The organism is Pseudomonas sp. 2995-1 (assembly GCF_002742505.1).
GTDB classification, from domain to species: Bacteria; Pseudomonadota; Gammaproteobacteria; order Pseudomonadales; family Pseudomonadaceae; genus Aquipseudomonas; species Aquipseudomonas sivasensis.
In genome coordinates this window covers 113,861-171,531 of the sequence record NZ_LJSA01000356.1, presented here as the reverse complement: position 1 = coordinate 171,531, position 57,671 = coordinate 113,861, and the positions used below count along the sequence as shown (strand labels likewise).

At 57.9% G+C, this 57,671-nt stretch carries 48 protein-coding genes, 1 tRNA gene and 1 pseudogene (2 of these 50 running past the window's edge); 34 read left to right on the top strand and 16 right to left on the bottom strand.

All coding sequences use genetic code 11. The features are described 5' to 3' along the window. On the bottom strand, positions 1–1,148 hold part of the coding region annotated (locus AOA61_RS16375; RefSeq protein ID WP_143521213.1) for a retention module-containing protein (this coding region is incomplete at its 3' end). The annotated region extends 1,575 nt beyond the left edge of the window; 1,148 of 2,723 annotated nt are visible. A gap of 346 nt (positions 1,149–1,494) precedes the next feature. Between AOA61_RS16375 and AOA61_RS16370 the strand changes: the two genes are divergently transcribed. The 10 genes from AOA61_RS16370 to AOA61_RS16315 all read left to right on the top strand — a co-directional run bounded on the left by AOA61_RS16370 (position 1,495) and on the right by AOA61_RS16315 (position 15,997). Then, positions 1,495–2,847 (top strand): TolC family outer membrane protein, encoded by a 1,353-nt coding sequence (locus AOA61_RS16370; protein WP_032884990.1) that lies wholly within the window; start codon positions 1,495–1,497, stop codon positions 2,845–2,847. Positions 2,848–2,892: 45 nt separating this feature from the next. Beyond that, positions 2,893–5,046, top strand: a complete 2,154-nt coding sequence (locus AOA61_RS16365; protein WP_099602151.1) for a type I secretion system permease/ATPase — start codon at positions 2,893–2,895, stop codon at positions 5,044–5,046. After that, positions 5,036–6,412 (top strand): HlyD family type I secretion periplasmic adaptor subunit, encoded by a 1,377-nt coding sequence (locus AOA61_RS16360; RefSeq protein WP_032884988.1) that lies wholly within the window; start codon positions 5,036–5,038, stop codon positions 6,410–6,412. Before AOA61_RS16365 ends, AOA61_RS16360 begins: the two co-directional genes overlap by 11 nt. Before the next feature lie 121 nt (positions 6,413–6,533). Continuing rightward, positions 6,534–6,609, top strand: a tRNA-Thr gene (locus tag AOA61_RS16355). Positions 6,610–6,781: 172 nt separating this feature from the next. Next, positions 6,782–8,116: an integrase arm-type DNA-binding domain-containing protein gene (locus AOA61_RS16350; RefSeq protein ID WP_099602150.1), complete on the top strand. Its 1,335-nt coding sequence runs from the start codon at positions 6,782–6,784 to the stop codon at positions 8,114–8,116. A 1-nt stretch (position 8,117) separates the two neighbouring features. After that, complete coding sequence (locus AOA61_RS16345; protein ID WP_099602149.1) at positions 8,118–8,447, top strand: hypothetical protein; 330 nt, start codon at positions 8,118–8,120, stop codon at positions 8,445–8,447. 1,137 nt (positions 8,448–9,584) lie between these two features. Next, entirely contained in the window at positions 9,585–10,775 is a 1,191-nt protein-coding gene (locus AOA61_RS16330; RefSeq protein WP_206199229.1) for an ABC-three component system protein, read from the top strand. 2 nt (positions 10,776–10,777) lie between these two features. After that, positions 10,778–11,350: an ABC-three component system middle component 4 gene (locus tag AOA61_RS16325; RefSeq protein ID WP_206199226.1), complete on the top strand. Its 573-nt coding sequence runs from the start codon at positions 10,778–10,780 to the stop codon at positions 11,348–11,350. Between the two features lie 2 nt (positions 11,351–11,352). Beyond that, positions 11,353–13,332: an AAA family ATPase gene (locus AOA61_RS16320; protein WP_099602148.1), complete on the top strand. Its 1,980-nt coding sequence runs from the start codon at positions 11,353–11,355 to the stop codon at positions 13,330–13,332. Between the two features lie 535 nt (positions 13,333–13,867). Beyond that, positions 13,868–15,997: a M48 family metallopeptidase gene (locus AOA61_RS16315; protein WP_099602147.1), complete on the top strand. Its 2,130-nt coding sequence runs from the start codon at positions 13,868–13,870 to the stop codon at positions 15,995–15,997. Between the two features lie 73 nt (positions 15,998–16,070). Here AOA61_RS16315 and AOA61_RS16310 read toward each other — a convergent pair whose 3' ends face one another. Beyond that, entirely contained in the window at positions 16,071–17,363 is a 1,293-nt protein-coding gene (locus AOA61_RS16310) for an OprD family porin (protein WP_032884986.1), read from the bottom strand. Between the two features lie 410 nt (positions 17,364–17,773). On the opposite strand from AOA61_RS16310, the gene AOA61_RS16305 reads away from it, so the two are divergent. Then, positions 17,774–19,843 carry a TonB-dependent siderophore receptor gene (locus tag AOA61_RS16305; protein WP_099602146.1) on the top strand — a complete coding sequence of 690 codons (2,070 nt, stop codon included), beginning with the start codon at positions 17,774–17,776 and terminating at the stop codon, positions 19,841–19,843. Between the two features lie 90 nt (positions 19,844–19,933). Here AOA61_RS16305 and AOA61_RS16300 read toward each other — a convergent pair whose 3' ends face one another. The 3 genes and pseudogenes from AOA61_RS16300 to AOA61_RS16290 form a co-directional block, all read right to left on the bottom strand. Next, on the bottom strand, positions 19,934–20,149 hold the full coding sequence (locus tag AOA61_RS16300) for a hypothetical protein (protein WP_032884982.1): 216 nt from the start codon (positions 20,147–20,149) through the stop codon (positions 19,934–19,936). A 234-nt stretch (positions 20,150–20,383) separates the two neighbouring features. Continuing rightward, on the bottom strand, positions 20,384–21,490 hold the full coding sequence (gene aguA, locus AOA61_RS16295; RefSeq protein ID WP_032884980.1) for an agmatine deiminase: 1,107 nt from the start codon (positions 21,488–21,490) through the stop codon (positions 20,384–20,386). 122 nt (positions 21,491–21,612) lie between these two features. Then, positions 21,613–22,229, bottom strand: a pseudogene (locus AOA61_RS16290) (aminotransferase class III-fold pyridoxal phosphate-dependent enzyme); the annotation flags it as partial. A 318-nt stretch (positions 22,230–22,547) separates the two neighbouring features. Here AOA61_RS16290 and rfbB point away from each other — a divergent pair. From rfbB to AOA61_RS16255, 7 genes are read left to right on the top strand one after another with little or no spacing between them, the layout of a single operon-like run. Continuing rightward, positions 22,548–23,630, top strand: a complete 1,083-nt coding sequence (gene rfbB, locus AOA61_RS16285; protein WP_099602145.1) for a dTDP-glucose 4,6-dehydratase — start codon at positions 22,548–22,550, stop codon at positions 23,628–23,630. After that, positions 23,627–24,499, top strand: coding sequence for a glucose-1-phosphate thymidylyltransferase RfbA (gene rfbA / locus AOA61_RS16280; protein WP_032884973.1), 873 nt, complete (start codon positions 23,627–23,629; stop codon positions 24,497–24,499). Before rfbB ends, rfbA begins: the two co-directional genes overlap by 4 nt. Further along, a complete protein-coding gene (rfbC, locus tag AOA61_RS16275; RefSeq protein ID WP_032884972.1) occupies positions 24,496–25,041 on the top strand; it encodes a dTDP-4-dehydrorhamnose 3,5-epimerase in 546 nt (181 codons plus the stop codon). The genes rfbA and rfbC overlap by 4 nt, the downstream gene beginning before the upstream one ends. After that, positions 25,038–25,907: a dTDP-4-dehydrorhamnose reductase gene (gene rfbD / locus AOA61_RS16270; protein ID WP_099602144.1), complete on the top strand. Its 870-nt coding sequence runs from the start codon at positions 25,038–25,040 to the stop codon at positions 25,905–25,907. Before rfbC ends, rfbD begins: the two co-directional genes overlap by 4 nt. Before the next feature lie 36 nt (positions 25,908–25,943). Beyond that, complete coding sequence (locus AOA61_RS16265; RefSeq protein ID WP_032884970.1) at positions 25,944–27,752, top strand: ATP-binding protein; 1,809 nt, start codon at positions 25,944–25,946, stop codon at positions 27,750–27,752. Continuing rightward, positions 27,749–29,125 carry a sigma-54 dependent transcriptional regulator gene (locus AOA61_RS16260; RefSeq protein WP_032884969.1) on the top strand — a complete coding sequence of 459 codons (1,377 nt, stop codon included), beginning with the start codon at positions 27,749–27,751 and terminating at the stop codon, positions 29,123–29,125. The genes AOA61_RS16265 and AOA61_RS16260 overlap by 4 nt, the downstream gene beginning before the upstream one ends. Positions 29,126–29,151: 26 nt before the next feature. Next, a complete protein-coding gene (locus tag AOA61_RS16255; protein WP_032884968.1) occupies positions 29,152–29,607 on the top strand; it encodes a YiiD C-terminal domain-containing protein in 456 nt (151 codons plus the stop codon). Positions 29,608–29,733: 126 nt separating this feature from the next. On the opposite strand, the gene cysQ is transcribed toward AOA61_RS16255, so the two are convergent. Beyond that, positions 29,734–30,570, bottom strand: coding sequence for a 3'(2'),5'-bisphosphate nucleotidase CysQ (cysQ, locus tag AOA61_RS16250; protein ID WP_032884967.1), 837 nt, complete (start codon positions 30,568–30,570; stop codon positions 29,734–29,736). Beyond that, a complete protein-coding gene (nudE, locus tag AOA61_RS16245) occupies positions 30,567–31,133 on the bottom strand; it encodes an ADP compounds hydrolase NudE (protein WP_032884966.1) in 567 nt (188 codons plus the stop codon). Before nudE ends, cysQ begins: the two co-directional genes overlap by 4 nt. Positions 31,134–31,220: 87 nt before the next feature. Between nudE and yrfG the strand changes: the two genes are divergently transcribed. Continuing rightward, positions 31,221–31,883 (top strand): GMP/IMP nucleotidase, encoded by a 663-nt coding sequence (gene yrfG / locus AOA61_RS16240; RefSeq protein ID WP_099602143.1) that lies wholly within the window; start codon positions 31,221–31,223, stop codon positions 31,881–31,883. A gap of 109 nt (positions 31,884–31,992) precedes the next feature. On the opposite strand, the gene lysM is transcribed toward yrfG, so the two are convergent. Beyond that, entirely contained in the window at positions 31,993–32,433 is a 441-nt protein-coding gene (gene lysM, locus AOA61_RS16235) for a peptidoglycan-binding protein LysM (RefSeq protein WP_095186282.1), read from the bottom strand. A gap of 132 nt (positions 32,434–32,565) precedes the next feature. Between lysM and AOA61_RS16230 the strand changes: the two genes are divergently transcribed. From AOA61_RS16230 to AOA61_RS16215, 4 genes are all read left to right on the top strand, one after another. Beyond that, positions 32,566–33,453, top strand: a complete 888-nt coding sequence (locus AOA61_RS16230; protein WP_032884960.1) for a LysR family transcriptional regulator — start codon at positions 32,566–32,568, stop codon at positions 33,451–33,453. Between the two features lie 97 nt (positions 33,454–33,550). Beyond that, positions 33,551–34,390, top strand: coding sequence for a formate dehydrogenase accessory sulfurtransferase FdhD (fdhD, locus tag AOA61_RS16225; protein ID WP_032884958.1), 840 nt, complete (start codon positions 33,551–33,553; stop codon positions 34,388–34,390). Further along, on the top strand, positions 34,387–36,735 hold the full coding sequence (locus AOA61_RS16220; protein ID WP_032884956.1) for an FdhF/YdeP family oxidoreductase: 2,349 nt from the start codon (positions 34,387–34,389) through the stop codon (positions 36,733–36,735). Before fdhD ends, AOA61_RS16220 begins: the two co-directional genes overlap by 4 nt. Positions 36,736–36,941: 206 nt before the next feature. Next, positions 36,942–37,421, top strand: coding sequence for a glycine zipper domain-containing protein (locus AOA61_RS16215; RefSeq protein ID WP_032884954.1), 480 nt, complete (start codon positions 36,942–36,944; stop codon positions 37,419–37,421). A 66-nt stretch (positions 37,422–37,487) separates the two neighbouring features. On the opposite strand, the gene AOA61_RS16210 is transcribed toward AOA61_RS16215, so the two are convergent. The 3 genes from AOA61_RS16210 to AOA61_RS16200 form a co-directional block, all read right to left on the bottom strand. Next, positions 37,488–37,919 (bottom strand): thioesterase family protein, encoded by a 432-nt coding sequence (locus AOA61_RS16210; protein WP_032884953.1) that lies wholly within the window; start codon positions 37,917–37,919, stop codon positions 37,488–37,490. A gap of 23 nt (positions 37,920–37,942) precedes the next feature. After that, entirely contained in the window at positions 37,943–39,880 is a 1,938-nt protein-coding gene (locus AOA61_RS16205; RefSeq protein WP_099602142.1) for an ATP-dependent DNA helicase RecQ, read from the bottom strand. A gap of 224 nt (positions 39,881–40,104) precedes the next feature. Then, positions 40,105–41,280 (bottom strand): tetratricopeptide repeat protein, encoded by a 1,176-nt coding sequence (locus AOA61_RS16200; RefSeq protein ID WP_099602141.1) that lies wholly within the window; start codon positions 41,278–41,280, stop codon positions 40,105–40,107. A gap of 257 nt (positions 41,281–41,537) precedes the next feature. On the opposite strand from AOA61_RS16200, the gene AOA61_RS16195 reads away from it, so the two are divergent. From AOA61_RS16195 to AOA61_RS16185, 3 genes are all read left to right on the top strand, one after another. Then, positions 41,538–41,951: a hypothetical protein gene (locus tag AOA61_RS16195; RefSeq protein ID WP_178075197.1), complete on the top strand. Its 414-nt coding sequence runs from the start codon at positions 41,538–41,540 to the stop codon at positions 41,949–41,951. 269 nt (positions 41,952–42,220) lie between these two features. Beyond that, positions 42,221–42,577: a DUF1493 family protein gene (locus tag AOA61_RS16190; RefSeq protein ID WP_095186348.1), complete on the top strand. Its 357-nt coding sequence runs from the start codon at positions 42,221–42,223 to the stop codon at positions 42,575–42,577. 109 nt (positions 42,578–42,686) lie between these two features. Then, on the top strand, positions 42,687–43,550 hold the full coding sequence (locus tag AOA61_RS16185) for a DMT family transporter (RefSeq protein WP_241150151.1): 864 nt from the start codon (positions 42,687–42,689) through the stop codon (positions 43,548–43,550). 57 nt (positions 43,551–43,607) lie between these two features. Here the strand turns inward: AOA61_RS16185 and AOA61_RS16180 are convergent, their stop codons facing one another. After that, a complete protein-coding gene (locus AOA61_RS16180; RefSeq protein ID WP_099602139.1) occupies positions 43,608–45,149 on the bottom strand; it encodes a phosphoenolpyruvate carboxykinase in 1,542 nt (513 codons plus the stop codon). Positions 45,150–45,328: 179 nt separating this feature from the next. Continuing rightward, positions 45,329–46,231: an Hsp33 family molecular chaperone HslO gene (gene hslO / locus AOA61_RS16175; protein ID WP_032884948.1), complete on the bottom strand. Its 903-nt coding sequence runs from the start codon at positions 46,229–46,231 to the stop codon at positions 45,329–45,331. A gap of 126 nt (positions 46,232–46,357) precedes the next feature. Here hslO and AOA61_RS16170 point away from each other — a divergent pair, with 126 nt between their 5' ends. Beyond that, the gene (locus tag AOA61_RS16170; protein WP_099602138.1) at positions 46,358–47,161 is read left to right on the top strand and encodes a phosphatase PAP2 family protein; all 804 of its coding nucleotides are present in this window, start codon (positions 46,358–46,360) and stop codon (positions 47,159–47,161) included. A 63-nt stretch (positions 47,162–47,224) separates the two neighbouring features. Here AOA61_RS16170 and AOA61_RS16165 read toward each other — a convergent pair whose 3' ends face one another. Then, the gene (locus AOA61_RS16165; protein WP_032884944.1) at positions 47,225–47,632 is read right to left on the bottom strand and encodes an RNA-binding S4 domain-containing protein; all 408 of its coding nucleotides are present in this window, start codon (positions 47,630–47,632) and stop codon (positions 47,225–47,227) included. Positions 47,633–47,748: 116 nt separating this feature from the next. On the opposite strand from AOA61_RS16165, the gene AOA61_RS16160 reads away from it, so the two are divergent. Genes AOA61_RS16160 through rimK form a run of 3 tightly spaced genes read left to right on the top strand, consistent with a single transcriptional unit; the run spans position 47,749 to position 49,926 of the window. After that, a complete protein-coding gene (locus AOA61_RS16160) occupies positions 47,749–48,528 on the top strand; it encodes an EAL domain-containing protein (RefSeq protein WP_099602137.1) in 780 nt (259 codons plus the stop codon). A gap of 46 nt (positions 48,529–48,574) precedes the next feature. Beyond that, the gene (locus AOA61_RS16155; protein WP_177326413.1) at positions 48,575–49,024 is read left to right on the top strand and encodes an ATP-dependent zinc protease; all 450 of its coding nucleotides are present in this window, start codon (positions 48,575–48,577) and stop codon (positions 49,022–49,024) included. Further along, positions 49,021–49,926, top strand: a complete 906-nt coding sequence (gene rimK, locus AOA61_RS16150) for a 30S ribosomal protein S6--L-glutamate ligase (RefSeq protein ID WP_003171022.1) — start codon at positions 49,021–49,023, stop codon at positions 49,924–49,926. Before AOA61_RS16155 ends, rimK begins: the two co-directional genes overlap by 4 nt. A gap of 140 nt (positions 49,927–50,066) precedes the next feature. Here the strand turns inward: rimK and AOA61_RS16145 are convergent, their stop codons facing one another. Continuing rightward, on the bottom strand, positions 50,067–51,380 hold the full coding sequence (locus AOA61_RS16145) for an ATP-binding protein (protein WP_032884939.1): 1,314 nt from the start codon (positions 51,378–51,380) through the stop codon (positions 50,067–50,069). Positions 51,381–51,496: 116 nt separating this feature from the next. Continuing rightward, entirely contained in the window at positions 51,497–52,237 is a 741-nt protein-coding gene (gene ompR / locus AOA61_RS16140; RefSeq protein ID WP_015373500.1) for a two-component system response regulator OmpR, read from the bottom strand. Between the two features lie 356 nt (positions 52,238–52,593). On the opposite strand from ompR, the gene AOA61_RS16135 reads away from it, so the two are divergent. The 4 genes from AOA61_RS16135 to tauA form a co-directional block, all read left to right on the top strand. Then, positions 52,594–54,930 carry a Tex family protein gene (locus AOA61_RS16135; RefSeq protein WP_099602136.1) on the top strand — a complete coding sequence of 779 codons (2,337 nt, stop codon included), beginning with the start codon at positions 52,594–52,596 and terminating at the stop codon, positions 54,928–54,930. Further along, positions 54,930–55,313: a PaaI family thioesterase gene (locus AOA61_RS16130; RefSeq protein ID WP_099602135.1), complete on the top strand. Its 384-nt coding sequence runs from the start codon at positions 54,930–54,932 to the stop codon at positions 55,311–55,313. Before AOA61_RS16135 ends, AOA61_RS16130 begins: the two co-directional genes overlap by 1 nt. A 214-nt stretch (positions 55,314–55,527) precedes the next feature. Beyond that, positions 55,528–57,111, top strand: coding sequence for a glutamate--cysteine ligase (gshA, locus tag AOA61_RS16125; protein WP_099602134.1), 1,584 nt, complete (start codon positions 55,528–55,530; stop codon positions 57,109–57,111). Positions 57,112–57,361: 250 nt separating this feature from the next. Further along, a protein-coding gene (gene tauA / locus AOA61_RS16120; RefSeq protein ID WP_099602133.1) for a taurine ABC transporter substrate-binding protein crosses the window boundary here: on the top strand, positions 57,362–57,671 show its 5' portion. It continues 668 nt past the right edge of the window; 310 of the gene's 978 nt are visible here — the first part of the coding sequence; it begins with the start codon at positions 57,362–57,364; its stop codon lies beyond the right edge, outside the window.

The following is a 57,671-nucleotide window of genomic DNA, read 5'->3' as shown; positions in this document are numbered from 1 at the left end:
TCTTCGACGATGGTGTTGGTATCGGCGACCAACACGCTTGGATCATCCACAGCAACCACAGTGGAAGTGGCCGGCTCAGGATTGATTGCAAGGTTTTCGTAGTTACCGCCAGTCGCTTCGGTGATCGTGACGCTGACGGCCAGGTTCTTGCCATCAGCCAGGTTGGCAGGCGTATCGGCAGTGACCGTGCCGGTGGTTTTACCGGCCTCAATGGTGATGGTCAGGTCGTTGGACAGTTTGATCACAACGTCGGTCTGCGCCGCGTTGGTCACCGTTGCGGTGTAGACAATCTGGCCGCCTTCATTCACCGACGGGGTCGCGGTCAGGGTGACGGTGGTGGTGTCGATGGTGTCAGCGATCTGCGTGACTGCTGGCGCCGGGTCGGTGGTGATGATCAGGTTGCCGCCGCCGGAGGTGCCGGCGATGGTGGCGGAGATCGACGAGGCGTCCAGGTAAGGCGTGTCATTACCGGCGAAAGTGACGTTCAGCACGCCCGAGGTCTGGCCCGCGGCGATCACAACGGAGAGGCCGTTGGACAAGGTGACGGTCAGGTCGCTGGTCGGTGCCTGGGTGATGAATACGGTGTAAACGACTACGCCACCGGCTTCGGTGATGCTCGGCGTGGCGGTCAGGGTAATGGTGACGTTGCGCGGATCTACGCCGTTGTTGTCGGCACCGGTTTGGGTCGTGCCTACGGCGTCACCGGCATTCAAGCCGGTCGTTGGGTAACCAATGGTGGGGTCAACCACGCCTGCTGTGGCTTCCAGCACAACAAAACTGTGACCGCCACCCGCAGCGCCGTCTGCGCCTGCGGAGGTCGGGCCGGCAGCGGTGGCTTCGAGGTCTTGGGTAGGGTCAGCGCCGGCAGCGATGGCTTGCTGCAGTTCGGCAACGGACGGTGCAGCTTGAGCAGTCGCAGCACTGAGGTCGGTGACCGAGTCAGGAGCGTTCGCGCTCCACTGAGTGTCGCGACCCAGGTCGATGACGCGGCCGTCGGCCAGTTCCAGCGACACGGCACCCGAAGCACCGGTATCGACCTGCTCCCCTGCAAACAGGCGATCCCCTTCTACAAGCAGGCGGCGAATCCCTTCCGGGGAAACTGCGAACACTTGACCGACAATGCTTTTGACGACCGCAACGCTGCTCATAAAAGACTCTCCGTGTATTACCGTCAGGGGGTATCCATCAAGGTGACCGGCCGTCTCATGGGTGCCGATTCAATAGCTGGAGTACGTAGTTTCTAAGTAAGAAATTTGGCGTCAATATTTTGTTGTTCCGTCAGGAGAATTACTTTTCCGTCAAGGTATTGACCTATTGGGCGTCATCCTAAACAATCCGCCCGGTAATGTCACATTGATATTTAAACGGCCTCGCGACTTTCTGTTTGCGCCCTCCGGCGCCCTAGAAAAACGGGCATTTCGAGTTGCCACTCCAATGCAATATTCCAAGTTTGTTGCGGTTTTTCAGGCAACCAATCCCCGGGGAAACATCAGAATGCGTTTGCACCTTCTTAAAGCTGTGCCTTTTGCTCTAGCCGCCAGTTTCGTCCAGGCTCAGACCCTGCCCGAAGCCATGCAAGATGCCGTGAAAAACCACCCGGAGATCCAGGCCGCAATCAATGCGCGCATTGCTGCTGACTATCAGGTCAGAGAGGCGCAGGGCGGTTACCTGCCTAAAGTCGACCTGCTGGGCGGCTATGGCCGTGAAAGCTCGGACAACACCTCGACCCGCGCCGCCAGCAACAGCCACGATTGGAAAACCTTGAACCGCGGCGAATCGACCATCCGCCTGCAACAAAATTTGTTCCAGGGGTTTGGCACCATCAATGAAGTCGGCCGCCAACAAGCCACCGCCAATTCCCGTGGGTATGCGCTGCTCAATACTTCCGAGCGCACCGCACTGACCGTTGCTCAGGTTTATCTGGATGTCTTGACCCGTCGCGAGATGGTGCAGTTGGCAGAAGACAACCTGAAGAGCCACGAACGCATTTTTGACCAGATCAAACTGCGCACCAGCCGTGGCGTCGGAAGAATGGCGGACATGGACCAGGCTGAAGCCCGACTGGCTCAGGCGCAAAACAACCTGATCACCGAGCAGACCAACCTCGCTGACGCCAACACCAACTACCTCAGCGTTGTCGGCAAAGAGCCCGACCAACTGGAACGCCCACTGGGCGTGGTGACCCTACTGCCAGCCAGCCTGGAAGACGCGCGCCGCCAGATGATTGCTGACAGCCCGGTGCTGCGCTCGGCCGAATCGGACATCGCCGCTGCCGAAAAGCAGTACGAAGCCGCCAAGTCGACCTTCTACCCGCGCTTTGATGCAGTGCTGCAACGTTCGGCCAACAACAACATCGGCGGCGAAGAGGGCCATGACAATGGCTACTCCGCGATGCTGAATATGCAGTTCAACCTGTATAACGGCGGCAGCGACAAGGCCAGCCTGCAGTCCAAGGCTTCCCAGGCCACCCAGGCGCTGGATATCCGCAACAACGCCTTGCGTCAGTTGAACGAAGAATTGGGCCTGGCGTGGAACGCTTACAACAACGCCAGCCAGCAAGTGCCGATCGCGCAGCAGTACGTCGACCGCAGCACCAAAGTGCGCACCTCGTACCAGCAGCAGTTCAGCCTCGGTGAGCGTACACTGCTCGACTTGCTCGACAGCGAGAACGAACTGTTCACCGCTCAGCAACGTTTGGCGCAGATCAAAAGCCTCTACGTTTACACCCAGTACCGTATTAAGGCCGACATGGGCCAATTGCTGAGAAGTCAGGGCGTAGTCGCTCCGATGGCATCAGTTGTGCAAAACGATATTAAACCGTCGGTAAACCTGCCAGGGATGAACTGATTCTTGACGGCGTTGGACCACACAACCGTTTAAGAGAGAGTCAGCTTGGATTCCGAAATAGGTTTGGCGCCACTTCACCATGACCCGCGCGCTCAGCATGACGACCCATTGCTAGATGGGTTGTTGGCTCTCTGTTCGCTGCATTACAAGCCTGCCAGCCGGGCCATGCTGACCACCGGCCTGCCCTTGGCGGGGCAGCGCCTGAGCCCGGACTTGCTGCCGCGCGCAGCAGCCCGGGCGGGTTTGCAGGGGCGTTTGCTGCAGCGCAAGCTGGAGCAGATCCCGTCGATCGCATTGCCGGCCTTGTTGCTATTAAATGAAGGACGCAGTGCGGTGCTGTTGGGATGGGAGGGTGATACCGCCCGCCTGCTGCTCAGCGAAAGCGACGGCGGCGAAGTCCAGGTCACCCGTGAGGCGCTGACTCAGGATTACAGCGGTCGGGTTTTCTTCGCCCAACCGCAGCATAAATTTGACGTCACCAGCGGCACGCTGATCCCCCGCGCACGTTCGTGGTTCAAAGACACCCTCAAACGCTCCCGCTGGCTGTACGCCGACGCTATCGCCGCAAGCCTGGTGATCAACCTGATTGCCCTGGCTGCGCCGTTGTTTGTCATGAACGTGTACGACCGCGTCGTGCCGAACCAGGCCACCGCCACCCTGTGGGTGCTGGCCATCGGTATTTGTGGCGCCTACCTGTTCGACCTGCTGCTCAAGAGCATGCGCAGTCTATGCCTGGACCTGGCGGGCAAGAAAACCGACCTGATTATTTCCGCGACGCTGTTCGAGCGCATCGTGGGTATGTCGATGAAAATGCGCCCGGCGCGCGTCGGCAGCTACGCCTCCAACATCCATGAGTTTCAGGGGATGCGCGACTTCCTCACCTCCCTGACCCTCGCCAGCCTGATCGATTTGCCCTTTACCCTGATCATCCTCGGCGTGATCGCGCTGCTGGGGGGCCACTTGGTGTGGATTCCCATCGTCGCCTTCCCACTCGCCCTGGGCATCGGCCACTTCCTGCAAAAACCGCTCACGGCAACACTTGAGCGCACCATGGCCCTGGGTGCCGAGCGTCAATCGAGCCTGATCGAGACCCTCGCCGGGCTGGACGCGGTAAAGGTCAACAACGCCGAGAGCGAACGTCAGTACCAGTGGGAACAAACCATTGGCACCCTCAGCCGCCTGGAACTGCGAGTCAAAGTGCTGTCCGGCCTGGCGATGAACATCACTTTGCTGATCCAGCAAGTGGCGGGCGTGGCGATGATTATCTTCGGCGTGTACCAAATCATCGATGGCACCCTCAGCATGGGCGGCCTGGTGGCGTGCTACATGCTCAGCGGCCGTGCGCTTGGCCCGTTGGCCCAGCTGTCGGGCCTGCTGACGCGCTACCAGCAAGCCAAGGTGACGATGGTCTCGGTGGACCAGATGATGGAACTGCCGCAGGAACGCAACTTCGACGAACGCCCGCTTAGCCGCAAAACCCTGCAAGGCGCGATGACGTTCCGCGAGGTCGACTTTACCTACCCGAACCAGCAAACCCTGGCTCTGCGCGGGATCAACCTGAATGTTCGTCCCGGCGAGAAAATCGGCATCATCGGCCGCAGCGGCTCGGGCAAAAGCTCGCTGGCCAAGCTGCTGGTCGGCCTGTATCAGCCGGACTCCGGCTCGTTGCTGGTGGACGGTGTAGACATCCGCCAGATCGACGTCAGCGAATTGCGCCACAACATCGGCTACGTCGCCCAGGACATCCAACTGCTGGCCGGCACCTTGCGTGACAACCTGGTCTCAGGTGCGCGCTACGTGGACGATGAGATGGTGCTGCAAGCCGCAGAACTCGCCGGCGTGCATGAGTTCGCCAGGCTGCACCCACAAGGTTACGAGCTGCAAGTGGGCGAGCGTGGGCAGAACCTCTCCGGCGGTCAACGCCAGAACGTTGCCCTGGCCCGTGCGCTGCTGCTGAACCCGCCGATTCTGCTGCTGGACGAACCCACCAGCGCTATGGACAACACCGGTGAAGAGCGCCTCAAACAGCGCTTGCAGTCGGTGATCGAAAACAAGACGGTGATTCTCGTCACCCACCGTGCTTCGCTGTTGAGCCTGGTAGATCGCCTGCTGGTGATCGACCGTGGCCAGATCCTCGCAGACGGTCCAAAAGCGGCCGTTATGGAAGCGCTGAAAAAGGGGCAGATCAGTGTTGCTTAAGTCCGGCCCAGGCCGTTGGAAAGATGTCATCTTCCGCTACTTCAAGGGCAGCGACTCGCTCGATGATCAGCCACTGCCCGAAGTCGAAAAGGCGCTGATCGACGACGCACCACGCATCGTGCGCCTGACCATCTGGGCCGTGATCGGCTTCTTCGTGTTCCTGCTGCTGTGGGCACACTTCGCGATCATCGACGAAGTGACCAAGGGCGAAGGCAAGGCGATCCCCTCGTCGCGCATCCAGAAGATCCAGAACCTGGAGGGCGGCATCGTTGCCCAGATTTACGTGCACGAAGGCCAGATCGTCGAAGCCGGCGCGCCGCTGATTCGCTTGGATGACACCCGATTTGCCTCCAACGTCGGCGAAACCGAAGCCGACCGCGTGGCCATGGAACTGCGCGTGGAGCGTCTCAGCGCGGAAGTCGACAACCGCCCGCTGAACATCACCGATGCCGCACGCAAAGCCGTGCCTAACCAGGCCTCGAACGAAGAATCCCTGTACCTCAGCCGCCGCCAGCAACTGGCCGATGAGATTGGCGGGCTGCAACAGCAACTGCTGCAACGCCAGCAAGAGCTGCGCGAATTCAGCTCCAAGCAGGAGCAATACCGCAACAGCCTGAACCTGCTGCGCCAGGAGATCGGCATGTCCGAGCCACTGGTACAGCAAGGCGCAATCTCCCCGGTAGAAGTGCTGCGCCTCAAACGCTCGGAAGTTGAAACCCGCGGCATGCTCGACGGCACCACCCTGGCCATCCCACGCGCCCAGGCGGCGATCAACGAAGTGCAGCGCAAGGTCGACGAAACACGCGGCAAATTCCGCAGCGAAGCCCTGGCCCAGCTGAACGAAGCCCGCACCAACCTGAGCAAGGCACAGGCAACGTCCAAAGGCCTGGAAGACCGCGTCAGCCGCACCATGGTCACCTCGCCCGTGCGCGGTATCGTCAAGCAGATGCTGGTCAACACCGTCGGCGGCGTGATCCAGCCCGGCAGCGACATGGCCGAAGTCGTCCCACTGGACGACACCCTCCTGGTCGAAGCGAAAATCCGCCCACAAGACATCGCCTTCCTCCACCCCGGCCAGGAAGCCATGATCAAATTCACCGCCTACGACTACACCATCTACGGCGGCCTCAAAGGCAAACTCGAAACCATCGGTGCCGACACCGTGATGGATGAAGAGAAGAAAAACACCTTCTACATCATCAAACTGCGCACCGACCGCAGCCACCTGGGCACTGATGAGAAGCCCTTGCTGATCATCCCCGGCATGGTGGCGTCGGTGGACATCATCACCGGCAAGAAGAGCATCCTGAGCTACCTGCTCAAACCGATCATCAAATCCCGTGCAGAGGCAATGCACGAGCGTTGATTCTTGGCGGGTGACGCGCAGAAATGTGGGGAGATTTGCGAAAACTTGGGTTTTCGCAAAAATAGTCAGATTTCAGGGGTTTACAGAACCTTTTCAGTCGCTATAATCGTCGCCCTAACACGCCGGTATAGCTCAGTTGGTAGAGCAACTGACTTGTAATCAGTAGGTCCCGGGTTCGACTCCTGGTGCCGGCACCATACAAGGTTCCAGAGAAGGCTTTCAAAATCTCTGGAACCCCCGAAAAACCCGCCTTCTGGCGGGTTTTTTCGTTTTGGGGTTCCATCGGTTTCCGTCAGAAACTGGTGGATTCCAACCGTTTTAAGGGTAGAGTTTGGGGTAAAGGTCACTTCGTTAAAAGGGAGTACCCTTATGTCGCGCACCACTGCTCCACTCTCTGATTCGGCTTGCCGCTCAGCCAAGCCCACCGACCGCGCCTACAAGCTTTTCGACGGCGACGGCCTCTACCTTCTAGTCCAACCCAATGGCCGCAAAGGCTGGCGGCTCCGTTACGTCAAACCTGACGGACGCGAAGGACTGAACTCGTTCGGCAACTACCCCGTTATTGGCCTCGCCGATGCACGCCGCAAGCGCTTGGAGATCAAGCGAATGCTGGCGGATGGCATTGACCCCATAGAGACCAAGCACCAAGCCAAGGCGGAAGCCGTGATCAAAGGCAGAACCTTTGAAAGCGTTGCGCTGGACTGGCACACGGAAATGTCGGCCAAGTGGGCACCAGGCCACTCCAAGACTGTAATGAGTCGCCTCAAAACCCACGTGTTCCCGCTGATCGGCGCCCGCGCCATTGTCGACCTCGACACCCATGACCTCATGCAGCCCTTGGAAGCGATCAAGAAGCGCGGAACGATCGACGTTGCTTTAAGGGTACAAAACTACCTGCAGAGCATCATGCGCGAGGCAAAGCGCCTCCGGCTTATCACCATAAACCCTGCTTACGATCTCGAAGGCTCGATCAAAGCCCCACGGGTGGTACATCGCCCCGCTCTACCTTTATCGCGACTGCCGGAACTGCAGGAGCGGATCGACACCTATAAAGGCCGGGCACTTACCCGCCTGACGGTGATGCTGTCGCTGCATGTGTTTGTACGATCCAGCGAGCTGCGTTTCGCCCGCTGGAGCGAGTTCGACCTCAAGCGCGGCACCTGGGAGATACCGGACACTCGACCCGCGTTGGAGGGAGTACCCTTTTCCACAAGGGGTACGAAGATGGCAGGTGATATCCATCTTGTACCCTTATCGCCGCAAGCTGTGGCCTTGCTTGAACAGATCCACGCACTCACCGGTAAATTCGACCTGGTGTTTGCAGGCGATGCCAAGCCCTGGAAACCCATGTCCGAAAATACCGTGAACAACGCGCTTCGGACGATGGGATACGACACCAAAACCGATATCTGCGGACATGGGTTTCGTTCGATGGCCTGCAGCGCACTGATCGAGTCAGGATTGTGGTCGGAGACCGCCATTGAAAGGCAGATGAGCCACAAGGAACGCAACAACGTCCGTGCCGCCTACATCCACAAGACCGAGTTCATCGAGGAGCGCAGGCTGATCATGAACTGGTGGAGCCGGTATCTGGAGGCCAACCGGCAGGAGCATGTCACTCCACACGAATTCGCCAACCAGATTGGAGATAACGTTACTCGGATAAAGGCGAAGCCTGGCATTGGCGCAGGGAGGAGGAGTTGATATGGATATCTCAACCGCACAAAGCATCAAGCTCGCCATTGTGTCGGCAACCGGACTGTCAAAAGACGCGCTGCATATCTATTTGGGCATGGCGGTCTATTTGACGTTGATCGTTGGCACCCGACGATTCAGGCCATACCTTGGCTGGCTGGTTGTTTTCATCATTGCGTGTGCAGGCGAGTGGGTAGACCGGCGAGACGATATTGGAAGCTTCGGATACTGGCGCTGGCAGGCAAGCGCTCACGACATTCTCAACACGTTGTTTTGGCCGACGGTGCTGACACTGCTTTGGCTTTTAAAGTGCCGCAGTAAAGCAAGCGTACATCCGTAAGACTCTCGCAATCTGCTCTGCCACGCGGGTCCATCCAAACAGGGCTGCAAAGCCGCCCTGTTTGGATGGACCTCACCTGAAAAATCTAAAGCCCACGCAACTGTCTGTAGAAAACCACGAATTTCCACCGGTGGATAATTTCATCCACAGCCGTAGAACTCCCGAAAATTCGAGCCTTGGCCCAAATTATCCACAGGCGTAGAAAAGATCGGGCAAAGAGCTGTCGTTGAGAGCAACCCAGGTAGCCAGAACCTTAAAGGCTACGCCACACCGTGGTGGTTCTCCCAAAGTGCGATTAGCGTCCGGCGGCTCGCACGGTCACAACGATGTGATGGATGCCTACTTTTACCAGGGTGCCCACTGCGGCAACTCATCCCCCTTTCATAGCTGCTCTGCAGCAACCTATCCGCTTGGCCATTCCCGTGCGCCAACCTGCGCCCGTCTCTTTCTCCCGGAAAGAGACGGGCGCTCCTACCGCTGCTGCAACCCACCTCGTACAAGGCTTTGCGGCATTCCCCCTCGTGACAATCGGCGTGACAAACACCGAAGTCACCAGCAACAGCGATGCAAATGATGGTGCCGCAATCCACGGAATGGACTTCACCTGACTGACAGTCAGGCATGCCCCGGTCATCGCTTCACTGCCTAACCCGACTCAGGATCTCGCGGCGCTGGTCTCGTCAGCCAGCGCAGCCTCCACCCGCCCACTTCTTCGGAAGTGCTCAGGAGGCCAGATCATGAGATGCCCAAGCTCCCGGTCGTAAGGAGCCGCCAGTCCCGCGTTAGTGGACAACCCTCACAGGTCGCAGGGGCATTGATCCCTGATAACACTGAGCATTTTTGGCGGGATGACGTGGGGTACTGTAGCGATGGTGCTGCTGTTGACCTGTAGCTGCATCGTGACAGTGATGGCATTATGTTTCTAAAATCCAACGAGTTTCTACTATTAGAATCTCAAGCAACATAGTTTGCCCTGAGTACTCATCTTTAGCGGGACAGCTAGAGACCCGGTGGCTTTGACCTTGGAGCAAATGGAATCGTGGGGGGATTCGCCAAACCGAGCGTGTGAGGGTTTACCGCTATCCCCCTTGCCTCTAACAGCGGGTAATTAAGGAATTTTAAAATGAGCATGATTGATTGGGTCAGAAGGAAAACAAACCCAATGTTATCCTCTTTGTACACGGACTGAAGGGTGGGATTGAAACATGGTCTCATGACGAAAACACATCTTTCCCTAGTTTGTTAGCCTCTGAGCCTCAGCTCGCTGAACATTACGACATTGCGTGCTTTAATTATTTCACCACATTCACAACTACATATGGCGTTTCAAAAAGTTTTTTCTCAAGGGTATTTGGCTCCTTAAATAAACTCAGAAAAAACTTACCGATCACTGAACTCGCCGAGCTACTTCGCACTGAATTTGAAGTAAACTTAAGCGATTATGGTCGAGTAATAATTATCGCTCACAGCATGGGCGGACTTATATCAAAAGCTTGCATACTTGGACACCTAAAAGAAACCCAAGCAACCTCTGTAAAAGGCTTCATATCTCTTGCCGTACCCCATTCAGGGGCCAAAATAGCAAATATCGGATCTTTGATCTCCTCTAACGTTCAACTCAAAGATCTCAGTGTGCTAAGCGATGCCGTAGACCAGTTCAGTAGAGATTGGCTGAACGCAACGAACCCACCACCAGCAAAATACATCTACGCCGCACATGATTTAGTAGTGGACAAGAAAAGTGCTCTCGCTATCGAAAGCCAGAAAAAAGATTCTATTGCGGTTGACGAAGATCACTTTAGCATCTGCAAGCCAAAAAGCGAAAATGAAACAGTATATAAAGCAGTCCTAAAATACATAACTGAATTTCATTCAATGCATAAAGAACCACTACTAATACAACAGTTTGAAGACAATAACCAGTACGACGATCACTTCTTCGTTCTAAAAATGGTAATTGCGGAAGTGCATGAGGCGATTACTGGCCATGCAAAGGGATACTTCTTCAATGCTGAGGAAGCACGCAAGATATTTACCAGCGATCACGACAAAAAACTTCTCGAGGTGCTTTACACCAAAGTCAGAGAAGTCTATCAGCAAGAATACGAGTGCCACATTGCTAATGCGACAACAGCAGACCAATTTGTGTCGAGCGTGCATTCGAAAATCATGAGCGAAGATAACGGATATCTAAAGTCGCTTCTTACCGACTTAGACAGTGTACATAAAAAAGGAATGATACATCAATTAGCGAACAGGGGAGATACCACTGTCGTTTGGTCATCAAAAACCAAGCTTGACACCTTGCTCGACAAGAAAGGAGTTTAGCATTGAATCCTTCACTTCCTTACATCTCAATAGATGATGACTTTAGCCTTAACTTTTCTTTAACTGCTCTAATCATAGAAAAACTAGGTTTGACTTCAAAAAAGAATGCAACCTTAGATTTTGAAAAAATTCAAATATTTCTTTATCTAGTAAAAAACCCATCAAAAATAAATACCATCCTAAAACTTGCAGAAAAAAAATTTACGCCAATCAATTCACAATACACCTATACGATTGAAAGCTTATCGACAAACGTCGACATTCTTTTTGATCGAGGAAAGTTAAAACACCTAATCAAAGAGCTTGCTGCCCGCGGAATGTTAATTTGTGAGAGAGCTAAAAGCCAAGACTCTATAAAGTACCTACTCAGTGAGCAAGGGAAGGAGTTCACAAAAGGCTTGCAAACACAAGAACACACAAACTCATTCAACATCTTAAATTCGACAAACACTCACACTACCACATCACACTACTTCTCAGCAGCAGCGGAAGTGATAGAGAGCCTATCGGCCCTGCAATCCCAAACAAATAGCAAGCTGAACTCTTATTTGAATGCTACATTCAAAAGGATTTGAAAGTGAAACCAAATATTAGCATCAACAGTTTAAACCTTGTTGGTCATCGTAAAACTTACACCATCCCATTCTTCCCGGGTGTGAACATCATATATGGTGATTCCGACACAGGGAAATCCAGCATCCTAGAGTTCATTAGCTATCTCCTTGGAGCAAGCAAGATAGAGCTGGCAGACGAAGTTAAATCTTCAGTCAGCTTTGCAGCATTAGAATTAGAAATAAATAACATACAATACACGATCAAAAGAAATATATATGATCCATCTGATTACATAGAAGTATATCCATGTATATTCAGTAAATGCAGCGAATTTTTCCCCAAAAAATACTGCCCAAACTTTTCAGACTCGAACGCGCCTGACGGTTTTTTCTCAGATTTCCTTCTGGATAGTTTAGGTTTCCCTAAGGTAAAAATCAAAGTCTCACCTTCCAAAGCAAATTCGGATGTTAAAAGATTAGGTTTCCGGAGTCTATTTAAGTATATCTACGTCAACCAAGATGACGTGGGCAGTAAAAGCTTCTTAGACCTGAACAACAACTGGATTAAAGCAACAAGCAATCGAGAAGTATTAAAGTATATATTCAACGTACTCGACTCAAGCATCACCGAAGTTGAAGTTCAAATATCTGAGCGCACAAAAGAAAGCAACAACCTACTTCAGAAATACAATTCCGTCTCTGAATTCCTGAGGGAAACAGATTATGAAAGCCGCGACTCGATAGACGACGCCATCACAGAGATTGAACAAACAATAACTGCGCTCGAAAAAGAACTCGAGGCAATCAATACGACCATGACCTACAATTCGCAACATCATGGCGAATTGAAATCAATATTCAATGAACTTGCGCTCAATGAGAAAAGAGCATCCCAAGACATTTTTAAAACTCGCGAACAAATCGAAAAGTATTCAAGATTAAAAAACGACTACGACAACGATATCGCGAAAATCAATAGCATTATCATTGCGCAAACTAGAATTGGTGAGACAGCGATAACAGTCAATCCATGCCCAGTATGCGATACACCTTTAACACCTTCTAAAGTAAGCGAGCATTTCAACCTTACTGAAACCGATTCTTTACTGGAGGAACTCAGCTCACTTCAGAAAAAAAAGAAAAGTATTCAGTCGCTGATTGATGAACTCGCGCAGAAATACAGAGAGCTTTCTCAGGAACAGGCAGCATATAGGGGTGACCTTGACCGTGCGCGTGAGATGATAGACACCGAAGCTAAAGAAATGATTACGCCATTTCTTACTCAACGAGATACATTAATCAAACAAATTGCGTCTAGTAAGCAAGAAAAAAATCAGCAAGTCGGAAACATCCGCATCCGAAATCAGCAGCAAAAGATCCACGACGCGTATACTCATGCGCTACTATCAATTAAACAACTTCAGGAGCGACTTGCAGAGCTTAAATTATCAGCGCCCAGCATTGCCGAAGTTCTAAACAGACTCAGCGACTACCTGAAAAAATACCTTAACACTGTCAATATCAAGAGGCGAGAAGGAATTAGTATCAGCCCTAAAAGCTTCGCTCCTATAATCAGGGATCGGGACTACATTGACATCACATCCGGGGGGTTGCGAACCATTGCATCTGTGGGTTTTATGCTTTCACTGCTTGAGTACTCTATCGACTCTGAAATCAATCACCCAAGGCTTCTGATGATTGATACAGTGGGTAAATATCTTGGGAAAACAACCAAAGAAAAATATATAGCGCAGACAAGCCATACAGCTGATGTTCAAGAAGGAATATCTGATCCGCTCAAGTACCAAAACATGTATGAATATATTCTTAAGATTGCTATGAGGGCGGAGGAAAAGGAAGTACCGTGCCAGATAATCCTAGTTGACAATGACGTACCCGAAACTTTCGTGAATCGGTATAAGGCATTTATTGTTGCGCATTACAGCTCTACAGGGGACGATGGTCTGAGCGTTGGCTTGATTGATGACATTGAAAAGAGCTAAACCAAAGGCATCTGAATCTTTATTCCGGGGTACGATTAGGGATAGATGGCGGCCCACTCAAAATTTAATCTTTTAAAAATCAGTAAATTAGGTAAATATTCGATTCATGGTGCCGCACCATACAAGGTTCCAGAGAAGGCTTTCAAAATCTCTGGAATCCCCGAAAAACCCGCCTTCTGGCGGGTTTTTTCGTTTTGGCGTTCCGTGGACTCCGCCAAAACCTTATGGATACCATCGATTTTAGGGGTGAGGCAGTTAGATAAAGAGGGAGTGTTCTTAAAGCGCACACCACTGCCCCGCTCTCCGATTCGGCTTGCCGTTCAGCCAAGTCCACCGCCGCACCTAGCTTTTAGACGACGACGGCCGCGCCATATAAGACAAAGCCCCTGTAGAAATGCAGGGGCTTTGTTGTTTCTGGAGTTCCACCCTGATCAGCCTGAACCTGCCATCGGCGGGCAACAGATCAAAATGCCCCTATCCCGTCGTTCCCGCTTTTTCGGTATAACCAATTCCCTCGCGTTGTGAACGGACCTCTATGAACGCTTTGAAGTTGATCTTCCTACTGGTGATTTTCCCGTTGCTGCTGACGGCCCTGGGTGGCTGGGAGCGCCAGCGGGCGGAGTCCGCTACTGCGGCGTCGATTGATTACCAGCGCCACCTCGTTACTTATAAACAACAGTTGCAAGAGGTGGCGGCCATGCAACCTGTGCCCACCGCCGATGCGCCAGAGGGGCTGATCAGCGTTCAGGAAGCCATCGCTCGACTGGAAAGAAACGAAGCTGAATTGCCCACTGCGCAACGCGTCAATCATGCACGGCGCGTCATCGCGCTTTGGGTGATGGGCCTGGGATTGGTCGCCGCTTTGATTGGTGTAACCGCGTTGCTTGCTACGCACTGGGCGGGACGACGTGCGCAGCAATCGCGCGAAACATTGTTGCAGGTGTTCTCCATCGGCAGCCGATGGTTGCCCTACGTGCTGGTGAGCCATGTGGTGGCAATGGCGGCGACCGTCGCCTTGGCGTTGAGCTACGAAGGCTTGGCGATGTGGCATATCGGCCGGCTGGGAAGTGGTGAGGTCAAGCTGATGGCGGTGCTGGGGGTGATTGCGGCGTTTTGCTTGTACTCGATCTGGCAGTTGCTTAAACAGTTGCGCCACATGCTGGGGATGTTCACGCCTGAACCGCTGGAGATGTTCGGGCAGGTGGTGACGCCCGAGCAGGCGCCGGGGTTGTGGCGCCATGTGAACGAAGTGGCGGGCAAACTCGGCGCGCTGCCGCCGGACCATATTGTGGTGAGCCTGGCTCAGGGCTTTTACGTGACGTCCAGCGAGGCCACTGTGCAACCGGCGAACACTTCGCTGCAGGGGCGCACCTTGCATGTGCCGCTGTTGTTCCTGGGCCTGTTGAGTCGCGAGGAAGTCGGCGCGGTGATCGGCCATGAGCTGGCGCACTTTGCTGGGAAAGACACGGAATACAGCCTGCGTTTTTTGCCGATCTACGACGGGGTTAATCGCAGCCTGGAAGCGCTGTTGAACACGATGCTGGCCAGCGATGTTATCCAGGGATGGCTGATGCGGCCGTCGTTCATGTTCGGTGTGTTTTTCATGCAGCGCTTTGATGACGCGGTTAACCACTGGAGCCGTGAGCGCGAATTGCTGGCGGATGCGGCCGGTGCGCGACTGGTTGGCAGCACAGCTGCGGCGTCGGCGCTGTTGCGGGTGTCGGTGTTGCAACCGCACATAGAGGACTCACTGCTGGCACTGTGTGACGCTGCCTCGGCGACAGATCTGCCCGACGCCGTGCTCGCGAGCTTGCGTGAGTGCCAATTGCAACTGCCGCCCGAAGCCTTGGCGATTCATCAACCGCACCCAACCGACTCCCATCCCTCCAACGGCGAACGCCTGCAGGCGCTGAACGTTTCGCTGGACGATGCCCTGCGCAGCGCAACCCGCGCGGTGGATAGCGACGCGGCGAATGCTCAGATAGATGCCTGCTTCAGCGCACCACAGGCCCTGCGCGCGCAGCTGTCTGGCGACGTGATGGAAGTGGCCGAGTCAGAGAACACTGCGCATACCCATCTGCTGGAAACCCTGGCCGCTTCGACCGAAGGTGATCGTAGATTGCATGAAGGAGGACAGTGGCGCGGGGTACTGATGGCGCTGTCGGGCCTGCCCTTTGTGTTGGCTGCACTGTTTATCTTGAGCCGGGTCTGGCTCGCCCCGGAGCGTTTGAAAGGCACGCCGCTGTCGGCAGTCGGCGCGGGCGCTTGCCTGGGTGTTATTGGGCTGGCCCTGCTGTGGCTGGGGATCCGCCGATTCATGCGTGCGCCGCAGACCGCATTGCGCCTGACGCCGGAACATTTTGTGTTCAATAACCTGGCGCAGCCGCTGCCCATCGAACATATCGAAGAGATTTCGCTGCAATTCGTCCAGGGCATTTGGATAACGCTTCAATTGACGCCCGAGGCGCCATTACCTGCAACGCGCAAGACAGCGTTCGGCGTTCCCGGTGTGCGAATTAATAAAAAGAAACGCCAAGTGCTGCTGCTGATGGCACAGCTCTGTATCGACAATAAAAAGATAGAGCCCTATGAAGGGTTGTCCTTGATGCTCGACTACAAGAATGCAGCGTTGGCGCGCACGATTTTGCAGAGCCGCCAGGACTGATACGCGCACATAAAAAAACCCCGAACCAGTCAGGGTTTTTTATCGCCTGGAATCAGGCGCGACGTGCGATCAGTTAGAAAACGTTGATCGGGTAGTCGGCGAACAGACGGATTTCGTTACCGCCTACGTTGTACTTGTCGGCATTGCTGGAAACGCGCAACCACGAGGCACGAGCACGCAGGCTCAGGTCTTTGGCTGGGCCGCTCTGAACGACGTATTTGAACTGGTTGAAGATCTCGCGCTCGGTGCCATTGCCACGGCCACTGCCGTCGTCAATGTTGGTACCGCGAACGTAGGCCACGTTGTAGGTCAGGCCAGGCACGCCGAAGGTGCTGAAGTCCAGACCGTAGCCGGCTTGCCAGGAGCGCTCGTCCTTGCCGTTGAAGTCGGACCAGTAGGAGTTGGCCAGCAGGATGGTGTTGCCGCCGTCGCCGATGCCGGTGTCCACGGTATTGTCACGGTAGCCGCCATACAGGTAACCGGTATCGCCGGTACTGCGCTGATGGGCCAAGGTGAAGCTGTGCGCACCAACAGCCCATGTAGCGCCCAGGCTCCAGATTTTGTTGTCGCGCGCGTCGCCATTACCGCGTTGCTCGGCGAAGCTCCTGTCCAGCTTGGTTTTGTAGCCGTTGAAATCAAAGGTCAGCGACTGTTTCTCTGGCAGGGCCAGCACGTAGTTGACGTTGACGTATTGCTTCTTCAGCACGTCTTGCATGTCGGAAGCGTACAGCGCAGCCGACAGGCTTTCGGTGAACTTGTAGCTGCCGCCCAGGTAGCTGATGTTCTTCAGGTTACCGCTGTCGGTGCCTTCAGCACCTTTTTGGGCTTCCTTGGTGAAGCGACCTGCGTCCAGTTGCAGACCTTCGATCTCTTTGGAAACGATCGAGGTACCGGTGTAGGTTTCCGACAACAGACGAGAGTTGTCGTACTGCAGCACAGGAACGGCCGGCATTTGATCGCCGTACTTGAGCACGGTGTTCGATACGCGGAACTTCACCGCGGCGCCGCCCTTGGCCAGGTCGTCGGCTGCTGCGCCGCTGTCACCTTGCTTGAAGAAGTTAATACCGCCCGCGCCGCTGCGGCCTTTACCACCGTCCAGACGGATAGCGTACTGACCGATCACGTCCACACCCACACCAACGGTGCCTTGGGTGAAGCCGGACTCAAACTTGCCGATGAAGCCCTGGCCCCATTCGGCTTTGTCTTGCTTGCCGTTTTTGTAGTCACGGCTGATGTAAGCGTTACGTGCTGCGATGTTCAGGTGGCTGTCTTCAACGAAACCCTTGGATTGCTCCTGGTCGTTTGCCATTGCTGCCGATGCGCTCAAAATCCCCAGAGCGATCAGACTCATCCGTTGCTTCAACATTTTCTTGTATTCCTTATTTCTGGTTGAGTACGCACTGTGACACCAGGCTCCATGTCGCTTTTCTGGTGTCGACTTTTCCGGAAAAAAGAAGGCCCGCGGACGACTGAACATGCCGCGGGCCTTTTTTTATTAGATGAGTCATGGCGGTTAGCCACAGGCGTTGGGCGCAATCCTAGTCGCGGGTTGAACTATGTGTCAATTTCGCGAATCGTCTGTATTTAGGCGAAATAATTCTAAGCAAAGGCCTATAGCCTGTCTGAAAACGACAAAATTCTCGTCGCATACAAGAAAAAAACACATCCAGTAACACATATCAAAGTGGATACGTTTGGTAATAGATAACGTGCGCAAATGCAAAGCATTACCATTAGCGCGATTTCTCCTCCCAAACATTTTGGATACTTTTCCCAATGCCTGCCCCTCGCCTGACACCCATGACTCTTGGGCTTTCTGTTCTGCTGTCTGCCGGTTTTGCCTGTGCGGCCACCACCTTGCCCGAGACCTCGATCAGCGCCGAAGCTGACGAAGATGACCCGCGCATCAAGGAAACCAGCACCGCCACACGCACTGCCACTCCCGTGCGTTATGTGCCTCAGGCTATTGATTCGGTGAAGACTGAGAACCTGCGGTCCTACGGCACCAACGACCTGGGCCAGGCGTTGAGCGGCATCCCCAACGTGAGCAGCGGCGCCGATACACGTTTCGACAGTGTGCGCATCCGTGGTTTTGACGCGAGCAATGACTTCTACCTGGACGGCATTCGCGACGACAGCCAGTACGTGCGCGACCTGCATAACATCGAGCGCATCGAAGTGCTCAAAGGCCCGGCAGCAGTGCTTTACGGGCGAGGCGGTCAGGGAGGGATCGTCAACCGCGTGAGCAAGTTGCCAACGGCCGGGCACAAATCGAGCATCGAGGCGCAAGGCGGCAGCAACGATTTGCGCAGCCTGTATGCCGACCTGAGCACTGACCCCACCGATAACATCAGCCTGCGCCTGAACATGGGTAACCAGGACAACAACAGCTTTCGCGACGACGTCAGCGGCAGCCGCCAACTGTTTGCACCGTCCATGAGCTGGCAACTCACGCCTGACCTGAACTGGCTGGTGCAATACGAATACAGCCGCTACAACCGCACGCCTGATCGCGGCGTGCCCGGCGTCAACGGGCGCCCAGCGGATGTGAGCCGCAGCACCACCTACGGCGACAGCCGCGATTACATCGACGACAAAACCCAGTCCCTGCGCTCCAAGCTCACCTACGAGCTCAACGACAACTGGCAACTGCGCCAGACGCTGGGCGTGTTCAAGCTCGACAGCGATTTCGACAATACCTACCAAACCGGCTACAACCCTGCGAACAACCGCGTGACGCGCCAACGCTGGCAACAGGACCTGACCACCCTCAACATTTTCAACAACGTCGAGCTCGAAGGCAGTTTCAGTACCTATGGCCTGGAACACCGCCTGCTCACTGGCCTTGAGCTGGGCAGCCAACGTCGCGATCCAAAGCTATACAGTGGTGGCCTGACCGTGCCGGCCATTGACCTCAACCAGCCGAATCGTCATTTGAGCCATACCGGGCGGATGAGCGTGTCGAGCAACAACCACACCGAAGTCGAAAGCCGCGCCATTTACGTCCAGGACCAACTGCGGCTGAATGATCAATGGCAAGTGCTGGCCGGCGTGCGTTACGACGTGTTTGAAGTGAGCACCAAAAACAAGCTGCTCAATGTTCAGGAGGGGGTCGACAGCCGCAAGGCCAGCCCACGTTTCGGCCTGGTGTGGACGCCTCTGGAAAACCACTCGTTCTATGCCTCGTGGAGCAAGACGTTCTCACCGGCAGGGGGTGGTTTGATCGGCATCACCCCGAACGCCGCCGGCAGCGTCAACGACCTGAGCCCCGAGCTGACCAAGCAGAAAGAAATCGGCGTGAAGAGTGACTGGCTCGACGACCGCCTGAGCACCACTCTGGCGGTGTACGAACTGGAACTCTACAACCGCCGCACCAACGACCCGCTTGACCGCACCATCATCCTGCTCAGCGGCCTTCAGCGTTCGCGTGGCGTGGAGCTGACGGCCACCGGCAAGATCGTCGGCAATTGGTATGTACGCGGCGGTGTTGGCGTGCAGGATGCCAAGGTCGAGAAGGACAACAATGGCTTTGAAGGCAAGCGCGTCAGCGACGTCGCCAAGCGCAATGCCAGTCTGTTTATCACCTGGAAACCGGAAATGGGCTGGTACGCAGAAACCGGCCTGACGCTGGTGGGCGACCGTTATGCCGACAGTCTCAACACCGTGGTCCTACCGGGTTATGGCAGTTGGGATGCGCTGGTCGGGTTCCGCCATAAAGAATGGGACGTGCGGGCGGCGCTGAACAACATTACCGACAAGACTTACTACGAATCAGCAACCAGTGTGGCGCAGATTCAGCCGGGGGAGCCGCGTAACCTAGTGGTGACGGGGACTTACAGCTTTTAATTTAAGTGTGGGAGGGGCTGCTTCGCCGCACAACGCAGGCGAGCCCCCTCGCCGCAGCTGGCTCGCTCAAACCTTTGATGGCCGTGTTGTTCAGTTTTTGAGCAGGTCACACAACGCGTGCACTTCATCATCACTGAACAACCCTACCGGGTAGCGTTCACTCATCACGCTGCGCAGATCCGATTGCCGCCGGACCTGCCGCGCGCCGTGTTCCTTCAACCAGTGCCCCAGCGCATGGATCGTATCGTTGTTAACCCGTAAAGGGTGGAAGGTGCGCGTGTAGATCGGGTTGATATCGGCGTTCATTTCAGCGCTCTCTCCTACTGCTTGAGCGGCTAACTTACTCAAGGTTTATGACAGAACTGTGCAGTTATCACCTTGGGCCACTGAGGCAACACCGATACAAGAGCTATGCCAATGTCGCGTGCTTACGGGCTTATGGGCACAAAAAAGCCCGCGGCCTTACTGGGCCGCGGGCTTGCTGCAGACGCTGAAACCGAGTAGCACCCGGCCGCCGGAAAGGCGCTGTTACAACTGCACTCAGTTTTTGTGCGGGGCGGGCTGCTGCTGGGTCAGACAGTGGATATTACCGCCACCCAGTAACAGTTCACGGCCCGGCACCATCACCACTTCGTGTTGCGGGAACAGGTTCTGCAGGATGGCCTTGGCTTCGTTGTCCAGCGGGTCGTCGAAGCTTGGCGCGATGATGCCGCCGTTGACGATCAGGAAGTTGACGTAGGAACCGGCTAACCGCACGGTCGGATTACGTTCCTGGGTGCCGTCCACCGGGTCAACACCTGCGCATTCTTCTTCAGTGGCATACAACGGCCCTGGGATCGGCATTTTGTGCACTGTGAATGGGCGGCCCTGAGCGTCGGTGCTGCTTTGCAGCACGTCCATCGCCGCGTGGCAGCGGGCGTAGTTCGGGTCTTGCGCATCGTCGGTCCACGCCAACAACACTTCACCTGGGCGCACGTAGCAGCAGAAGTTATCCACATGGCCGTCGGTTTCGTCGTTGAACAGACCGTCCGGCAGCCAGATGATCTTATCCACAGCCAAGTTGGCGCTGAGCACCGCTTCGATCTCGGCACGGTCAAGGTGCGGGTTGCGATTGCGGTTGAGCAGGCATTCTTCAGTAGTGATCAGGGTGCCTTCGCCATCGACATGGATCGAACCGCCTTCCAGCACAAAACCTTCGGTGCGATAACGCGGTGCTCGCTCGATTTCGAGGATCTTGCCACCCACCTGCGAGTCGCGATTCCACGGCGAGTAGAGGCCGCCATCAAAACCACCCCAGGCGTTGAAATCCCAGTTCACGCCGCGCACTTCGCCGCTGTTGTTGATCACGAACGTCGGGCCAGTGTCGCGTACCCAGGCGTCATCGCTGGACATTTCCACCACACGAATATTCGGCACGTCCAAACGAGCGCGGGCGTTTTCGTACTGGCCGGCAGAAACCGCCACGGTCACCGGCTCAAAACGCGCGATGGCCTTGGCCACTGCCACATGAGCCGCCTGCGCCGGTTTACCCCCCAGACGCCAGTTGTCCGGGCGCTCGGGCCAGACCATCCAGGTTTGCGTCTGTGGTGCCCATTCGGCGGGCATATGGAAGCCATCGGCGCGGGGGGTGCTGTGCAGGGTGGTCATGGCGATCAGGACTCCGAATGGGGGAAAAGGCCGACTTTATAACGGATAAAAATCGGCTTTAAAAGCGATCAAAAAGCATGATCGATAAATATGACAGGTAATAGCCGATAACAATCGATTAATTACAGTTGCTCATCGAGTACCTTCGACAACATGTCGACAAAAAAATCCACGCTGCGTTTAGACGTAACCATCGGCGGCTTGATCTTGAGGATGTTCAGGTAGTCACCAGTAGGTTGCATGAAAATCCCCAACGCGCGCAGGCGGTCACATAGCAACGTGGTCTCTTCGGTCGCCGGTTCCAGGGTTTGTCGATCGCGAACCAACTCCAGGCCAAGATAAAAACCGGAACTGTGAACCGCGCCCACCAAGGGATGGCGATCAATCAGTGCTTCCAACCGCGCCTTGAAATGCCCTCCGACAACTTTGGCGTTTTCCCACAGTTTTTCTTCCTCCATCACGTCCAGCACCGCCATGCCGATGCGGCAACTCACCGGGCTGCCCCCGACGACGAGAAGAAATACCCTCCAGCCTCCAGTGCCTCGGCGATTTCCCGCCGGGTAATCACTGCACCCAACGGCTGGCCGTTGCCCATGCCCTTGGCCATGGTGATGATGTCAGGTACAACGCCCTGCTCTTCAAAGCCCCAGAAAAAATGCCCCATGCGGCCATAGCCCACCTGCACTTCATCGGCGATGCAGACGCCGCCCTGAGCGCGAACCAACCCGTAAACCTGCTCAGCGCCTTGATGACCTTGGGTACGCGAACGCCCTGCAGTGTGTTGAGGGCTGCGAGCTGGGCCTGCAACTCCACAGCGGCGTAGTCGCCCCGGCAGATTTTCAGAACAAACCGGCCGCGGGAGCTGTCGACTTTGTAATTGAGGTCTTGCTGGCTGCCCAATGACTGCAACGTGCCAGAAAGGCCGTTTTTTAGACGTGTATATCGCCATTGTTCAGGGGGCTTGCGCAACCCCCACATGCACACGGTCCTGACCAGCGCCACAACACAAGCTATGCTCCATTCGCTAAACGTCCGCCTAAGGAAAAGGGCCCCAGTCATGCGCATTCTCATTACCGGTGGCGCCGGTTTTATCGGTTCTGCTTTGATACGTCATCTGATTCAGCACACCGAGCACGAAGTGCTCAACCTGGACAAACTCACCTACGCCGGCAATCTGGAATCGCTGACCAGTATCGCGGCCAATAGCCGCTATGAGTTCGTACAGGCCGATATCATCGACCAAGCCACCGTCAGCGCAGTGCTCGCGCGCTTCGAGCCTCAAGCGATCATGCATCTGGCCGCCGAATCCCACGTCGATCGTTCGATTGACGGCCCGTCGGATTTTATCCAGACCAATATCGTCGGCACCTACAGCCTGCTGGAAGCCGCCCGCGGCTACTGGCAAACCCTTTCCGGGCCAGACAAGAGCACGTTTCGCTTCCACCATATTTCTACCGACGAGGTCTACGGCGACCTACACGGCGTGGACGATCTGTTCACCGAAACCACGCCCTACGCGCCCAGCTCGCCCTACTCTGCCAGCAAAGCCGCGTCCGACCACTTGGTCCGCGCCTGGCAACGCACCTACGGCCTGCCCGTGTTGCTGACCAATTGCTCCAACAACTACGGCCCCTTCCACTTTCCTGAAAAGTTGATTCCGCTGGTGATCCTCAACGCTCTCGCGGGCAAGCCTTTGCCGGTCTATGGTGATGGCTTGCAAGTGCGCGACTGGCTGTTTGTCGAGGACCACGCCCGAGCGTTGCTCACCGTCGTGACGCACGGCGTAGTCGGCGAGACCTACAACATCGGCGGCCACAACGAGCAGAAGAACATCGATGTTGTGCGCAGCATCTGCAGCCTGCTGGAGGAATTGGCACCCCACCCTCCGCACGGTGTGGAGAAATACGCCGACCTGATCACGTTCGTGAAAGACCGTCCCGGCCACGACCAACGCTACGCGATCGACGCCAGCAAAATCGAACGCGAACTGGGCTGGGTACCCGAAGAAACCTTTGAAACCGGGCTGCGCAAAACCGTGCAGTGGTACCTCGATAACCTGGAATGGTGCCGCAGGGTTCAGGATGGGAGTTATCAAGGTGAACGATTGGGCAATACCGACACGAGGGATCTGATTGCATGAAAGGAATCGTATTGGCCGGTGGCTCCGGCACACGCTTGCACCCCATCACCCTGGGTGTCTCCAAACAACTGCTGCCGGTCTACGACAAGCCGATGATTTACTACCCGATCTCGGTACTGATGCTGGCAGGCATCAAAGAAATTCTGGTGATTTCCACGCCGGCGGACTTACCGCAATACCGCAACCTGCTGGGTGACGGTAGCCAGTTTGGCGTGACGTTCAGCTACGCCGAACAACCGAAGCCGGACGGGCTGGCGCAAGCCTTCCTAATTGGCGAGCAGTTCATCGGCAACAACCCCGTGTGCCTGATCCTGGGCGACAACATTTTCCACGGCCAGCGTTTCAGCGAGCAGTTGCATGCGGCGGTCAATCGCGGCAAAGGTGCCACGGTGTTTGGCTATTGGGTTAAAGACCCGGAGCGCTTCGGTGTGATCGACTTCGACAGCGAAGGCCGCGCCCTGTCCATCGAAGAAAAACCCGCTGTACCGAAATCCAGCTATGCCGTCACCGGCCTGTATTTTTACGACAACGACGTGGTCAGCATCGCCAAGGCGGTCAAACCCTCCGCCCGTGGCGAACTGGAAATCACCGACGTCAACAACGCTTATCTCAAGCGCGGCGACTTGCAGGTGGAGCGCTTCGGTCGAGGTTTCGCCTGGCTGGATACCGGCACCCACGACAGTTTGCTGGACGCGTCGCAGTACGTGCAGACCATCGAGCGTCGCCAAGGTCTCAAAGTGGCGTGCCTTGAAGAAATCGCCTACGGCAACGGCTGGATCGACCGCGACCATTTGTTGGAGCGCGCCAAATACTTCGGCAAGACCGGTTATGGTCAGTACCTGTATTCCCTGGCGGGAGACAACCAGTGAATATCATCGACACCTCACTTCCCGGTGTATTGATCCTCGAACCAAAAGTATTCGGTGACGAACGCGGCTTTTTCTACGAAAGCTTCAACGCCCGAGCCTTTGCAGAGGCTACCGGGCTCAGGCGCGAGTTCGTCCAGGACAACCACTCGCGCTCGCAAAAAAATGTGCTGCGAGGCCTGCATTACCAACTGGAGCACACCCAAGGCAAACTCGTGCGTGTCACCGCTGGCGAAGTGCTCGATGTCGCCGTGGACATTCGCCGCAGTTCGCCGAACTTCGGCCAATGGGTGGGCGTACGTCTGTCGGCACAGAACCGTCGCCAGTTGTGGGTACCGGAAGGGTTTGCCCATGGGTTTGTGGTGCTGAGCGACTACGCCGAGTTCCTGTACAAGACCACCGACTACTACCAGCCGAGCGCCGAGCGCAGCATCCTGTGGAATGACCCGACGCTGGCTATCGACTGGGAGCTGAACGAGCCGCCGCAACTGTCCGCCAAGGACCAGGCGGGCAAACTGCTGATGGACGCCGATCTGTTCCCATGAAGATCCTGATTACCGGCCAACATGGCCAAGTCTCCCAGGCACTGCAAGCGCACCTTCAGGGGCTGGGCGAATTGATAGTGATCGGCAGCAACCAGCTCGACCTGGCCAAACCGGACCAGATCCGCGAGCAGATCCGCGCCCATCGCCCCGACCTGATCATCAACGCCGCCGCCCACACCGCAGTCGACCAAGCCGAAAGCGAACCAGACGCCGCATTCGCCATCAACGCCATCGCCCCCGGCATCCTTGCGCAGGAAGCCAAGGCCCTGGGGATTCCACTGATTCACTACTCCACCGACTATGTGTTCGACGGCAGCAAGCCTGCGCCCTACACCGAAGCCGACACGCCGAACCCGTTGAGCGTCTACGGCCAGAGTAAGCTGGCGGGCGAGCAGGCCATTGCGGCGGCGGGCGGTCAATACCTGATCCTGCGTACCAGTTGGGTCTACTCCAACCAGGGCAAGAATTTCCTGCTGACCATGCAACGCCTGCTGCAAGAGAAACCGCAGATGCGCATCGTGGCTGACCAGATCGGCGCGCCAACATGGGCCGGGACCATTGCCGGCAGCACCCGCGCACTGATCGAGCGCTGGCTGGCCGGCGAGGCGGGAGAATGGGGTATTTATCACCTCACCGCCCAAGGTGAAACATCGTGGTTCGGCTTCGCTCAGGCGATTGGCGAGCACCTGCACGCCGATGGCAAAGCCTGTGCCGAACTGGAGGCGATCCCATCCAGCGCCTACCCGACGCCCGCCAAGCGCCCCTTGAACTCACGCCTCGATTGCAGCCGCTTGCAGCAACAGTGGCACGTCAGCCAGCCACACTGGCAAGACGCATTGCGCGAGTGTCTTGCACAGCAGCACTAGGCATAATGCGCCTGTCCCCATAGGCGCACGACTCCCATGACTCCATCCCTTCCGCGAAGACCCCGCTGGCGCAGCCTCGCCCTGCTGGCATTGTGCCTGGCACCGCTGCTGTGGCCGCTGGAGCACTTGGCCGAGCGCTATTACCGCAGCGAACTGGCCGGGCAGAATCGCCAGACCCTCGACCTCTACGTCGCCAACCTGTTGGGCACCCTGCACCGCTATGAAGTGCTGCCGCAGATCCTCGGCGACTTGCCCGCGCTGCGCACCGTGCTGGATGCGCCGAATGTAAGCTCCCATCAGATCAACGCCAACCTGCTGCTCAAGGACGTCGCCGCCCAGGCCGGGGTTGAAGTGATGTACCTGATGGACACCACCGGCAAGACCCTCGCCGCCTCGAACTGGGATAAACAGGACAGCTTTGTCGGGCGCAATTTCTCGTTCCGCCCGTACTTCAGCGAAGCCATGGCCGGGCGCCTCGGGCGGTTTTTCGGCCTGGGTACTACGTCGGCCAAACGCGGTTATTTCTTCGCCGCCGCCGTGCGCGAGGGCGACAAGATCATCGGCGTGCTGGTGGTCAAGGTCGACCTGGACCATACCGAAAGCCTGTGGGGCAACACGCCTGAACAACTGCTGGTGACCGACCACAACGGCGTGGTGATCCTCACCTCACGCCCGCAATGGCGTTTCCGCGCCACTCGGCCGCTGACCGCTGAAGAACGACAGGCGATCACTGCAATCCAGCCCTACCCGACCCGTGATCCACAGCCGCTGAGCCTGAGCAACACCGCATGGTTGCGCCAATCCACTGCCATCGCCGAGACCGGCTGGAACGTCGAAATCCTCGCGCCCCAATCATTGATCAGCCGCCCGGTGCGAACGGTGGTCGCCGTGGGTGGGGCCACGCTTCTGGTGCTGATGTTGCTGCTCGGTTTGATGATGCAACGACGCCGCCATTACCTGGAGCGCATCGCTTTTGAAGCCAAGGCGCGTCGCGAACTGGAAGCCCGTGTGATCGAGCGGACCAGCGACCTGGAAGGCTTGAACCGCCGCCTCAAACAAGAAGTACTGGAACGCGAACATGCCCAGCAGGAACTGGTGCGCGCCCAGGATGATTTGGTGCAAGCGGGCAAGCTCTCGGCGCTGGGCACCATGTCGGCGAGTATCAGCCACGAACTCAATCAGCCCCTGGCCGCAATTCGCAGCTACGCGGAAAACGCCGAGATCCTGCTGGACCATGAACGCACCGCCGATGCGCGGGGCAACCTTAAGTTGATCAGCGAACTTACCGGACGCATGGCTTCGATCATCGCCCACCTGCGCGCCTTCGCCCGGCGCGACCGGCATGCGCCGGAGAGCGTGGCCCTGCAACCGGCGCTGGACGACGCGCTGGCGCTGCTGGCCAAACGTCGGCGGTCAATGGAGGTGGAGCTGATCCGCGATTTGCCGGAAGCGACCCTGTGGGTACAGGCCGGCGAAACACGGCTGCGCCAAGTGCTGGGCAACCTGCTGGCCAACGCCCTGGACGCCCTCACCGAAAAAGGCCCGCCGCGTAAACTGTGGCTGAGTGCCGAAACCACCGCCCAAGGCGTCAACCTGTACATTCGTGACAATGGCCCTGGGTTTTGCATGGAAGCGTTGGGCCGCGCCAGCGAACCGTTCTACACCACCAAGACCCGCACCCAAGGCCTGGGATTGGGCCTGGCGATCTGTGACACCTTGATGCGTGCCTTTGGCGGCGAACTGTCGTTCGCTAACCACAAGGAAGGTGGCGCGCTGTTAACCCTGAAATTGCGTGCCGGCTCGCCGGGCGTCAGTCTGCAACCGTCCGAGGACCGCAGTGTATGAGTATCGATAACCAGATTCAGGTGGTGTTGATCGACGACGATCCACACCTGCGTCAGGCCCTGTGCCAGACCCTGGACCTGGCCGGGCTGAAAGTCCTGACCCTGGGCGAAGCCACCGGCCTCACCGCGCGCCTGTCACGGGATTGGCCGGGCGTAGTGGTCAGCGACATCCGCATGCCCGGCATGGACGGCCTGGAGCTGCTGGCCGAACTGCACGGCCAGGATCCAGACCTGCCGGTGCTGCTGATCACCGGCCACGGCGACGTGCCGCTGGCGGTGCAAGCCATGCGCGCCGGCGCCTATGACTTCCTCGAAAAACCCTTCGCCAGCGACTCGCTGCTCGACAGCGTACGCCGCGCCCTGGCCCTGCGCCGATTGGTGCTGGATAACCGCAGCCTGCGTCTGGCCCTCAGCGACCGCCAGCAACTGAGCACGCGACTCGTTGGGCACTCACCGCAAATGCTGCGACTGCGCGAGCAGATCGGCGCGTTGGCGGCGACCAAGGCCGACGTGCTGATCCTCGGTGAAACCGGCGCCGGCAAAGAAGTCGTGGCCCGTGCACTGCATGACCTGTCGAACCGACGCAGCGGCCCGTTCGTCGCGATCAACGCAGGTGCCCTCGCCGAGTCGGTGGTCGAAAGCGAGCTGTTCGGTCATGAGCCCGGCGCCTTTACCGGGGCGCAGAAACGCCGCATCGGCAAGTTCGAGTTTGCCAACGGCGGCACCTTGTTCCTCGACGAAATCGAAAGCATGAGCCTGGATGTGCAGGTCAAACTGTTGCGCCTGTTGCAGGAGCGCGTGGTGGAACGCCTGGGCGGCAATCAACTGATCCCGCTGGATATCCGCATTATCGCCGCCACCAAGGAGGACCTGCGCCAGGCCGCCGACCAGGGCCGTTTCCGCGCCGACTTGTATTACCGTCTCAACGTCGCGCCGCTACGCATTCCGCCGCTGCGCGAGCGCGGTGAAGATGCATTGATGCTCTTCCAGCACTTCGCCGACGAAGCCAGCAGCCGCCATGGCCTGACGTTGCATGAGCTGCAGCCGGGCCAGCGGGCCTTGTTGTTGCGTCACAGCTGGCCGGGCAATGTGCGGGAATTGCAGAACGCCGCCGAGCGCTTTGCACTGGGCCTGGAACTGGCACTGGACAGCACGCCGGACAACCCCGCCAGCAGCGTACTGACCTCCACACCGGGTGGCTTGAGCGAGCAAGTCGAGCAGTTCGAGAAAAGCCTGATCGCTGCCGAACTGACCCGTCCCCACAGCTCCATGCGCAGCCTCGCCGAAGCCCTCGGAGTACCGCGCAAGACCTTGCACGACAAACTGCGCAAGCATGGCCTGAACTTCGCCAACCAAAGCGCCGACGACGAATGACCCTGCCCACCCACCAAGAGGTCCCCATGAGCCGCGACAGCCGTTACCTGGAATCCGTCCTGCACCACGACATCCCCCTGACCCGGGAAATGGGCCTCAAGGTGCTCGACTGGCAAGACAGGCAACTGCGGCTGCACCTGCCCCTGCAGGCCAATATCAACCACAAGAGCACCATGTTCGGCGGCAGCCTCTACTGCGGCGCGGTGCTGGCGGGTTGGGGCTGGCTGCACCTGCAACTGCGTGAGGAAGGGATTGAAGACGGGCATATCGTGATTCAGGAAGGGCAGATCAGTTATCCGCTGCCGGTGACGCAAGACGCGACCGCAATATGCGCGGCGCCGGAGGAAAAGGTATGGAAGCGCTTTATCGCGACCTACAAGCGCTATGGCCGGGCACGGTTGGCGTTGGACACGTGGATCGTGAATGAGGGCAGTGACGAAAGAGCGGTAGCCTTCACTGGCCAATACGTCCTGCACCGCTAGAAGCCAATACACAAAACAAATGTGGGAGGGGCTTGCTCCCGATGGCGGTAGTTCAGTCACTGCTGTATTGACTGATACACCGCTATCGGGGGCAAGCCCCCTCCCACATTTTGATCTGCGGTGGTTTTAAGATCTTGCCAAGGTCAGCAACCGCTCACGCCACGCAGCCTTCGCCGGCAACGCCAGAAAAAACGGGTTCAACAACGATTCCCGCGCCGGGTAGCTGAACGGCTCACCACTCAACTCCAGCACCTCGCCCCCCGCACCTTCGAGCACGCCTTGTGCAGCAGCCGTATCCCATTGCGAAGTCGGCGCCAGGCGTGGATAGCAGTCGGCGCTGCCCTCGGCCAACAGGCAGAACTTCAACGAGCTGCCGATATTCGCCAACTTCAACTCACCCACGCCTGCGCTCAACCCGTCCAGCAAACGCTCCTGCTCGGGGCTGGTATGCCGACGGCTGGCAACCACCGTGAATGCCTCACCCGCCGCCGGTGCCTTGCGCACCTGGATCTGCCTGGGCGCTTCGTTCACATCGGATCGCCACGCGCCTAAACCTGCGCCGCCAAAGTAGCAACGGCCACTGGTGGGCATCGACACCACACCGAACACAACGCGGCCGTGTTCAATCAGGGCGATATTGACGGTGAACTCTTCACTGCCGGCGATGAATTCCTTGGTGCCGTCCAGCGGGTCCACCAACCACCAACGTGTCCAGCCTGCGCGCACGCTCTGGTCGATATCAGCGTCTTCTTCGGACAGCACGGGGATGCTCGGGTCCAGCGCGGTGAGGCCAGCGAGAATCAGGTGGTGGGCGGCCAGGTCTGCTGCCGTCACCGGCGAATCGTCGGCCTTTGAAGTCACCGCCACATCGGCGCGCCAGTACGGCAGGATGACTTCACCCGCCTGGCGAGCCAGCTCGATTACAGGGGCGATAAACGGGTGGCCTAAAAACAGTTCGCTCATGCGGTAAACGCTCCACGCTGGATCAACAGATCTCGTACCAGGTACAACGCCGCCAAAGCGCGACCCTCACTGAATTGCTCGTTTTGCGCTAACTGTGACAGCTCGCGCAGATTGACCCGATCCACACGCATCGGCTCGGGCTCATCGCCTTCAAGGCTTTCTTCATACAGGTCAGTGGCCAATACCACTTGGATTTTCTGGCTCATATAACCGGGCGACAGCGACAGCTCGGTAATGTGTTCCAACTGTCGCGCGCCGTAACCGGCTTCTTCCTTGAGCTCACGATCGGCGGCAGCCAGTACGTCTTCACCCGGTTCGATCAGGCCTTTGGGCAAGGACAACTCATATTCGTCGATACCGCCGCAGTACTCTTCGACCAGCAAGGCATGCTCTTCATCGATCATCGCCACGATCATCACCGCGCCATAGCCGGCACCACGCCCCACCAGGCGCTCGTAGGTCCGTTCAACGCCATTGGAAAAGCGCAACTGCACTTCCTCCACGCGGAACAAACGGCTACTGGCGACTATTTCGCGGGCGAGGACGGTGGGTTTCTGGCGCATGAGCGGCTCCTTGGCGTGATCGGGTTACTATACCGTGGCTTTTCCGATTGTCTGTGTCGGATATCTTTACTTACATGAGACCGCACCATGCCCTCTTTGCCCTGGCACGCCATCGACACTGTCCTGCTGGACATGGACGGCACCCTGCTCGACCTGCATTACGACAACCACTTCTGGATGGAGCACCTGCCCCAGCGCTACGCCGAGCTGCACGGGGTGAGCCGGGCCATGGCCGAGATGGAGTTGCAGCCTCTGTTCGAGCGTAACGCCGGACAGTTGCAATGGTATTGCCTGGATTTTTGGAGCACAGAACTGAAGATCCCAGTGCGTGAACTCAAGCTGGAAACCGCTCACCTGATTGCCCTGCGCCCGGATGCGGATACCTTTCTCACAGCGATCAAACAGGCCGGCAAGCGCGTGATTCTGATCACCAACGCCCATCGTGATTCGCTGTCGTTGAAGTTGGAACGCATTGAACTGGCGCCGTATTTCGAGCGATTGATCAGCTCCCACGACTACGGTTTCGCAAAGGAAGATCCGCAGTTCTGGGATGCCTTGCAGGCCGACATTCAGTTTGATCCCTCGCGCAGCCTGTTTATCGACGACACCTTGCCGATCCTGCGCAGCGCCCAGACGTTTGGCGTGGGCCATTTGCTGGCGGTGAAAGAGCCGGACAGCAAAAAAGGGCCGAAGGACACGGGCGAGTTTGCAGCAGTCGGTGACTACCGCGATCTCATTGTCGGGCTCTGACCAAATGTGGGAGGGGGCTTGCCCCCGATAGCAGTGTGTCAGTCAAGGAAGCTTTGACTGACACTCCGTTATCAGGGGGCAAGCCCCCTCCCATATTTTCGCCCGTGTATTACTCAGGAATACGCAGCGTCTGCCCTGGGTAAATCTTGTCCGGGTTCGACAACTGCGGTTTGTTAGCTTCGAAGATTTTGTTGTACTGATTGGCGTTGCCGTAGACCGCCAGGGATATTGCGCTAAGGGTGTCGCCCTTTTTCACCACGACGAAACGGGCTGCGGCAACTGCCGGGCCGGATACGGTGATCTGGTCATCCACGCTGGCCACACCGGCAATATTGCCCGCCGCCAGAATGATTTTTTCTTTCTCTTCCTGACTGGCAACGGTTCCAGTAAGCGTGACCTTGTCACCCTCCACAGTCGCGTGAACATCGGGATTACCCAGCCCGACTTCTTCAATGTGCTTTTTCAGATCATCGCTTGCGTTGGCGTTGCCCGGGGTCAACAGCTTGGCCAACTTCTCGCCTGCTTCCTTAACAAAGCTAAAAAGACTCATCGTACGCGCTCCTTGGTAGTTGATTTCCAGATGCCAAAGACTAGACCAGTCCTACAGATTTGGGTTCCAGCCCGGCCAAAGACCCAAACGCGCTAGAATCCCCCCGCCATTGGAATAAGCCCTGGAGCGAAGATGGACATCAAACAGCTGAAATTCCTGATCGCCCTCGACGAAACCCGGCACTTCGGCCAGGCAGCGGCTCGTTGCCACATTACCCAGCCCACCCTGTCGATGCGCCTGCGCAGCCTCGAAGAAGAGTTGGACTTGCCCCTGGTCAATCGCGGCCAGCGCTTCGAAGGCTTCACCGCACCCGGTGAACGGGTGCTGGCGTGGGCCCGAACAGTGCTGGCGGCGTATGACGGCTTGCAGGCTGAAGCTGCTGCCTGTCGCGGCAACCTGGTGGGTACGTTGCGTTTGGGCGTGGTGCCGCTGTCGAGCTTTGATCCGTTGGCGTTGATGCAACAACTGCATAAAGAACACCCGAGCCTGCGCTTCGAGCTCTCGGCCTTGAGCTCCGAACAGATCCTTGAACAACTTGCGAGTAATCGACTGGACCTGGGCGTCTCCTATCTTGAGCGTTTGGATAATGAACGCTTTGACTCACTGGCCTTGGGCGAAACGCGCATGGGCCTGCTCTACGACCAGCGGTTTTTCAGCTTTGGCGACAAGCCGTTGAGCTGGGAGGCCCTGACCGAACTGCCCCTGGGCATGCTCACCAGTGGCATGCATTTTCGCCAGTCCATCGACCACAACTTCCACAGCCGTGGACTCAATCCCCAACCGCTGCTGCAAACCGATGCCGTCCATCAGTTGCTACAGGCGGTACACGGCGGGCTGTGTTGCGCGGTCATGCCCCTGGACGGTGGCCTGGATGCGCTCACCGAGCACCTGCGCCTGCAACCTATCGAGGATGCCCACACCCTTGCGCGCCTGGGGCTGATCATGCGTCGCAGCGCACCGCGCTCCGCGCTCGCAGAGGCATGTTTCGCGCTGTTTCAGAAATCGCAAAACGCGTCTTGATCGACGTCATCTATCGGTAGATCAGTACTGGCAATTAGACGCGACGCTTTGTCGCGCCTAGTCTAAACACTGACCAATCCGCCGGTGGTACTGCCCCATGAACGCCAAGCGCCCAGTCTGCGCGGCGCCCGCCTCTGAAACGCCCGCGCCCGCCGCCAGCCAGAGCTACCAATACTGCAATCTCGAACACACAGAGGTCGCCAGCACTGCGTTGGCGGAAGAAGTGGCGTTGGCGATCGCCTATAACGACATCAGCCAGGCAGTCATGTTGGTCACGCCGACAGACCTGGAAGACTTTATCGTCGGCTTCAGCATCGGCAGCGGCATTATCGCCGACGTTAGCGACATCTATGATCTCAAACTCAGCGGTTCAGGCTCGACCCAGTACGCTCAGGTGCAGATTTCCAGCCGCGCGTTCTGGAATCTCAAGCAGCAACGTCGCCAGTTGGCGGGCACCAGCGGTTGTGGTTTGTGCGGTGTAGAAGCGGTGGAACAAGCCTTGCCGGACCTTAAGGTACTGCCCGGCGCACCACTGCCACCCGCCGAATGGCTTGATGGTCTGCGCCAGCGCATCAGCGCCTTTCAGCCTCTGGGCCAATACAGCGGCGCGGTGCATGCGGCGGTGTTCATGAACAGCCAAGGCGAACTGTTGATGGGCCGCGAAGACATTGGCCGGCACAACGCGCTCGATAAATTGATCGGTGCGTTGATCCGCCAAAAGATCCCGACCGATGGCGGCCTGGCGATTGTCACTAGTCGTTGCAGCCTCGAATTGATCCAGAAAGTTTTGCGCGCAGGCATCCAGACCCTCGTCAGCCTGTCGTCGCCCACCGGCCTGGCCCTGCAATGGGCCCGCCGGCACAACCTCAATCTCATCCACCTGCCGCAGAAAAGTGCGCCGCGGGTCTACAGCCCTGCGATGGAGAACCAGCCGTGAGCAATCATCATCAAGCCGACCAAACCCCAACCCCGCGCTACAAGCCTTACAAAGGCCCGGCGGGCGGCTGGGGCGCGCTGATCAGCGTGGCACAGGCGTGGTTGACCAGCGACAACGCGCTGAAAAACCTGCGTATGATGCTCAAGACCAACCAGAACGGCGGCTTTGACTGCCCGGGCTGCGCCTGGGGCGACTCGCCGGAAAGCGGCATGGTCAAGTTCTGCGAAAACGGCGCCAAGGCGGTCAACTGGGAAGCCACCAAACGTCGTGTAGACGCTGCATTCTTCGCCAAACACAGCGTCACTGCGCTGCTGGAACAGAGCGATTACTGGCTCGAATACCAGGGCCGCCTGACCGAGCCGATGCGCTACGACGCCGAAACCGACCGCTACACACCCGTCAGTTGGGAAGCAGCCTTCGACCTGATCGGCCAGCACCTCAACGCACTGCCAAGCCCGGATATGGCCGAGTTCTACACCTCGGGCCGGGCCAGCAACGAGGCGGCGTATCTGTATCAGCTGTTCGTGCGCGCCTACGGCACCAACAACTTCCCGGATTGCTCGAACATGTGCCACGAGGCCAGCGGCGTGGCCTTGGCGCAAAGCGTGGGCGTCGGCAAAGGCACCGTGACCTTTGATGACTTCGAACATGCCGATGCGATTTTCGTCTGGGGCCAAAACCCCGGCACCAACCACCCGCGCATGCTTGAACCGCTGCGTGAAGCGGTTAAACGCGGCGCCCAGGTGGTGTGTATCAACCCGCTGAAAGAGCGCGGTCTGGAACGTTTTCAGCACCCGCAACACCCGCTGGAAATGCTCACCAACGGCGACAAGCCGACCAATACCGCCTACTTTCGCCCAGCGCTGGGTGGCGACATGGCTATCCTGCGCGGCATGGCCAAGTTCCTGCTGCTGTGGGAACGCCAGGCGCAGGCCGAAGGCAAGGAAGCCGTGTTTGACCACGACTTCCTCAACGAACACACGGCCAACGTGCTCGATTACCTGGGCCAGATCGACGACACCTCGTGGGATGAAATCGTCGCGCAATCCGGCCTCCCACTGGTGGAGATCGAGCAAGCGGCACGCATGTACGCCAAAGGCAAAAACGTGATCATGTGCTGGGCGATGGGCATCACCCAGCACCGCCACTCGGTACCGACCATCCAGGAAATCGCCAACCTGATGCTGCTGCGCGGCAACATCGGCCGCCCAGGCGCCGGTTTGTGCCCGGTGCGCGGCCACAGCAACGTGCAGGGCGACCGCACCATGGGCATTAACGAACGTCCACCGGTGGCGTTCCTCGACGCCCTGGAGCGTCGCTTCCAGTTCCAGGTGCCGCGTACCAACGGGCACAACGTGGTGGAAGCGATCCACGCGATGCTTGAAGGCCGCTCCAAAGTATTTATCGGCCTGGGCGGCAACTTCGCCCAAGCTACCCCGGACAGCCCGCGCACCTTCGAAGCACTGCGTAATTGCGACCTGACCGTGCAGATCAGCACCAAGCTCAATCGCAGCCACCTGATGCACGGCAAGGACGCGCTGATCCTCCCGTGTTTGGGCCGTACCGACATCGACATCCAGGCCGACGGCCCGCAGGCGGTCACGGTGGAAGACTCGTTCAGCATGGTTCACGGCTCCAATGGCCAACTGCAACCCCTGTCGAAGCTGATGAAGTCCGAGCCAGCAATCCTGGCCGGCATCGCCGCCGCGACGCTGGGCAGCAAGCCGGTCGACTGGAACTGGCTGGTGGCCGATTACAGCCGTATCCGCGACCTGATTGCCGATACCATTCCTGGCTTCAAGGACTTCAATGACAAGATCAAAAACCCAGGTGGCTTCTACTTAGGCAACTCCGCCGGCGCGCGCCGTTGGAACACGCCTTCGGGTCGCGCCAACTTCCGCCCGAACATCCTGCCCAAAGACTTGATCCACGAACGCACCCACGCCACTGGCCGGGTACCGGATCTGATCATGCAGTCGATGCGCTCCCACGATCAGTACAACACCACCATTTATGGCCTGGATGACCGCTATCGCGGCGTGAAAGGCCAGCGTGACGTACTGTTCGTCAACGAAGCCGACATCATCCGCCTGGGCTTCAAGCCGGGGCAGAAGGCTGACATCGTGTCGCTGTGGGAAGATGGCCGTGAGCGTCGTGTGAAGGGCTTCACGTTGCTGGCGTTTGATATCCCGGCGGGGCAGGCAGCCGCTTACTATCCGGAAGTGAACCCGCTGGTGCCGCTGGAAAGCACCGGGGATGGCAGCCATACGCCAACATCGAAGTTCGTGGCGATCCGCTTGGAAGCCGCAAGCGATAATGGCCTGATCATGGCCCGGACAGCCTGACTGATCATTTCGGACACAAAAAAGGCCGCTTTTGCATAAAAGCGGCCGTTCCGAAGTAGTTAAAGACTCTCAAAAACCACTTAAGTTCCCGATTAAAAACAGTAACTTAGAGGATTGTGTACAACTCGTGTTACTGGTCGGAATTCTATTGTCACAATGTCAATACAGCCTCAGGATCGCGCCGTCATCCTCTTGAGGTTTCCCGAATGAAGTTCTCCTCGATTCTCTTGTTGTCCCTTGGCCTGGTCAGTGGCGCAGCCATGGCCGGTGGCACCACCGAAGCCGGTGTAGGCGGCGCATTGGGCGGGGTTCTAGGTTCTGTCGTCGGCCAGCAGTTGGGCGGCAACACCGGTTCGACCATCGGCGCGGCCCTCGGTGGCGCAGGTGGTAGTGCGGTCGGCGCTGACAAGCGCAGCCGTGGCGAAGCCGCTATTGGCGGCGCCCTGGGCGCAGCCGGCGGCAACGTCGTAGGCCGCAGTGTCGGCGGTAGCACAGGTGCACTGATCGGCTCGGCTGCAGGCGGTGGCGCGGGCGGTGCACTGGGCAACTACATGGGCAACAAGAGCGATGACGATGATCGTCGTGATCGTGGGCGCGACAACCGTCGCTATGACCGTGATGACCATCGCGGCCGCGGCCATGCCTATGGGCATCGCAAGAACAAGCATCACTACCGTCACCGGTAATCTCTAAAAAACGCCGCGAAACCAATGTGAGAGCACGCTTGCACCCTCTCACATTGGTTTTTGCCGTCAGACCACCAACCGCTGCAGCGCCTCGCGCAACACTCCCGGAATGGTCACCGGCTGATTCGACCCCCGATCCACAAACACATGCACAAAGCGCCCCGCCGCGCAGGCTTCCTCTTCGCCGGTCTTGAACACCGCCAACTCATACTGCACTGAGCTATTGCCCAACTTGCCCACTCGCAAGCCGATGTCGATACGCTCGGGAAAGGCAATCGACGCGAAGTAATCGCACGCCGAACTCACCACGAACCCCACCACTTCGCCGCCATGAATATCCAGCCCGCCCTGCTCAATCAGGTAGGTATTCACCGCCGTGTCGAAAAAGCTGTAGTAGGTGACGTTATTCACGTGACCGTACACATCATTGTCGTGCCAGCGCGTGATGATCGGCTGGAAGTGAGGGTAATCGGCACGCTGTGGCACTGAATCAGGCATGGGCACCTCTGGTGAAAGTGGGTTTACAGGTCATTCAAATGGACTTCGGCCCAACTGCGTACTTCGGCATAGGGATAGTCTTCCAGCGCAGCAAAACCGGGAATGCTCCGCGCCTTCAGCTTGGTAAACAACGGCACACTGATACCCCCGAGAAAGCGCGTCAGTCGCTCGGCACCCGGCAGTTGGCCCGTGTGCTCATGATGCCTGTGGATAAAATCACCGCACAGCTCCATGAAATTTTTATCCACAAGCGGCGGCAAGCCCGGCGGTGATGGCAGGTGCGCCACATGGCCGTGACAGACCGAGCAATGTCCGCAGCGATGGGGGGCTTTTTCATCACCAAAATAATGGGCCAAGCGCTGGCCCAAGCAATGATCGGTGGCGAACAGATCGAGCATGGCGTGAATCCGCGCCACTTCTGTCACCTCGTGGTGCTTGAAGCCTGTGTATAACTCGGCGCTTAACACCTGTGGATCAAATTCGATATTCAGCAGGCTGTAGACCTCAGTCATCTGCTTGCTTTCCAGCTCGATCAGGCCTTGCTCCTGGAAGTAATCCAGCGCCTTCACCACACGATTGCGCTCGGCATTGTGCTGCTGATACAGCGCGTCGAAATCCACCGTCGCCCAGGTCTTAGCACGCTTGCACACTTGAATAATCGCCGCGACAAACTGCTGCCGCTCACCGGAAAACCGCGCCAGTAACGCTTCGGGCTCAATCAGGTATTTGAAGCGGTATTCGGCATAAAACGCGTAGCGCGGCGCGATCACGCCTTTGAGCTCCAACTGCACCAGCAGGGTCTTGAGTGGCAGCTCGCGGATATTGCTGTGGTCCGACAGCGACCTCAGTAAAAACTCCCACTGCCCTTCACTGCGCGCCGCCTGCAAATCCTCCAGCACCCGGCGGATCCCCTCCTGCTCAGGCGTGTCACCGTACACAAAGTTTTCCAGCACATTGAGGCTGTCACGGTTGGCCAACACCAGGCAGTCCGACGGCTGCCCATCACGCCCGGCGCGGCCTATCTCCTGGCTGTAGTTCTCGATGGATTTGGGCAGGTCAAAATGCACCACATTGCGGATGTCACTCTTGTCGATGCCCATGCCAAACGCGATGGTGGCGACAATGCAATTGGAGCGCCCGCCCATGAAGCGCTGCTGGATACCCTCACGTCTGTCGTGGGGCAAGCCGGCGTGATACGCCTCGGCCTGTATGCCATTGCGGTTCAGATGCTCGGCAATATGCTCGGCGGTTTTTTGCAGGGTGACGTAGACGATGCTCGGCTGGTTGGCCCGTTCGCTCATCCACTGCACCAGGCGACGGCGTTTGTCCGCGCCGCTGACCGGTTCGACCAACAGGTTCAGGTTCGGCCTATAGAACCCCGTAGTCACCACATCACCCGGCGCTATGGCGAACTTCGCCTGCATATCGGCAATCACCTTGGGCGTGGCTGTAGCCGTCAGCAGCAGCGCTTGTGGGATCTTGAACTGACGCTGGTAGTCCGGCAGCTTCAGGTAGTCCGGGCGAAAGTTATGGCCCCACTCGGAAATGCAGTGCGCCTCGTCCACCACCAGCAGAGAGATCTGCACACTTTGCAGGAAGTTGCGGAAGCGCTCGTTCTTCAAGCGCTCCACGGAAATCATCAGGATTTTCAGCTCACCGGAACGGGCGCGGGCCATCACGTCATTGGCGTCGTCACGACTCTGGGCCGAATCGATACTGCCCGCCGAAATGCCATGGCGTTGCAAAAAGCCCAACTGGTCCTGCATCAGTGCCAACAGTGGCGAGACCACCAGCGTCAGGTGCGGCAGCAACACTGCTGACAGCTGATAACACAGGGATTTACCCGACCCAGTAGGGAAAATTGCAGCCGCCGAACGACCGGCCAGAACGGCGCTGACCGTTTCTTCCTGACCCAAACGAAACTGTGGATAACCAAAGACCTGCTGGAGGGTGTCGTGCATAGGCTGTCACTCCATTGACCGCTGAAGGTGGCTTAAAAACGTAGCCCAGTAAGCTCAGCGGATCGAGAAAGGTCGCATGGAAAAAGAGACAGGATGATACACAGGCTGGGAGATGGCCCAGGGCCGAAGTGGGAATAACCTGATGATGCAGTAGGAAACACACCGATCCAAATGTGGGAGGAAGCAAGCACCTCCCACATCTTTAGAACTGCGCTATAGCTGAATCAGCGGTTCTGCACCCGCTCAATCGCCGTGTCATACACCGGGTTGGCTTTCTGTTCCTTGGCCAACTGGTAGTGACGCAGCGCATCCTGGAACTGCCCCGCCGCTTCGTAGATCCGCGCAATGTTGTAGTAGGCACCTGCACGCACGGTCGCAGCATTGGCGCCGGTGGCAAGGGCGATAGCCTTGCGGTTGGCCCAGATCGATTCAGCAGTGTTACCAGCCTTTTGATACGCCAGGCCGAGGTTGCCGTAAGCCTTGCCGAAGCTGTTATCCAGATCGATGGCCTGACGGAAGTAGTCAATCGCCTGATCCAGATTGCCTGCCTGGTAAGCCGCTTCACCTTTCAGGTTCAGCTTCTTCGCATCAGTCTGTACGGAAGAGCTAACGGTGACTGCGGTGACCGCGACGCTGTCATCCAGCAGCGGTTTGACTTCGTTCAGCACATTGGCGGCATTCACTGTCACACCACTGAAGGTGTTGATGTCCTGGAAGTCGCCGCTGCCGGTCATGCGGAACACCGTCCACAGGTTGCCGCTGCGGTTCTTAGGCACGTAGTAGGTACGCACCAGCGATTGGCCCATGTACACGAACACCTTGGCTTCGCTGTCGGACAACTGGCGCGAGCCTGGGTTGCCGCCATTACTGTAGTCGTGCACGGCATAGACGTAGCTTTCGCCGTAGTGCTTTTTCTGCAGAGTGATGGTTTCCGGGCCGTAGCTGTCGGTGTCATCCACATCCAACTCGGCGTCGGTACCCTTCTGGTTCTCGAAATAGATGTTATTGCCGGGGAAAATCATGTGGGAGTCGAGGTCACTCGGGGTCTTGCCCCAGGTCAGCACCACACGCAGGCCATCGAGGTTTTCCATCACCGGGCTGATGGCGTAGGTCATGCCCGCGCATGGGCACTTCACCACCAGGTTGGAGTAGCCGGGCTTCTTGATGATCAGCAGGTTGCTCGCGTCATCGGCGGCCTGACTGGTCAGCGTCACTTGGCCCTGGGCGTTGGTGCGACCCACCACATTCTGCGCGCCGTTGCGTTGCAGCAGCACTTCGGCGTCGGCGATTTTCTGATCCTTGACCACGGCGCTTAGCACTTCAATCGGCAACTGTTCGGCCTGGACGGAAAAAGCCAACGCACACAATGACATCGCCGAAGCGACACGAAGCAAACCCATGCTTAACTCCCTTTAAGTAGTGGGCGGAAATCGCCCTACAAGATTTTGCGGTGAAACATACGCTTAATTCAGGCCACTGGCGGAGTTTTTGTAGAAAATGTGATGCCAAGCCACAAATGCCTGAAACAGTCGTAGGAAATTTCCACAGGTCACGACATCTCCTTCCCAAACTGCTCCAGACACCCGCTTAACCCTCTACAGAAGTTACCCGTCGCTGAATGAAAATAGCGCGGCCTCAACTTTCCCGGCAGAAACCTGTGAACATCGAAAGGACTCAATACATTGGCCACTACGGCATCACCTTCGCGGTGATTCGGTTTAGCGTTCTACCCGCCCATCGACAAACACTGGCAAACCTCTGTCTTTTGGAAGCAGGCACCCGCGCAACTGAAGTTCGCTATCGGCTGGCGGATCTCTACGGAAAAATGCTACCCGGTCATTTGCCTTGCAAAATGACTGTCGCAATCGCTAAGCCGCTGAACCAGCAGCAGGCAGATTTGCTCAATGAACGCGGGCCCCTTATCGCTCTAACGTTAGCGGGACTTTTCAGTGCGCCAATTCACCCGTTTTCAAAACCAATAGCGCGCGCCGCTGCCACCCCTGTGGGTGCGATCACCAAAAGTATTATTCGCAGCTATCCCCTCGAAGCCATGGAATGTCAGAAGCCATGACTATCTGCGTTCAAATTGTCGCCTTTGTGGCGCTATACCTTGTTTTGAATCACCAAATCACAACCCCAATACTCAGAAAGCGATTTGCTATCACGTTGCTCGCGACAGGCGTTACGTTGGCATTCCTACTACCCTACGTAGCAGTAATCCTTAAAATGCCCCTCCTGCCTGTATTCCTATTCTTGATAGGCTTGGCACTCTTCATCACCCGAAACAAATTCCGCTTGAAACGCGACCTCCCTCTTCACCCACTCCTGCGTGCCCCCACCATGAACCTCGCCCCCGACTTCCCCGAAGACCCCGTCATGCAGCAACTCCTGCAACTGCTGCACGAAGAAATCGGCCTGCCGAAACACAAGACTATCCGCCTGCAAACCTCACTCAATTTCGACCTGGGCTGTGACGGCAGTGAAGCCAAGCAACTGATGGAAGCGCTGGAGCAGGAATTCGCACTCGACCTGGGCGACTACGACACTTATCGTTACTTCAACCCGCCGGTCTTTGATGTGTTCCTCAAGCGTCGGGCCAAGGGGCGCGGCAACAAGGTTCCACTGACCATCGGCATGCTCTATCTCGCCATCAAGACTCACAGCTGGGACACGCAGACGCTGGAAAACCTGAGCTAACACGCAGCCCCCTGTAGGAGCCCGGCTTACCGGCGATGGCGGTCTTGAGGTCGCCATTGCCGGCAAGCGGGGCTGTTAAAGGAAATTGAGTCTTCAGAAAGGACGATACATGGACGTAACAATGGGCCTGCTGGCCGCCCTGCTCTGGGGTGGCACGGATTTCCTCGTGGGCCTCAATGCCCGGGCTGTCGGCGTTAAACGCGCCGTTTACTTTGGCCAGGCGCTCGGCTTCCTGATCATGACCTTGCTACTGGTCATGTTGCCGACCTTTCTCTTCAAATCCCTCGACGCCCCGCTAAGCGTCTGGCTGCTGGGCATCGCAGCCGCGCTGCTCACCGTGTCCGGCGCTCTCGCGCTGTCCAAAGCCTTCGCCATGGGCAAAGCCGCGATCGTTGCACCACTGGTGACATCGTACGGCGTGGTCACTACCTTATTGTCCTGGGCCAGCGGCGAGCACATCAGCCTTATACAACTCGGTTGCATTGCCCTATGCGTCATCGGCGTGATCCTCTCCAGCATCCACAAGGACAACGGCGTACCCCACAACAACCCCCGCCTATCCATCGCCTACGCCATGCTCGCCGCACTGTTGTACGGCGCCAGTTTCTGGCTGCAAGGCCGCTACACGCTGCCCGCGTTGGGACCGATCACCATGCTTTGGTTGGGTTATCTGGTGGGCGTGTGCGTACTGGTAATGATGGTGCTGAAGATCAAAGATGGCCTAAAAATCCCGCCACTGAAAAACTGTGCGACGCTGACCGGCGCGAGCTTGATGAACCTCGGCGGGTTCTCGGCGTTTTCATGGGGTGCGATGGCGGGGTCGGTTTCGGTGGTGACGGTGATCAGTACGTTGTCAGGTGGGATTGCGGCGATTCTGGGGTTTGTGTTTTTCAAGGAGCGGCTCACTGCGGTGCAGGTGCTGGGGGTTGTATTGGTATTGATCGGAGCAGTAGTTCTGCACATCGCCGACTGACCTTTCGCGCATAAAAAAGCCGCCCACAAGAGGCGGCTTTTTCACAACACGCGAATCTTACAACTTAGGACCCGCAGCCTTGATCGCATCGCTCACTTCAAACTTCTTGAAGTTCTCGATGAACAGCCCCGCCAGCGCCTTCGCTGCTACATCGTAAGCAGCCTTGTCAGCCCAGGTGTTACGTGGGTTCAACAGGCCGGTTTCAACACCCGGTACGGCCAATGGCACGTCGAGGTTGATGGTGTCGAGGTGTTCGGTTTCAGCACCGATCAACGCGCCGCTCTGGATCGCTGCGATCACACCGCGAGTGGTCGGAATGTTGAAGCGCTTGCCAACGCCGTAGCCGCCGCCGGTCCAGCCGGTGTTGACCAGGTAGACCTTGGAGCCGAAGCCGCGGATGCGCTTGATCAGCAGCTCTGCGTATTCGCCGGCTGGGCGTGGGAAGAATGGCGCGCCGAAGCAGGTGGAGAACGTCGACTTGATGCCGCTACCCGATCCCATCTCAGTCGAACCCACCAATGCGGTGTAGCCGGACAGGAAGTGGTAGGCCGCTTGTTCTTCGCTGAGGATAGACACTGGTGGCAGTACGCCGGTCAGGTCGCAGGTCAGGAAGATCACTGCGTTTGGCTCGCCGCCCAGGTTCTTCTCGGAACGTTTGGCAACGTGCTCGAGCGGGTAGGCGGCGCGGCTGTTCTGGGTCAGGCTCACGTCGGCGTAGTCGGCGTGCTTGGCGTCGTCGATCACGACGTTTTCCAATACTGCGCCGTGCTTGATGGCTTTCCAGATAACCGGCTCGTTCTTCTCGGACAGGTCGATGCATTTGGCATAGCAACCGCCTTCGATGTTGAACACCACGCCTTCGCCCCAACCATGTTCATCGTCACCAATCAGGTAACGGCTTTCGTCGGCCGACAGGGTGGTTTTACCGGTGCCGGACAGGCCGAAGAACAGGGTCACGTCGCCCGCTTCGCCGATGTTGGCGGCGCAGTGCATCGGCAGTACGTCGGAAGCCGGCAGCAGGAAGTTCTGTACCGAGAACATGGCTTTCTTCATTTCACCGGCGTAACGCATGCCAGCGATGAGTACTTTTTTCTGTGCGAAGTTGAGGATCACGCAACCGTCGGAGTTGGTGCCATCACGCTCTGGCACGCACTCGAAGTTAGCCACGTTGAGCACTTGCCATTCGTCACGGCCGGCTGGGTTGTACTGGGCCGGGTTGATGAACAGGCAACGACCGAACAGGTTCTGCCAGGCAGTCTGGGTGGTCATTTTCACAGCCAGGTAGTGGTCTTCGGCAGCCCCTACGTGAACGTGGGAAACGAAGTGCTCTTGCGCGTTGTTGAAAGCCTCGACGCGAGCCCACAGGGCATCGAACTTGTCGGCCGGGAACTTGCGGTTGATCGGGCCCCAGGCGATGGCGTCCTGGGTGGAAGGCTCTTCAACGATGAAACGGTCGACCGGCGAACGACCGGTGCGATGACCGGTTTCTACGACCAGTGCGCCAGTATCGGCAAGCACGCCTTCACCGCGCTGCAGGGCTTCTTTGACCAGATCGTCAACACTCAGATCGGTGTATACGGCGTTATTGGCTTGCGTCATGAGGTTCCCCGTCGGCCTATGGCCGAGTGCTCCAAACGTTTTGTAGTAGAAAGTTGCGCACTACTACCGCGAAAAAAGTGGGCCGGATTATGCCAGAAAAGCCCAAAAAGAGTAGGGCCCTCCCGTCAGAACACCTCTAATCCGGCATTTGTCAGGTGATTTACCTGTGCTTAAACGTTTTAGTGGCGGGTGTCGGATGGCGTGTCGATGCCTGCGCCAGCGAACAATTGAGTGACATCGGCAGCATCGAACAGGTAGCGCTGGTTGCAGAACTGGCAGTCGATCTCAATATTGCCACCGTGTTCCACCACCAGATTTTGCGCATCTTCGAGACCCAGGCTGACCAATGCGCTACCTGAACGCTCGCGGGAGCAACTGCAATGGAAGCGCAAGGTTTGCGCGTCGAACAGGCGCACAGGTTCTTCGTGGTAGAGGCGATGCAGGATGGTTTCGTTGTTCAAGCCCAGCAGCTCTTCGGCTTTCAGGGTGTCGGCCAGAGCGATGGTGTGCCGCCAGCTTTCAGCGCGATCGTCGTCGTCCTTGATGCGGTCGGCCGGCAATTGCTGCAACAGCATGCCACGGGCGCGTTTGCCGTCTGCGTTGAGCCAGAACTTGGTGCCGACTTGTTGGGACATCACGAAATAGTTAGTGAAGCAATCCGACAAGGTTTCGCCGTCGAGGTCGACGATGCCCTGGTAACGCTGGCCAACGGTCGGGTCGACGGTGAGCGCCAGGACGCCGTTGGGCATCAGGTCCGCCAGCATGGCGTCCGGGGCAATCAGGTCGGCGTCATAACGGGCCAGGCCGCGGATTTCACGTTCGCTGGAGCACTCGATCATCAGCAGCGGGATCGGGCCTTCGGAGCGGGCCTGCAGGATCAGCAAACCGTCAAACTTCATGGTGCCGACCAGCAACGCCGCAGCGGCCATCAGCTCTCCAAGCAGTTGCGCGACCGGCTCAGGATAGGGGTGCTTGGCGAGGACTTCGGCGTAGCTGAGTTCCAACGAAACCATTTCGCCGCGGGCGTCGCTCTCGTCGAAGATGAAGCGTTGGGTGAAGTCGGTATCCGGTAGATCAGTCATAGGTCTGGGTATCTGAATTGATGACAAATTGATTACAAGGTTTATAGAATTAAACGCTTTAGCACCGTTTTGGTGCGAATTTCTCCTGGAAACAGAGAGTTTAAATAGAGCGAAGAGGGACAGTTTATGAACAATCCGGGTTTGTTCCAAGCCAAGTGGAACCTCCGGCGATGGGCTCTGTGCAATCTACTCGCTATCACGCTGCTGTGTTTTTGGCTGTGGCCCACGGGCCAGATGCTCTGTGTGATTTTCGACGAGTGGCTGTTTCATCTGCTCAATGACCCTCTGGCAACCAACGCAACGTGGCTGCACATTTGGGCCGTGGCCAGTTTGCGACCGTTTGATGCGGTGGTCGGGGTGATCCTGCTGTCGCTGCTGGTTCGCGGCGAATGGGTGTTCAAGGCCGTGCAGGTGCGTCAGGCGCTGTTAGGTTTTGTCGGCATTTTGTTGCTGCTGTTGTTTATCCGCATGCTGTTTTCCAAACTTGCGGCACAGATGGGCTGGCAGCACAGCAGCCCGTCGATGGTGATCGGCGGGGCCATTCAGATGAGTGATTACTTTCCTGGCCTGGAGAAGACCTGGGAGCTGAAGGACCGTTCGAGCCAAAGCTTCCCTGGGGATCATGCGTCTGTGCTGTTGATTTGGGGGATGTTTATGACGGTGTTCGCCAAGCGCATCGGCCAAGTGCTGGTGATCTGGGGCCTGGCGCTGTTGTTTATGATGCCGCGGCTGGTGGCAGGTGCGCATTGGGGGCAGGACGATTACATCGGCGGAGTGCTGCTGGCGCTGTTGGCGTTGGGCTGGGGGTATTACACGCCGTTTGCGGCAAAGGTGTCGGGCGCTTTGTTACACGTGACGACGCCGATCTTCGGGTTACTTGGCAAGCTGCCGGTGATCGGAGGATTGAGCGTCGTGCGCACATCCCCTTAACGCTGCAGGCCGAATAAGCGAGGGGGCTGGCTCCCTCCCTCATTCGGCTGGGGTTCTGCGCAATCAGTCATCACTGCCACTGCCGCGAAACTTGAAGAGGTCGCGGCGTTGCTTCTTGCTCGGCTTACCATCGGTGGTCAGGCCTGAAGCCCCCGCCTTGCGCATCGCCGCAGCATTTTCGCGCTTGGCGATGCTAGCGTCGGTCTCGGTGTAGAGCGCCTGAGCTTCAGGTGCGCCACGACGCACGATGGAAAGTGCTTGGACCACAATGGTCTTTTCATCAAAACCGGTACGAATCTGAAACTCATCGCCGACGCGTGGCTCCTTGCCCGGCTTGCAGCGCTCGCCACGATGGTGCACCTTGCCACTCTCTATCGCCGCCTTGGCCAGGGCACGGGTTTTATAGAAACGCGCGGCCCACAGCCACTTGTCCAGGCGAACCTTTTCTTCCTCTTCCTGCTTTTGAGCCACTTGAATTCCTCGCTCTGAAAAATGTCGCAACTTTACCGTTGAAACCCTTCGACGCATAAACCTCAAGGCTCACCTAAGATACGCCAGGTAGCACCCTGTTTTCGCGAGGATACGCCGTGACCGACTTTCCCACTTCACTCACCTCGCCTGACCAGCGCTGCGCAGGCTGCCAGCAAAGCGAGCCCCTGGGTTTCGATTTTGCGTTTGCCTACCAGCCTATCGTAGACCTTCGGGATCATTCGATTTTTGCCCACGAAGCCTTGGTGCGCGGTACACAAGGCGAAGGTGCGTTGTCGGTGCTGAACCAGGTTAACGAAAGCAATCGCTACCGCTTCGACCAACGCTGCCGCACCCAGGCAATTGCCGGCGCAGCAGCCATGGGGATGCAAACCCATCTTTCCATCAATTTCATGCCCAACGCCGTGTACCGTCCGGAGTTGTGCATCCGCAGCACCCTGGAGGCGGCTCGCGCGCACAATTTCCCGCTGAACAGACTGATTTTCGAGACGCTGGAAAGCGAGCATGTAGATAACTATCGCCATTTGACGAATATTCTGCGTGAATACCGCGAATTCGGCTTCAAGACCGCCATCGACGATTTCGGAGCGGGCTATTCGGGGCTGAATCTACTGGCCGATTTCCAACCTGACTTGATCAAACTCGACATGGCTCTGATCCGCGATGTGGACCAGGATCGTGTCCGTCAGGTGATCGTCCGGGGGATTGTCACAATCTGTGAGCAGTTGAACGTTACTGTCATCGCCGAAGGCATTGAAAGTGCCGGAGAGCGAGACTTTCTGTCTGACTGTGGAATATTTCTCATGCAAGGCTACTGGTTCGCCAAGCCCGCATTCAAAGCCCTGGCCGAGGTTTCACCGATAGCTTGGGCTAATTGACCGGTTACCCATATTGAAGACATTTGACCATTTGACCGTTGTGGGTCTGCGTGAGTGGGTGGCACTTCCCGACTTGGGAGTGGCAGGCCTGCGCGCGAAGATCGACACAGGTGCCAGCACCTCAAGCCTGCACGCCACCGATATCGAACCCTTTGAGCGCGACGGTGAGAAGTGGGTGCGCTTCACTGCGCATCTGGGCAGTGTTGTGCAACTGCGCCACCGCCGCTGCGAAGCGCCTTTGGTGACGATGAAAACCATCAAGAGCTCCAACGGCCATGCGCAGGTGCGCTATGTGATCAGCACCACCCTGGCGTTGGGTGATCGGGTATGGCGGGTGGAGTTCACCCTGGCCTGCCGCAAGGCTATGCGTTACCGCTTGCTGCTGGGTTCCAAGGCGCTGATTGACGGCCAGTTGGTGGTCAACCCCGGCATCAAGTACGTTCAAGACAAGCCGGTGTTCCCGGTCTCTACTATTTCTGCCCCAGGTGCTGCATGAAGATTGCTGTGCTGTCGCGAAACCCGCGTCTGTATTCCACCCGCCGCCTGGTCGAGGCCGGCACCGAACGTGGCCACGAAATGGTGGTGATCGACACGTTGCGTGCCTATATGAACATTGCCAGCCACAAGCCGCAGATCCATTACCGAGGCAAACCGCTGGAAGGCTTTGATGCCGTAATCCCGCGGATCGGCGCTTCGGTGACGTTTTATGGCTGCGCGGTGCTGCGCCAATTCGAGATGATGGGGGTGTTCCCCTTGAACGAGTCCGTGGCTATTGCGCGCTCGCGGGACAAATTACGTTCGCTGCAACTGCTGTCGCGCCGGGGGATCGGCCTGCCGGTCACCGGGTTTGCCCACTCACCCGATGACATCCCGGACCTGATCGAGATGGTCAACGGCGCGCCACTGGTAATCAAGGTACTGGAAGGCACACAGGGCATTGGCGTAGTGCTGTGTGAAACCGCAACCGCGGCGGAGTCGGTGATCGAGGCGTTCATGGGCCTCAAGCAGAACATCATGGTGCAGGAATACATCAAGGAGGCAGGGGGTGCGGATATCCGCTGCTTCGTGGTGGGCGACAAGGTAATTGCGGCGATGAAGCGCCAGGCCAAACCTGGAGAGTTTCGCTCCAACCTGCACCGCGGCGGCAGTGCCAGCCTGATCAAGATCACCCCTGAGGAGCGCATGACCGCGCTGCGGGCGGCCAAGGTGATGGGGTTGGCCGTGGCGGGGGTAGATATCCTGCGTTCGAACCACGGGCCGCTGGTGATGGAAGTCAATTCATCCCCGGGCCTGGAAGGTATCGAAACCACCACTGGCAAAGATGTGGCGGGGATCATCATTCAGCATCTAGAGAAGAATGGTGGGCCGAATATGACCAGAACCAAGGGCAAGGGCTGATAAAACGCAGTATGTGGCACACGTAAACCAAATGTGGGAGGGGGCTTGCCCCCGATAGCGGTGGATCAGCCAGCTTATTGGTAGCTGACCCACTGCAATCGGGAGCAAGCCCCCTCCCACATTTTGATCTGCGTTGTTTGTTAGACCGCGTCTCTGGGCAACATCAAGCCCAATGGCAAACGCACCCGCGCCTCAAGGCCGCCGCCTTCGCGATTACGCAACTCAACATTGCCACCATGCATCGAGGCAATTCGTCGCACGATCGCCAGCCCCAGCCCCGTGCCTTTGCCACCGCGTGCACGGTCCCCACGAGTAAACGGGTTGAAGATACCCTCCAGTTCCGCCGGGTCGATCCCCGTGCCACGGTCCATCACACTCAGCACCACATAAGGTGCGGCGCTGTCGCCCGAAACGTACGCCGCCACTTCCACATCAGAGCCGGCGTGATGCAAGGCGTTGCCAATCAAATTGTTCAACAGGCGCTTCATCGACACACGTCGCAACGCAAACGGCTGGATCGGCTCAAGGCGCATCCGTACCTGTTCGCCGTTCTGGTTATAGGGCGCAACCACCTCGCGCACCAAATCCGTCAGGTCGACTTCCTCAACCACCTCATCGCGGCCATCGCGGATAAACGCCAGAAACTGATCGAGAATCGCGTCCATATCCTCGATATCGCGGACCATGTCGTCGGTCAGATCGGTATGGTTGTCCATCAACTCCAGGGACAGTCGCAAGCGTGTCAGCGGCGTGCGCAGGTCGTGAGAGACACCGGCCAGCATCAACTCGCGTTCGCGCCCGGCCTGTTCGACATCCTCTGCCATCTGGTTGAACGCGCCGTATACCTCGGTCATTTCACTCGGTGTATCGCTGACCGGCAGGCGCACGCTACGCCCCTGACCCAATTGCCGGGCGGCGAACACCAATCGTTTAAGGGGTTGGTTGAGCTGGCGCACAAAGATCCACGCGGATGCTGTGGAAAGCAGCCCGATCGCCAAAAACCAGCCCAACACGTTCCAGATCTTCTGCCCCCGCAAAGGATGAGGGTACAGCGGTACTTTCAGCCAGTCCTCACCCAGGCTCGGCGCACGTACCCACAATGCAGGAGACACATGCATACGCAGCCGTACTTCGGTGTCTTCACCCAGTTCGGCCTGCATTTGGCGCTGGTAAATCTCGCTATAAGGCCAATGTTGCTCGCCTTCCGGCACACCTGCACCCGCCACGCGTACCAGAGTGGCGGCCTTGGCAATCTTCTCGCGGTTCTCGGGATCGGCGGCCCAATAGGCGCGCAGCGTCAAAGCCACACCGTGGCTGTACTGTCGATCCACCAGCACATCTTCGTTCATCAGCAGATAAACCAGCGTGAGCGCTTTGGAAAACAGAACGACGATCAGCACCAGCCAAAGGGTGCGGGAGAAGAAACTTTGTGGGAACCACAGCGGGGTTTTCATAGATGAAAGCTGGACACCTTGCAGGAACGAGCGGCGCTCGCAGAATTGCAGACGCCGGGCATCCCGTCGACCCTCATGGAGTCAAACGCCAGGATGCCCGCCCTGCAAATCATCGATCACTTGGTTGCGGTGCCATCCGGCACAAAGACATAACCCACGCCCCAGACAGTCTGGATATACCGTGGCTTGGAAGGGTCCGGCTCGATCATCCGGCGCAGACGGGAAATTTGCACGTCGATGGAGCGCTCCAGGGCGTCCCATTCACGACCACGAGCCAGGTTCATCAGCTTGTCGCGTGTCAGCGGCTGGCGAGCGTTCATCACCAGCGCCTTGAGCACGGCGAATTCGCCGGTGGTGAGCATGTGCACTTCATCGCCGCGCTTGAGTTCGCGGGTCGCCAGCGACAGTTCGTAGTCGCCGAAGGTAACGCTTTCGTCTTCGCTGCCTGGCGCGCCCGGTACTGGCGGTGCCTGACGGCGCAATACGGCTTTGACCCGCGCCATCAACTCATCCGGATTGAAGGGTTTGGCCAGGTAGTCATCGGCGCCCAGTTCAAGGCCCTTGATGCGGCTCAGCTCATCGCCCTTGGCGGTGAGCATGATGATTGGAATCTGATTGTTCGCGCCGCGCAGGCGTTTGCATGCGGTCAGGCCATCTTCGCCTGGCAGCATCAGGTCGAGTACGACCAGGTTGAATACTTCGCGCCCCAGGAGGCGATCCATCTGCTCGGTGTTCGGCACCGCGCGGGCACGGTAGCCCTTGGAATTGAAGAAACGCTCCAGCAGGCTGCTCAGCCCTGGATCGTCATCAACGATGAGAATTTTTTCGCCTTCAGCAGTTTGTGCAGTGCTGCTCATTAGATGCTCCTCTTATCTCGGCGCGCATTATGGCGTAGCTGTCGTTATACGCACCGTGTGCATTGTTAGCAGATTTTTCCTCAACTGCCAGCAAACCCGCGCCCTACAACCACCCGCGCAGTAGCCCTCAAGGACAAAACGCTGGTTATAATGCGGCGCCCTCATACAGGGCGACGTCAGATCGTTACCTTTTTACTGCCAAGCTTTTTTACCCGCTTGTCGCGATTTTTCCGATTTCGAGGGTCAATAGGCTGCCTCTTGACCCAGGCAGCGGCGCCAGTCGGGCCGCTCAACCAGCTGCGCAAGGCCTTGTTTTCCGGGCCTGCAAGCTGCTTCTAAGAATTTCAGGTGGTTTTATGGACAGCATCAACAGCCGCATCGCCGAGGAACTCGGTGTACGCCCACAACAGGTCGAAGCGGCCGTCGCTCTACTGGATGAAGGCTCCACGGTGCCCTTCATCGCCCGTTACCGAAAAGAAGTGACAGGCAGCCTCGACGACATCCAACTGCGTCACCTGGAAGAGCGCCTGCGCTACCTGCGAGAACTCGACGAACGGCGTATCAGCATCCTCGCCAGCATCGAGGAACAGGGCAAGCTGACCCCGCAGCTAGAGCGCGACATCAAGCTCGCCGACACCAAAACCCGCCTCGAAGACCTTTACCTGCCCTACAAACAAAAGCGCCGCACCAAGGGCCAGATCGCCCTCGAAGCCGGCCTGGGCGAACTGGCCGACGGCCTGTTCAACGACCCGTCGCTGACCCCGGACACCGAAGCCGCGCGCTTCGTCAACGCTGAAAAAGGCGTTGCCGATGTCAAGGCAGCCCTCGAAGGCGCCAAGTACATCCTCATGGAGCGCTTCGCCGAAAACGCCAGCCTTCTGGAAAAACTGCGTACCTACCTCAAGCAGGAAGCCATCATCAGCGCTCGCGTCATCGCCGGCAAAGAGGAAGAAGGCGCCAAATTCCGCGATTACTTCGAACACGACGAACCGCTCAAGAGCATGCCGTCCCACCGTGCACTGGCGATTTTCCGTGGCCGCAACGAAGGCATTCTCAGCTCCGCACTCAAAGTCGGCGACGAGCTGCCGGGCACCATGCACCCGTGCGAAGGCATGATCGGTCAACAATTCGGCATCCAGAATCAGAATCGTCCTGCTGATAAGTGGCTCGGTGAAGTAGTGCGCTGGACCTGGAAGGTCAAGCTCTACACCCACCTGGAAACCGACCTGCTGGGCGAATTGCGCGACGGCGCCGAAACCGAAGCGATCAACGTCTTCGCCCACAACCTGCACGACCTACTGCTGGCCGCACCAGCCGGCCCGCGCGCCACCCTGGGCCTCGACCCGGGCCTGCGCACCGGCTGCAAGGCCGCCGTGGTCGATGCCACCGGCAAGCTGCTGGACCACGCCACCGTGTACCCGCACGTGCCGCATAACAAGTGGGACCAGACCCTCGCGATTCTGGCCGCCCTGTGCGCCAAGCATTCGGTGGACCTGATCGCCATCGGCAACGGCACCGCCAGCCGTGAAACCGACAAGCTTGCCGCCGAACTGATCAAAAAATACCCAGCCATGAAGATGACCAAGGTCATGGTCTCCGAGGCGGGCGCTTCGGTGTACTCGGCGTCGGAACTGGCCTCCAAGGAATTCCCGGACCTCGATGTGTCGATCCGTGGCGCGGTATCCATCGCCCGTCGCCTGCAGGATCCGCTGGCCGAACTGGTGAAGATTGACCCTAAATCCATCGGTGTCGGCCAGTACCAGCACGACGTGTCACAGCTGAAGCTGGCGCGTGGCCTGGATGCGGTGGTGGAAGACTGCGTGAACAAGGTTGGCGTGGATGTAAACACTGCCTCGGTCGCGCTGTTGGCCCGTATCTCCGGCCTGAACACCACGCTGGCGCAGAATATCGTCACTCACCGAGACGAAAACGGCGCGTTCAAAACCCGCGCCGCGTTGAAAAAGGTCGCTCGACTGGGCGAGAAAACCTTCGAGCAAGCCGCCGGTTTCCTACGCGTAATGAACGGTGACAACCCGCTGGATTCCTCGGCCGTTCACCCGGAAGCATATCCGCTGGTGCAACGCATCGCCGCCGAGACCGACCGCGACATCCGTTCGCTGATCGGTGACGCTGCGTTCCTCAAGCGCCTGGACCCGAAGAAGTACACCGACGAAACGTTCGGCGTACCGACCATCACCGACATCCTGCAAGAGCTTGAAAAGCCTGGCCGCGACCCACGTCCTGAGTTCAAGACCGCCGAGTTCCAGGACGGCGTCGAAGACCTCAAGGACCTGGAGCTGGGCATGATCCTGGAGGGTGTGGTGACCAACGTGACCAACTTTGGCGCGTTTGTGGACATCGGCGTGCATCAGGATGGTTTGGTGCATATCTCCGCACTTTCGGAGAAGTTCATTAAAGACCCACGTGAAGCGGTGAAAGCCGGTGATGTGGTCAAGGTCAAGGTCATGGAAGTCGACATCCCGCGCAAACGCGTTGGTCTGTCGATGCGTATGAGCGACACCCCCGGCGAGAAAATTGACGGTGCCCGTGGCGCACGCCCAGGCTCGGCGCCGCGCCAGTCGCAGAACCGTTCCGAAAGCAGTCAACCGCGCAAGGAAACCGCAACCGCAGCGCCAAGCAACAATGCCATGGCCTCGCTGTTCGCCAACGCCAAGCAGTTGAAGAAACGTTGATGGAAATCTCGGCCGGTTTGACTCAGAGCGCCTTCAGCGAACTGATCGGCTGCCGCCTGCAACGCCTGGAAGAAGGCGTTGCCGAGGTGGCCCTGACCCTGGAGCCGCACCTGCGCAACCGCGCGGGCAAGCTCCATGGCGGGGCGATTTTCAGCCTGGTAGACATCACCATGGGGCTGGCCTGTTCCAGTTCCCATGGTTTCGACCAGCAGAGCGCGACCATCGAGTGCAAGATCAACTACATCCGCGCCGTGGAAGACGGGGATGTGCTGTGCACCAGCCGTGTGATTCACGCCGGCCGGCGCACCCTGGTGGTCGAAGCCGATGTGTATCAGGAGGAACGACTTGTCGCAAAAGCACAGGGCACCTTCGCTGTCCTATAGCTCACCACCCACGATTTGAGTTAATTTCGGCGCTGCGATAACGGCGTCGGAATTTTCCTGCTGCGCTATGGCCCAATTCATGGAGTGAAGTAGGCTTTTTTACCGCGGGTCAAATCGACTCACAACCAGGCGATCACGCCAGTTTTAACTTCACCCTTGTAGACCGTCCTGCCCACCCCCATATTGGGGCGACTGACGCGTGAAGGAATCCAACTTGAGCGAACTTCTCAACCGCCGCCTGGCTCTGCTCGGCAAGCGCGAACACCTCTCCCTGCTAGAGCAGTGCCTGCATGGCATCGAGCGTGAGTGCCTACGTGTCACGGGTGAAGGTCGCCTGGCGCAAACGCCGCACCCGGAAGCCCTGGGCGCCGCGTTGACCCACGAACAGATCACCACCGACTACTCAGAATCGCTGCTGGAGTTCATCACCCCAGCCCTGCCCAACCCGGCCGATACCCTGAGCAGCCTGGACAAGATCCACCGCTTTGCCTACACCAAGCTGGGCAGCGAATACCTGTGGAGCCCCTCGATGCCGTGTCCGTTGCCGGCCGAGGAAGATATTCCGATTGCCTACTACGGCACCTCCAATATCGGACAGCTCAAGTACGTGTACCGCAAGGGCCTGGCCCTGCGTTACGGCAAGACCATGCAGTGCATCGCCGGCATCCACTACAACTTTTCCCTGCCGGAACAGTTGTGGCCGTTGCTCAAGGAAACTGAAGGGTTCGTCGGCACCGACCGCGACTATCAGTCCACGGCTTACATCGCGCTGATCCGCAACTTCCGCCGTTACAGCTGGCTGCTGATGTACCTGTTCGGTGCCTCACCGGCCCTGGACGCGGGTTTCCTGCGCGGTCGCTCGCACCAGCTGGAAGTGCTCGACGCCGACACCCTCTACCTGCCCTACGCCACCAGCCTGCGCATGAGTGACCTGGGTTACCAGAGCAACGCCCAGGCCGGCCTGACGCCGTGCTACAACGACTTGGCGAGCTACACCGACAGCCTGCGCGAAGCGGTGGCAACACCCTACGCGCCTTACGTCGAAATCGGCACGCACAAGGACGGTGAGTGGGTACAGCTCAACACCAACATCCTGCAGATCGAAAACGAGTACTACTCCAACATCCGCCCCAAGCGCGTGACCTACACCGGTGAACGACCAATCCAGGCGCTGGTGGCACGCGGCATTCAGTACATCGAAGTGCGTTGCCTGGACATCAACCCGTTCTTGCCGATGGGCATCGACCTGCCCGAGTCGCGCTTCCTCGACGCGTTCCTGCTGTACTGCGCGCTGAACGACAGCCCGTTGTTCGCCAACAACGCGTGCGGCAATGCCACCGCCAACTTCCTCAGCGTGGTCAAGGAAGGTCGCCGTCCGGGCCTGCAATTGCAGCGCGACGGCGCGCCGGTGGACATGAAGGAATGGGCCACCGAGCTGTTGGAGAAGATTGCACCGTTGGCCGCCCTGCTCGATCAGAGCCATGGCATCAGCGAGCACAGCCAGGCGCTGGACGCCCAGCTTGCTAAGGTCAACGACCCATCGCTGACCCCTTCGGCGCAGGTACTGGCCGCGATGGCCGAGCGCAAAGAGAGCTTCGCGCAGTTCTCCCTGCATCAGAGCGAGTTGCATGCCGAGCATTTCCGCCGTGAGCCGTTGCCCGCAGAAGAGCAGGCGCGCTTTGAGGACCTGGCGCGCAAATCGCTGGCGCAACAGGCGGAGCTGGAGCAGAACGAAGTGGGCGATTTTGATGTGTTTGTGGGGTCGTACCAGGCCAGCATTCTCGCCATCAGTAACTAATTGAAGCCGAACCCGGCTCAAAATGTGGGAGGGGGCTTGCCCCCGATAGCAGAGCGTCAGTCACCCATCAGTGGCTGAGCTACCGCCATCGGGGGCAAGCCCCCTCCCACATTTGCCCTCATCAAGCTCAAGACTTGCTTCAACCTTTCCCCACATAAGCTAATTCGAAAATGTTATTTATTTTCGGATTCTTAGATCATTTAGTCTCCTCTCACGCCGACCCTCGGCCGCCTGATTGAGGAGCTTCCCCTTGAAACTTTTAACCCCCCTGCGCCTCTTGGCGGCGTTGTCCCTGGCCGGTGCCAGCCTGTTTGCCCAGGCGGCGGATGTGACCATCGCTTACCAGACCACCGTGGATCCGGCCAAAGTCGCCCAGGCCGACGGTGCGTATGAAAAAGCCACCAACGCCAAAATTGATTGGCGCAAATTCGACAACGGCGCCGACATCATTGCCGCCATCGCCTCCGGTGACGTGCAGATCGGCTACCTCGGTTCCAGCCCGCTGACCGCCGCGATCACCCGCAAAGTGCCAGTGGAAACCTTCCTCGTCGCCACCCAGA

Bases quoted from the DNA above. Each gene is read 5' to 3' on its own strand.
- AOA61_RS16370 (WP_032884990.1), top strand. From the start codon at position 1,495: ATGCGTTTGCACCTTCTTAAAGCTGTGCCTTTTGCTCTAGCCGCCAGT.
- AOA61_RS16350 (WP_099602150.1), top strand. From the start codon at position 6,782: ATGTCGCGCACCACTGCTCCACTCTCTGATTCGGCTTGCCGCTCAGCC.
- AOA61_RS16345 (WP_099602149.1), top strand. From the start codon at position 8,118: ATGGATATCTCAACCGCACAAAGCATCAAGCTCGCCATTGTGTCGGCA.
- AOA61_RS16315 (WP_099602147.1), top strand. From the start codon at position 13,868: ATGAACGCTTTGAAGTTGATCTTCCTACTGGTGATTTTCCCGTTGCTG.
- AOA61_RS16310 (WP_032884986.1), bottom strand. From the start codon at position 17,363: ATGTTGAAGCAACGGATGAGTCTGATCGCTCTGGGGATTTTGAGCGCA.
- AOA61_RS16305 (WP_099602146.1), top strand. From the start codon at position 17,774: ATGCCTGCCCCTCGCCTGACACCCATGACTCTTGGGCTTTCTGTTCTG.
- AOA61_RS16300 (WP_032884982.1), bottom strand. From the start codon at position 20,149: ATGAACGCCGATATCAACCCGATCTACACGCGCACCTTCCACCCTTTA.
- aguA (WP_032884980.1), bottom strand. From the start codon at position 21,490: ATGACCACCCTGCACAGCACCCCCCGCGCCGATGGCTTCCATATGCCC.
- rfbB (WP_099602145.1), top strand. From the start codon at position 22,548: ATGCGCATTCTCATTACCGGTGGCGCCGGTTTTATCGGTTCTGCTTTG.
- rfbA (WP_032884973.1), top strand. From the start codon at position 23,627: ATGAAAGGAATCGTATTGGCCGGTGGCTCCGGCACACGCTTGCACCCC.
- rfbD (WP_099602144.1), top strand. From the start codon at position 25,038: ATGAAGATCCTGATTACCGGCCAACATGGCCAAGTCTCCCAGGCACTG.
- AOA61_RS16265 (WP_032884970.1), top strand. From the start codon at position 25,944: ATGACTCCATCCCTTCCGCGAAGACCCCGCTGGCGCAGCCTCGCCCTG.
- AOA61_RS16260 (WP_032884969.1), top strand. From the start codon at position 27,749: ATGAGTATCGATAACCAGATTCAGGTGGTGTTGATCGACGACGATCCA.
- AOA61_RS16255 (WP_032884968.1), top strand. From the start codon at position 29,152: ATGAGCCGCGACAGCCGTTACCTGGAATCCGTCCTGCACCACGACATC.
- cysQ (WP_032884967.1), bottom strand. From the start codon at position 30,570: ATGAGCGAACTGTTTTTAGGCCACCCGTTTATCGCCCCTGTAATCGAG.
- nudE (WP_032884966.1), bottom strand. From the start codon at position 31,133: ATGCGCCAGAAACCCACCGTCCTCGCCCGCGAAATAGTCGCCAGTAGC.
- yrfG (WP_099602143.1), top strand. From the start codon at position 31,221: ATGCCCTCTTTGCCCTGGCACGCCATCGACACTGTCCTGCTGGACATG.
- lysM (WP_095186282.1), bottom strand. From the start codon at position 32,433: ATGAGTCTTTTTAGCTTTGTTAAGGAAGCAGGCGAGAAGTTGGCCAAG.
- AOA61_RS16230 (WP_032884960.1), top strand. From the start codon at position 32,566: ATGGACATCAAACAGCTGAAATTCCTGATCGCCCTCGACGAAACCCGG.
- fdhD (WP_032884958.1), top strand. From the start codon at position 33,551: ATGAACGCCAAGCGCCCAGTCTGCGCGGCGCCCGCCTCTGAAACGCCC.
- AOA61_RS16215 (WP_032884954.1), top strand. From the start codon at position 36,942: ATGAAGTTCTCCTCGATTCTCTTGTTGTCCCTTGGCCTGGTCAGTGGC.
- AOA61_RS16210 (WP_032884953.1), bottom strand. From the start codon at position 37,919: ATGCCTGATTCAGTGCCACAGCGTGCCGATTACCCTCACTTCCAGCCG.
- AOA61_RS16205 (WP_099602142.1), bottom strand. From the start codon at position 39,880: ATGCACGACACCCTCCAGCAGGTCTTTGGTTATCCACAGTTTCGTTTG.
- AOA61_RS16200 (WP_099602141.1), bottom strand. From the start codon at position 41,280: ATGGGTTTGCTTCGTGTCGCTTCGGCGATGTCATTGTGTGCGTTGGCT.
- AOA61_RS16190 (WP_095186348.1), top strand. From the start codon at position 42,221: ATGAACCTCGCCCCCGACTTCCCCGAAGACCCCGTCATGCAGCAACTC.
- AOA61_RS16185 (WP_241150151.1), top strand. From the start codon at position 42,687: ATGGACGTAACAATGGGCCTGCTGGCCGCCCTGCTCTGGGGTGGCACG.
- AOA61_RS16180 (WP_099602139.1), bottom strand. From the start codon at position 45,149: ATGACGCAAGCCAATAACGCCGTATACACCGATCTGAGTGTTGACGAT.
- hslO (WP_032884948.1), bottom strand. From the start codon at position 46,231: ATGACTGATCTACCGGATACCGACTTCACCCAACGCTTCATCTTCGAC.
- AOA61_RS16170 (WP_099602138.1), top strand. From the start codon at position 46,358: ATGAACAATCCGGGTTTGTTCCAAGCCAAGTGGAACCTCCGGCGATGG.
- rimK (WP_003171022.1), top strand. From the start codon at position 49,021: ATGAAGATTGCTGTGCTGTCGCGAAACCCGCGTCTGTATTCCACCCGC.
- AOA61_RS16145 (WP_032884939.1), bottom strand. From the start codon at position 51,380: ATGAAAACCCCGCTGTGGTTCCCACAAAGTTTCTTCTCCCGCACCCTT.
- ompR (WP_015373500.1), bottom strand. From the start codon at position 52,237: ATGAGCAGCACTGCACAAACTGCTGAAGGCGAAAAAATTCTCATCGTT.
- AOA61_RS16135 (WP_099602136.1), top strand. From the start codon at position 52,594: ATGGACAGCATCAACAGCCGCATCGCCGAGGAACTCGGTGTACGCCCA.
- AOA61_RS16130 (WP_099602135.1), top strand. From the start codon at position 54,930: ATGGAAATCTCGGCCGGTTTGACTCAGAGCGCCTTCAGCGAACTGATC.